The organism is Algoriphagus aquimarinus (assembly GCF_007997215.1).
In the GTDB taxonomy this organism is placed as follows: domain Bacteria; phylum Bacteroidota; class Bacteroidia; order Cytophagales; family Cyclobacteriaceae; genus Algoriphagus; species Algoriphagus aquimarinus_A.
In genome coordinates, this window is the sequence record NZ_VORW01000001.1 from 922,746 (window position 1) to 980,416 (window position 57,671).

Sequence of the window (57,671 nt, forward strand, 5' to 3'; positions counted from 1 at the left end):
TGGTGGAAGTTTCGGCTGGAGCTGGACTTGTTTCGAAAACTGGCGATACGCATGATTTGGCAGAAAAAATGATACTTTTGACTTCTGAAAATGGCTTGAGAATGTCACTTATTGAAAGTGGCTTAGCACGAGCTCAGGACTTCTCCGCTAAGAAATTCATAGCTGATTTTCAAAAATTAATCCTTTCAAAATAATCACCCAGAATTACATTGAACGTACTCTTTCTCAATAGTTCGTCAGACTTATATGGCTCATCCAGGATTCTGATTGAAGTGGTGAGAGTATACCAAAACGAAGGCATTACTCCAGTGGTAGTATTATCTGGCCCGGGACCTTTGCATGATTATTTTCTGGAGGAAGGCATAGAAGTGAGAATTCAGAATTTGGGGATTCTGAGACGAAAGTATGTCTCTCCATTGGGATTGGTTAATAGGTTGAGCAAAAGCCGCAAAGCCTATCGGTTTCTGGATAAACTACATGCTGAGTATAATTTTGATTTGATTTATTCGAATACGCTGGCCGTAATTATCGGGGCATATTGGGCTAAGAATAATCAGGTTCCCCATATTTGGCATATCCATGAGATCTTACTAGGCCCAGCTCCACTTATCAAATTACTTGGCAAGTTGCTTGATGGGTCAACAGCATCTCCTATAATGGTGTCCAACGCTGTCAAGAATCACTGGAGTCACCGATTGAAGATAGCCATACCTGAAGTTATCCACAATGGGATTCCATATGGAGAATTCCTTCAGGAGTACCCTAATGCTAAGTCAGAGCTTAATTTGCCTGCAGATAAGCTTATTATTACCATGATTGGTCGTATCAATCCGGGTAAAGGGCAGCTGTTTTTTCTGGAGATTGCTAAGGAAATTTTGAAATCTTATCCACAATGCCACTTTGTGCTAGTTGGAGATCCATATCCTGGATATGAAGAAATTCTGGAGGAGATAGAGTCAGAGATTAGTGTTGATAAACTGAAGTGTAACGTTACTAATCTTGGATTACGAGCGGATATACCTACTATTTTATCAGCCACAGACATTTTTGTTTTGCCGTCTATTTTACCTGATTCATTCCCAACAGTTGTATTGGAAGCAATGGCAGCTGGAAAGCCTATTTTGGCCACAAAATCTGGAGGAACTGAGGAGATGGTGATTGAAGGTGAGACGGGCTATCTAATTCCTATAGCTGATGTGGACAGAGGAGTTGAGGCCATAGAGAAACTTATTCTTAATGCGCAGTTGCGTCTGAAAATGGGCGAGGCTGGACGTGTGAGAGTACTGGAATCATACAGTTTGGAAGCTTTCAAAAGTAAACTCAAAAACCATCTATGGAGCCAACTGAAAAGAAAATGAAAGTTGCCATCATGGGTGCCAAGGGGTATCCATATGTCTACGGTGGCTATGATACGATGATTAAGGAACTCGGTGAGCGACTGGTGAAGAGAGGTGTTCAGGTTAGAGTTTATAATCACCGGGCGCTATTTGCTGAGCGTCCGAGGTTTGTCAATGGAATAGAATGCATCTATATGCCGGCGATTGAGTCTAAGAGCTTCACGCAGCTTTCACATACTTTTTTCTCCATGGTCCACGCATGTTTCTCAGATGTGGATGTGATCTTGGTAGTGAATAGTGGGAATGGCCCATTTGGACTGATATCAAGCCTTTTCCGAAAGCCTACAGCGATCAATGTGGATGGTTTGGAGTGGCTTCGTCCAAAATGGAAGGGTCTAGGAGGAAAGTATTTTTTCTGGGCGTCTAAGTTGGCGACAAAATTCTATGATCAACTGATCAATGATTCGGACGAAATGCGGAGGGTTTACTTAGAGTTGTTTAATGCAGACTCTAAAGTCATTGCCTATGGAGCAAACCCTCGTGAGTCAGTGGAGGAAGAACCTATCGCCAAGTGGAATTTGAATTCAAAGGGATATTTCCTGATTGTTGGTCGTTTGATTCCCGACAACAACGCAGACTTGATAGTCGAAGGTTTTTTGAAATCAAATTCTAAAAGAACCTTGGTCATCGTCGGTGATGTGCCTTATCAGGATGAATGGGCAAATCGCTTGAAGAACATATCCGATGAGCGTTTATTTTTCACGGGTTATGTAAGAGATCCTAATGAGTTGGCTGCACTATATTCTCATTGCTATGCATATTTTCACGGACATGAGTTTGGAGGTACTAATCCTGCCATGTTGAAAGCCTTGGGATATGGTTGTGCGATTTTAGCTTTGGACACACCGTTTAATCAGGAAATGCTTCAAAATGGAAAGCATGGATGGTATTTCAAGAAAGATCCAGATTCAGTAAAGTGTATAGTAGAGAATTGTGAAGCTGATGAGAATGCTATGCTAGCGCTTAGAGATTCTGCCAGATCAGGTCTAACCCAAAAGTATAACTGGGATCATGTGACGGATCAGTATTTAGAGGTCTTTAAGAGATTAGCTAAAAGGAGCTAGGTTTTGCTTTCTACTTAGGATTGTCTGTGCACTAACTCGAGCCTTTTGAAGGAATAGCTAGTAGAGAATGTGATCTAAAGGAGAACTTTTTTAGTATTTATCACCTTACTTTACATATAACTTTTAATCCTAAAATCTTTTAAATATGATCAGAAAAGCAACCGCCGTATGGCAAGGAACAGGTAAAGATGGCAAAGGACATTTGACCACGCCAAACAAAGTATTAGATAAGACTCAATACTCATTCAGTTCTCGTTTTGAAAGCGGTGTAGGTACTAATCCCGAGGAATTAGTCGCTGCTGCTCACGCGGGTTGTTTCGCGATGAAGTTGAGTTTCAACTTACAGGAAGCTGAATATACTGCCACTGAACTTGATGTGACTGCGAATATCACCTTTGAAGAAGGAACACTAAAGAAATCTCACTTAGTTTTGAAAGCAAAAGTTGACGGTATTTCACAAGAAAAATTCGACGAATTAGTGAAAGATGCGGAGAAAAATTGTCCTATCTCAAGAGCCTTGAATATGGAAATAAGCGTAGAGAGTACATTGAACGCTTGATTATAAGAGTCAAAAATTGAGAGTCTAGATTCAATACCAAGAGTTTAGATTAGAACCTAAGATCAAGAGTAAAATAAGGCAGTTTGAAATCATTCAAATTGCCTTATTTATTTTCTGACATTCGGAGATTTCAAATTTCAAATGCAATAATTTCAAATTTATTTCCATCTCATTTTCTTCCAGTTTTCCTGCTGCTCGGGATTCAGGAAAGTCCAAGCAACAAATCTACTTTTCTTGTTGCCATGGGTCATTTGTATGATTTGGCGATCCGCTACCCTTACTTTTTTCAAGGCTAAAATAATTTCCTTTAAATGCTCTTCCTTAGATACAATTGTGGAAAACCAAAAACAATTGAATTTGAAGGTGACGCTTTCCCGAATCATTTTCTGGATAAATGCGAGCTCTCCACCTTCGCACCAGAGCTCATTGCTCTGTCCACCAAAGTTCAAGGTGACCTTCTTACCTACTTTGCCTTTGAGGTTTTTCACCTTTCTGGTGCTGGCAGCTTCTGCGGCAGCTTGGGATTCGTGAAATGGAGGGTTGCAAATCACCAGATCAAATACATCGCTTGATTTGATGATTCCAGGTAGTATTTCTTTCGGATTTTCCTGAAGTCTCAGGGTTATTTTGCCACGAAATTTAGGGTTCTCATAGAGGTTTTTCTGAGCAGCATCCAGGGCTTTTTCATCGATCTCGGATCCAACAAACTCCCAGTCATAAATAGAATTACCCAAAAGCGGATAAATACAATTGGCTCCCGTGCCTATATCTAAAACCTTGATTTTATTTCCCTGTGGAAGCTTACCTGCATTGCTTTGCGCAAGTAAATCAGCCAAGTGATGAAGCAAATCAGCTCTTCCCGGGATCGGCGGGCAAAGATATCCTTTAGGAATATCCCATTCGGCTACCTGATAAAAATGCTTGAGCAAAGCTCTGTTGAGTTCCTTGACGGCTTTTGGATCTGCGAAATCGATGCTGAGATCACCGTACTTATTTTCCGAAACAAACTTTCCTAACTCAGGCTGAGTGCTGATCAGACTTGGGAAATCATAGCGCTCACGATGAGCATTACGCGGATGGAGTTCACTTTTTATGGCCTTGTTGCTCATCGTACAAACTTAATGAAATCAAAACGTAAATAGGTGGGCAGGTTTGGAGGATCTAAAAGTACACTCAAAATTTTCAATGGGGAGTTAGCTAACCAAGCACATTTAAATAAAACAATTTGCCCAATAATATATGGTTTGGATGTCAGGATTCCCTAAATTCAGAATCCATATAATATCCAACCTATGAAAAAGTTTTTAATCTTCGTTTTCGTCCTGTCGCTGTCTGTAGGTTTGCTGCAAGGACAAGACTTATCTCTTAAGGTCAAATCAGAGAAAGTTTCCATGAAAATCGGTCAAACTGTACAGCTTGAAGCTACCGTAGTAGATGCCGCAGGAAAAAAGATTGCAGACCGGGATTACATTTTCTATTCTACAAATAGCAGTGCGTTGTCAGTAGTGGATAGCACTGGAGTGGCTACTGCCATGCGACATGGCGAATACGATGTAATTGTGATCAGCCCTGGCGCTCCACAACTTAGGTCGAATATTACCGTGACGGTGCAGGCTGCGGCAATTGCTAAGGTGGATTTTGGAGTAATTCCTAAAAACATTTATGCAGGCATCAATTTACCTCTGAAGCTGACTGTGACAGACAAAGCTGGTTTTGAAAGACCGGAAAGGATTGTTGAATTGACTTCTTCTAATGAGGATGTAGTGGCAATAGCTCCTTTTGACAAATTGATCATCAAGGAAAAAGGGAAAGCCAAAATAACTGCTAAAATAGACGGAGTCACAGAGACCCTAGATATAAATGTGATCGATAATCCTATCGCTAAGATCTTGCTTAAGTCTGATATGGTGGAAGGTCGATCCGGGGATGTATTTACCTTGACTGCTCTTGCCGTGGATAAAAACGGTAATGAGATAAAAGATGCCCCTATCAACTATTCATTTACTGGAGAATCTTTTGATGTATCGGCAGCTCCTTCAGGTATAATTACCAAGGAGGGGAAATTCGCAGCAGATGCACCAGGCCTTTATGTTTTGAATGCTACTTGTGGCTCAGCAGCGGCATCAGTGACTGTTCAGGCAAACAGTAGAAATATTTCTAGAAAAATTGACTTGGTAGGCCAAGGTTCGGTCAACAACAAACACACTTCTGATCTATGGGTATGGGAAGGAGTGGATGGAAAAGACTACGCGGTGACCGGAACTTGGGGAGCAGACGGCACAGCTTATTTCTGGGATGTGACTGATCCTGCAGGCATAGAATTGATAGATTCTGTGAAAGTAGATGCCCGAACTGTCAATGACGTGAAAGTGTCTGAAGATGGCAGAGTAGCCGTGATTTCTCGAGAAGGAGCTTCCAATCGAAAAAATGGCTTGGTGATCATTGATGTCAGTAACCCTAGAGATGCGAAAGTGATCTCCGAATTCTCCGAAAATCTCACTGGAGGAGTCCATAACGTGTTTATTTATAAAAATCATGTCTATGCACTAAGTGCAGGCAGGAAATATTATTCCATCAATATTGAAGATCCTGCCAACCCGAGAATTGTTGGAGAGTTTGAATTGGATACTCCTGGTCATTCTATCCACGATGTTTGGATACATGATGGGATTGCCTATTCGTCCAACTGGTCGGACGGCGTACAGTTAGTAGATGTAGGAAACGGCATTGCTGGTGGTACACCTGCCAATCCAGTGCAGTTTGCTAGTTACGCTTATCCTAGTGGATCAAACCATGCTGCTTTTCCATACAAGGATGAAAAAACGGGCAAATTCTATGTGATTCTAGGCGACGAAGAGTTTCCTTATGGACTAGATCCAGATGGGCGTAAGCCAGGTAGAGCCGCTGGATTTTTACACGTGATTGATTTCACTGATCTCAAAAATCCAAAAGAAGTTGCTTGGTTCCAAGTTCCTTTTGCAGGTTCTCACAATTTCTGGATTGAGGATGATATTCTATATGCCGCCTTCTACAATGGGGGTGTTCGAGTGGTGGATATAAGCGGAGAATTGTTGGGAGATCTGAACCGTCAGGGACGTGAAATCGCCTGGATTGTTCCTGAGGATCCAGATGGCTATGTAGCTAATGCGCCATTCACTTGGGGAGCTCAGCCGCACAAAGGCCATATCTTTTATTCTGATTGGAATAGTGGACTTTGGTCAGCTAAATTGGCACCCGTGGTACCGAATAATACTAAATTGGAAGAGGCTAAGTAAAAGCGTATGACTCAATTTATTTTAAAGAGAAACCTTAATAAGTCGCTCCTTTTGCTCTTATGCATTACGTTCAGTTTTGCTGCAAGTGCGCAGGATTACTACGTGTATGTCACTGCAGAGTCAGAGGACGAAGTGGCCCTGATCAAATTCGATGGGAAAAAGGCAACCATTGAAAAGACAATTCAAGTAGGGATTTGGCCAGCTGAAATAGAAGGGCCGCATGGGATCAATATCAGTCCAGATGGTAAGTATTGGTACTTGTCACTAGCGCATGGCATTCCTTATGGTACTTTGTACAAGTATTCTACAGAAACAAATGAAGTAGTGGGGTCTGTTAAATTGGGCCTTTTCCCAGCGTCTCTTCAAGTGTCAAAAGCCACAGGACTTTTGTATTGCGTGAACTTTGACTTGCATGGTGACATGGTACCAAGTACAGTATCAGTGGTCGATCCAGAGGAAATGATAGAAATAGACCGTATCGAAACAGGGGTAATGCCTCATGGTTCTAGAATATCCGCAGATGGCATGTATCACTATTCTGTTGGTATGATGTCAGGAGAGCTTTTTGAGATTTCTACCACCAAAATGAAAGTGACTCGCAAGCTGAATTTGGATGGAAAAATGGAAGAGAAACCAGCTATGGGCGGAATGGATCATAGCAAAATGGACCATTCTAAAATGGGACATGCGATGATGACTGAAGCAGCACCGATGTACCATAGTGCTGTCAAACCTACTTGGGCTATTCCACATCCTACCAATGGGAAAGTGTATGTAGCTGGAAATGGTTCTGATGAGATTTTGGAAGTGGATTTGGAGAAGTGGGAAATCACTAACCGATTTAAGACCGGCAAAGCCCCTTACAATTGTGATGTTTCTCCTGATGGAAAATACCTCGTTGCTACTTACAAAGGAAGTGGTGAAACGGGCATTTGGGATCTTGAAAAAGGGGAGGAACTGCCACGAGTGAAGAATACACGCAAGGTGACTCACGGAGTTTCGATCTCTTCTGATAGTAAATATGCCTTTATTTCAGTAGAAGGCATAGGTGGCGAACCGGGCACTTTAGATGTGATTGATATTCAAAAGGCAAAAAAAGTAGCCTCAGTAGATATGGGCAAACAAGCTGGAGGAATTATCTTCTGGAAGATGGAGTAATTGCCTAATAGCAAAGGATAAGTGAGCTCTGATAAACTGACAAATGCAGAATCCCAAAACTTCCACTGTTCAAACTGTTTTTAGAATTATCCTGGGAGCTTTTATGATCTGGGCGGCTATAGGTCATTTGACTTTGCAGAGGGAGGGATTTCAAGCGCAGGTGCCAGATTGGATTCCTTTAGGCAAAGACCTAGTAGTCTTACTGTCTGGAATAGTAGAGTTTTTGCTGGGTTTCGGGATGGTTTTCTTGGCAAAGCATAAGGTGAAAATCGGTATAGCTCTTGCCATTTTCTATGTATTGATTTTCCCTGGAAACATTGCCCAATACATCAATGGTACGGATGCTTTTGGTCTAGATACAGATCAAAAGCGTTTAATCCGATTATTTTTTCAGCCGGTATTGATTGCTTGGGCACTATGGTCCACAGGCACATTAAAAGTGCTTTTCTCTAAGAAAGGATAAAAGCTGTCTATGACTCAAGATCGAGGGTGTTGTTTCATCCAATCACTTCATAATCGATCTCCATAAATTTCTCCACATAGGCCTCCCAGTAGGTATCCACAAAACGGACGTGCTCTGAGTGAATATTGTACCCATCATAATCTTCCTGATTTTCAAACTCCATCGTAAGCCCATAATCAAAGTCATTCTTGGTACTGGTTTGCTTTAATGTGGCAAAATTTATCACTCTTGGCAGAGTAGATAATCTCGCTGCGGCAGATAAAAAAGTGGTTTCCTCTGAGGAGCCTTTAGGGAATTTCAATTTGAAGAAAACGCTGTGTGTGATCATTCGATGGTATTTTATTTATGTTGATTGAAATTTATTTAAAATCAAGGATTGTGTTCATCTTTTGCTAATTGAAGAAGAAAATCTCGTTTTCCAATTCATAATACAAAGCTATCCTTATTAAGTAGGTGAGATTCTATGATCGCTACTATTTCATTACTTATCCTGTTCCACTGTAGCATATTTCTTAGACTGCAATTACAGACAGGATAGCACCTGATGCTCTTGTCCGGGACTTTTTTATAACTTGTCGGCTAGCTTAGCTGAATAGTTATTCTGTTTGAAGCTTTCTTTAAGATGTCAAGCAATTCCCAAAACATACTGATGAAAAACCTATTATCGGCACTTCTATTCGCCATTCTAATAAGTCAGCCAGCTTTTTCCCAAGAAACAACCCATGATCTGTGGCCAGATGGTACGCCAATTTCTGACTGGTTTCATGATTATTCCAAAGTCAAATTAGAAGACTTGGGCAAGCAATATACCCTGACAGATTTCGGGGTAAAAAATGATAGCTCACTCCTTCAAACTCAGCAAATACAGGCAGTAATCGACCAAGCTGCGAAAAATGGTGGAGGTGTAATTATCGTTCCAAAAGGTACTTTCCTTAGTGGGGCGCTATTTTTCAAACCAAAAACACACCTCTATTTAGCCGAAGGAGCAGTACTGAAGGGTTCTGACGATATCTCCCATTACCCATTGCTTCCTTCGCGGATGGAGGGTCAAAACTTGGATTACTTTGCCGCTTTGGTGAATGCTTATGGGGTGGATGGATTCACTATTTCTGGTCATGGTACGATCAATGGCAATGGATTGAAATTCTGGGAGGCTTTTTGGCAGCGCAGAAAGGAAGATCCAAACTGTACCAATCTGGAAGTGTCACGACCTCGTTTGGTATTTATTTGGAAAAGTAATGACGTCCAACTGCAAGATGTCAGTTTGATCAATGCGGGCTTCTGGAGTAGTCATTATTATCAAAGCAATAATATCAAGCTCCTTGACCTAAGAATCACCTCTCCGCATCAGCCGGTGAAGGCTCCAAGCACCGATGCGATTGATCTGGACGTAGTGTCCAATGTGCTGATCAAAGGCTGTTACCTAGCTGTAAATGACGATGCGATTGCGCTCAAGGGCGGCAAAGGACCTTGGGCAGATACAGACCCGAACAATGGCGAGAATACTAATATTCTTATCGAAGACAGTGAATTTGGCTTTTGTCATTCCGCACTGACTTGCGGGAGCGAATCCATTCACAACAAGAATGTGATTATGCGAAACATCAAAGTGCAAGATGCTGTCCGCCTACTTTGGCTGAAAATGCGTCCCGACACCCCTCAGCATTACGAGTATATCACTGTGGAAAATATCAAAGGGCAAGCTCATAGTTTTCTTTATGTGAAGCCATGGACTCAGTTTTTTGACTTGAAGGGAAAAGAGCAAGTGCCAATTTCCTATTCTGATCATATCACGATGAAAAACATAGATCTGGACTGTGAGATTTTCTTTGACGTAGCCATCACTGAGCATGATAGACTTTCTGATTTTACATTTGAAAACCTAAACATACGTGCTACCAAAGCTGATTTTGAACCTTCCTTCGTCAAGGGATTTGAGGTGAAAAATGTGAAGGTGAACGGAAAAATGATCGAGTAGAAATTCTTTTATACAGCTTAGAAAAGCAATTGGTGGATAAAGGTCATTTTCTTCACTACTGTGGGACTTACCACAAATGGATAAGCATCTGGGATGCCCATGGAGCGATTTAGACTATTGATGGCAAAAGATAAAGGCATCCAATCGTTGAAAATGCTACCAAAGTCCTTGATTTCATAGGGATCAAATGCGATGGATCCACATAAGCTTTTATCATTCAGTAGAGGATTTACTGACATGCCGAAAAAATAGGAGGTCTCGGACATGTCCATGATATGAAGGTAATGCGCCCAGGTTTCCGCCCAGTCTTCCCAAGGATGTGAAGTTGCATATTGGCTGATAAAGTTATCCTGCCAGTTTTGTGAAGCTCCGGTTTGATAATATCTTTTCAACGAGTCGCCGTAGTCGGCTCTTTCATCTCCAAAAAGATTTCTAAAATCATTCAGTACGGACTGATTAGTAGCAACCAGTCTATCCCAAAAGTAGTGACCAACTTCATGTCTGAAATGACCAATCAGTGTGCGGTATGGTTCGGAAAGTTGCTTTCTCATCTGCTCACGATGAACAGAATCAGCTTCTGAAAGTAAAATGGTAATCACGCCATTCGCATGTCCAGTCATGATTTTGTCTCGTCTTCCTTTTGAAATAAAATCAAAACATAAGCCTTCAGAATCATTCGTTTCCTTACTTGGGATAGGTAGTTTTAGCCTTTCCAACTGATAAACTAACCGGTGTTTTGCCACTTCAAGCTTCTGCCATTTGGGAAAGTTCTCGTTGTCAGATAAGTCCGGTATAGTCCTATTCAACTCACATGCGTTACAAAAATGATTTTCATTGGAGGCAGGTATAAGCCAGTTACACACCCCAAACCCCTTGTTTTCACAGTATTTGAACGTATTCCCATCCCGATCCGAAATCAAATGAGAGGTTGTTGGATCGAAGGTCAGGATCATGAAATTGTCACCAAAGTAGCCAGAGAGGTGGCCGCACTTTTCGCAGCTTTCGTTTTCGAAATACAATGGGTGCGAGCAATTGCCACATTCAAAAATTTTCATATCATGTCGACTAGTTGATGAAAGATAAGTAGAAGTTTGACTCATATTTCAGGCCAGTACATAGCTTTTCTGCTAATCCGTATTGGGGAACAAGAAAATTCCTGCCTAAGCCGTATGTTGTTGATACCTGATAAGCGTCTAACGAAAACAGGAAAAAGATAATTTGGAGGCTAAGGGGAAGTATTAGTCACAGCATGAGACACTGTTTCCCAAATGTGCCATCTTAACTCTTGATGATAGAAATTAGAAAGGAAAGCTAGTTGTAGAATTTATTGTGACTTTTTTGCTTGTGCGAGGATCATTTACCAAGCTATATTTGTGGGCTAATTTGCTTTGATAAGCTCTGATTCTGTTGAATGGTTGCTGCTCTTGGCTTAATCCTTGCAGGAACTGTTCACATGACTTTTTTGCGACGGGCAAATAATTAAGTAGCTTATATATAATTTCTAAACCACCTTTTATGAAAAAGATTAAACTCTTAGGGCTTGTTCTCTTTTTAGTTACAGCAAGCTTCTATCAGGCAAATGCTCAAGAATTGGGTATTCGTTTTGGTAACTTTAATGGCAATAATGTTGCTGTAGATGGAGTTTTCGCGCTTGGCGAATTCAGCAGAGTTCATGCAGATGTAAGTTTTGGAGGAAATGGAGTGGGGATCGACGCACTTTGGAACCCAATCTATAAACCTGTAGGCACAAGTGAATTCAACTATTACCTAGGCTTTGGTCCATCTTTGTTTATTGGAGATCCATTTGGTCTGGGTGTGGCTGGAGAGGCCGGTATTGAATATGCATTCGATGATGTACCCATCGTAATTGGTGCTGATTGGCGACCTAATTTTCGTCTCATCGAAAACACGAATTTCTTCGCTGATCAATTTGGTTTGAATATACGTTGGCGCTTTCATGAAGTAAATTAAATATCTTAAGCAGGCTTACAGCCTGCTTTTTTTATGAAACTTTTAGCCGAAGGAAAATTTTTATTAGAGCGGTTTCCTGGAAAAGGAGGGTGGACTTTCGTCAAATTCCCGAAGGAAACCATATCGACTTCCAAAGCTTTTGGGATGATGAAAGTATCTGGATTTATAGATGATTTTCCTTTCGAAGGAAAACATCTTATGCCTATGGGAAATGGCTATATTTTTCTCCCCATAGCTAAACCAATCCGTACAGAAATGGGAAAAGAGAAGGGCGATATAGTCGTTATGCGGCTCTTTAAAGTTGATGTTCCGGATCAACTCCCACAGGAAATTATAGATTGCCTCAAAGATGATCCTGGGAAGTTTGAGCTTTTTGAAAAGCTATCCGAATCAGATCAAAAGCACTGGATAGAATATATTTATAGCAGCGATAAAATCGACGTTATATCTGATCGGATTATCAAGTTGCTTGATTCCTTACACTAAGCTTAGAATTCCACAATCAAACCTACTGTTGGTAAAAGGGATCCTGCTGGGTTGCTGAGATACTTCAGCTGGTATCGGCTAGGATCACTGGAGTCTACTAGTATATTTCCCTCTCCGTCACGTAGAGGAACCAATAGCGGTGGCTGTTCAGCTTTGAAATTATAGGCATTTTGTATGTCCACATACCAATTCAAATTCCATTTCTGGAAGTAATATTTCTTGTCCAGCCTCAAATCCAACTGGTGAAAACCGCTTAATCTAACTGCATTTATTTGTGAATAATCCAACGTCGGCTGATTTCTTAAATCCCAGTTGCTGATCAGACTTGACTTTTCATAATCGTAAGGAGTGTAAGGCGTTCCGCCCAAAAATCTCCATCTAGCGCCGATTTCCCAGTTATTTCCAAATCGCTTACCTGCTGTCAAACTCACGATAAACCTATTGTCCCAAGAGGATGCGATGTATCCATCGGTATTGGGATTAGTGAATTCACTACGAACTAATGTAAGCGCGGCGATGCCATAGAAATCATTGAAAAGACGTTGCTGAGCCAGCATTTCCAAACCGTAGGCCCTTCCTTCTGAGTTGGATTCCACAGGTTCATTTCCTATTACTCCAAAGTCAGCGCCTAGGTTTGCCAGAGAAATTCCATTGCGGACGGAAGATGGGTAATTGCTGTATTTCTTATAAAAAGCCTCTGCGGTGAACCGACGGTTTTTCACCGGAACCAACCACTCTATGCCCGCGATAAGCTGAGAATTTCTGATAAATCGCACGTCGTTTAGCTGATTGATAAGCTGGCCCTCGCTGTCTTTATATCCTAAAACAGTATATGAGGGCTTCTGGTAATAAATCCCTGCATTAGCTGTCGCAAAGAGATTTGGTTTCAATTGATAGGAGAAGGAAATACGTGGACTGAGTTGATTCAATGGGTTCTTGGCAGTCGCACCAAAGTCTGCTCCATCCATTCTTATTCCACCTGTGATCAATAAACGCTCGTTATTGAAATACTTGCTTGCCGACACAAATCCTCCATAGAGATTGAAATTTGAAGTCGATTCCACATCGATTGTCTGACCAGAATTCGCTAGGGTAGATCTGTCAAAATTCTTGATGTAATACCTGGAATACTCGTAATTGACGCCATATTTCACCGTAAATCCGCCTTTAAAAATGCTGTTTTCAGCGCGGAATTTATTCTCAGATTCTTGGGACAAATAATCAAAAAGCAAGTTGTCCTGTGAGCTCTCATCGTTGCCTGCATACTTCACGGAGTGATTATTCAGCATATTTCTGCTCAGCACAAATGTCCAAAAACCATTCTCACGAAATCGCTTTAACTTCACGCCAGTGGCATAATTCCACTGATTTTGCACTGGAAGTACGTCCAGAAGATAAAGCCGGTTCTCGCGATCTTCTTCTGTCTCGTCATCAGGTACATCTTGATTAAGTACGAATTTATCGATCGCCCCAACTCCTATAAAAGTTAGCTCAGTTTTATCATTGAGCTTGGTGGTAGTTTTCAGCTGAAAGTCATTAAAGGTTGGGAGAAAAGGCAAACCAATTAACTTAAAAAGGCCCTGTAAGTACGAGCGCCGTGCAGAAAGCAGATAAGTGGTTTTCTCTCCGATAGGACCTTCATTAGACAAAGTTAATTCTGAAGCTCCCACGGTCACTTGAGTTGCCATTTTATCGCGCCGTCCTTCTTTAAGTTGAAATTCAAAAAAGGAGCTTAGCGCATCCATGCGATTGGCAGGAAATCCACCAGCAATCAGATCCACGTTTTTAATCAGGTTAACATTCAACAGCCCCACTGGACCACCAGATGAACCTTGTGTTGAAAAGTGATTGATCACAGGAACCTCGATTTCATCGATGAAAAACTTATTTTCATTTGGCGCTCCGCCTCGGATCAAAATATCATTCCGAAAACTCGGGGTACTCGCCACTCCGGGTAATGCTTGTATCACACGGGAGATATCCCGATTTCCGCCAGGATACCGCTCTATTTCATTCCCATTAAGTTTTCTTACAGATAGTGGTGTTTCTTCAGAGCGAGAAAACTCATCACTGACCACCACCTCAGACAGCTCAGAGGCATCTTCTATCAATTCAAAATCCAACTGTACAGGTCTAGCTAAAGTCACCTGAACTTCAAAAGCAGTTTTGTTTTTGAAACCCACAAAACTTGCGCGCACATTGTATAATCCAGTTGGAACTTCAGTGATTTCATACAGACCATTTTCATCCGAAATGGCTCCCAACTCTGTGTTTAGTATCAGCACGTTGGCAAAAGCAACGGGCTGATTATTCACCGGATTAGTGATTTTCCCGCGGATTATTCCTTGAGAAAAGACTTGAAAAGAACTGATTAAAAGTGTAAAAAGCAGTAAAACTGGTTTCATTAAAATTCCATTGGTTTAGTGGTGCGATTCCTTTACGCGCCACAGTCTCCACCAAGGTGTCCTCGGAGAGTCGTGGTGCTCGTAGTGGTAGCCAAAGAAATAGCAGGTGATAAATGCCCAAAAGTGATTTTTAGCTTGAGTTGTTGAGTGATGCTTATTGTCATTCTCTCCTTTATGAGGCAAGTAGGTACCAAAGTAAAAAAGCTGAAATGTGGATAAAACTGCGGGCAACATCCAGAATGCAATTAAGTTATCCACAGGGAGAAATAGCTTTAAAATATTGAATGTCACAGCCATCAGGAGAATTTGCCAAATGGTAACATATTGCTTGATAAAGCTGAAGTACCACGCGAAGAAATTGTCCGAATCATGATAGTCCGGATCCTGATCTGTTGCCACAAAACGATGATGCTCGTGATGCTTTGGAAACAGTCTGTTGTAGAAATTGTACGAGAATAGCAGGGCTGTAGTCCAGCCGATGGCATTATTCAGTTTTTTGTCTGAGGAGACTAAGCCATGCATCGCATCGTGAGCAGTAATGAAAAGTCCTGTATACAAATGCATTTGGATTAAAATACCCAGATAAATGAGTGGATTGTACCAAGAAATCTGATAGTTGAGAAGTAGAACTAAGCTCAGAAACCACAGGCCTACAATAGCTAAGGCGATCAATACACCTTTTGGATCAACAGACGCACGTGTGAACTCAGACTTCATATCGGCAATTTGGGAATGTTTTCTCAGAAAGTCAGAATCCTTTCCTTCACTTGTTCCATCAGCCACATGGGTGTGGAAGTGGCTCCGCAGATTCCCACTCGATCATTTTCTATAAACCAATCAGATTCAATTTCCTCAGAATTTGACACGAAAAAAGTATTGGGATTAGTGTCTTTGCAGACATTGAATAGCACCTTTCCATTCGAAGATTTGGTGCCACTGACGAAGACGATTTTATCAAACTTGGTGGCGAAATCTCTTAGTTCTCTGTCACGATTAGACACCTGTCTGCAGATCGTATCATTAGTATTCACTTCTATGCCGTTATCCTTTAAAAGCGCATTGATTTCGTAGAATTTGTCAGTGCTTTTGGTCGTCTGGCTATAGAGGGTGATGTTTTTAGGCAGAGCGGCCAAGTCCAATTCTGAAATATCCTGAAATACCACCGCTTTATTATTTGTTTGACCTAGCAGGCCGATCACTTCTGCATGGGCATGCTTTCCATAGATATAAATGGAATCTCCTTTGTCGAAGGAGTTTTTGATTCTGTGTTGGAGTTTAAGCACCACAGGACAGCTCGCGTCTATTAGTTCTAGATTGTTTTCAATTGCAAGTCGGTAGGTAGCAGGTGGTTCTCCATGTGCCCGAATCAGCACTTTTTCATTTTGAAGTGTCTTTAGCTTCTCATGGTCAATGATTATCAATCCCTTGTTTTTCAGACGCTTTACTTCTTCATCATTATGCACAATATCCCCGAGGCAGTATAAAATGCCTTCTTCATTCAAAATATCTTCTGCCATTTCGATAGCATAAACTACTCCAAAACAGAAGCCAGAATGTGAGTCGATATGTACTTGGAGGTTTTTCATAACCTAGTAACTTTTAGCAGATTGAATTGTTTTTCGAGATCTGAAAAATTCAAATAGTGACACATTCATCAGCAGTAATGTCATGGAATAAATTGTGTCTTCTATGGGAACAGTCCATATTCGGATCCCCAGATTTTCAGCGTTATTATAGATCACCACCGGCTCAGGAGTAAGACCGCCTGTCAGTATACCATTGCATAGGATAAATGGAATCAGGTGGACCAAATAGGCAAAGAGAAACCTTCCGATGTATTTGTCTTTGAAAATCAACCAGTGAATTCCCAACGCGAGTGCTCCGACAAAGAAATTGACAGCCGTGTACGTCTTGTCAAGATTCAAAAATGCCAGAACCACTAAAACCGGTATCATCAAGAATACAAAAGGCTTCCCCAGAGGCTTGAAAATGTCCTGTGGGAAAAAGTAGATCAATACTTCATAGATGAAAATGCAGGCAAATGGAACGGTAAAGAAAAATAGCCATTCCTCTATTGGTAGTTGGAAAATGAATATTCCGAGTAAATATCTTGGATTGAATTCCCATATACCTATCACGGTGAACCAGTGATCCCATACCAAAAAGAAAATGGCCGTTAGAATCAGAGCAGGAAAAAGGGCTCCCCATTTGCTGGAAAACCTGATTTTTGGCTCAAAGGATCGAATGAGTGGAAAGGAAATCGCAAATAGGTTGATAGCAAGATATAGGTATTTTTCCATGCTTAGCTTAAGCCTAGTTTGCTCCCAAAGTATGTTCCTACGAGTAGAGTGAATTTCTGGGAATTAGGGATTCTTATTCGTTCTTTGATAATGATTGCAGCTGACAATCCTTTGATCTTATCAAATAGCTTTTGGTAATATAAGTAGGCGACTTTCACTCCTAGTTTTGCTCCATCCGGAAGTTGAGCTATCCCAATCAAGGCTTCATCAAAATCTTTCTGTATTTCTTCTTCGATGATGCCTTTTGCTATTTTGTCAAACATCTCATAGGAAACACCTGGGAAATATACTCTTCCACGCTCTTCGTAGTCACTTTTGATGTCGCGCAGAAAATTCACTTTTTGGAAGGCAGATCCTAGCATTTGTGCCGGTCGTTTTAGCCGTTGATACATGGCCGAATCACCCTCTACAAACACTTTGAGGCACATCAAGCCGACTACTTCTGCCGATCCATAGATGTACTCTAGGTATCGGTCGTCATTGTATGTACTGAAGTCCAAGTCCATCGCCATGCTTTTGAAGAATGACTCTATCAGGTCCAGATCAATTTGGTATTTATTTACGATCAATTGGAAGCCATGTAACACTGGATTTAAAGAAAGCCCAGTATCAATCGCAGTGTAAGTAGCCAATCTAAATTCAGCCAGTAATTTGGCTTTGTCATGCTCATGGAAAGTATCTACGATCTCATCGGCATAGCGCACAAAACCATAAACTGCGTAAATCGGAGCATGGAATTTCTTGTCCAGCGTCTGAATCCCAAGGGTGAAACTGGTACTGTAGCGCTGCGTGATCAGCTTGCCACATTCCAGGCTTGTTTGGTCAAATAACTGCTTAGCGTCCATGATATTGAATATACTTTAATTACTTCTAATTTTCCCTAATTACTTCTTTTGCAACCACATAGCCCGAGATCAGCGATGGTGGTACCCCCGGTCCAGGGACAGTGAGCTGACCTGTGTAAAACAGATTACTTACCTTTTTGTTTTTTAGCGAAGGCTTCAATAGCGCCGTTTGTTTCAAGGTATTTGCCAATCCATAAGCATTGCCTTTGTAGGCATGGTAATCAGCTTTGAAGTCTGAATGCGCATAGGATCGCTTGAATGTAACATGAGAACGTATTTCCTGACCCGTGATTTTCTCCAGTCGATCCATGATCAATCCGTAATATTTTTCTCTTGTCTCTTCTGAATCTTCCAAATCTGGCGCCAATGGAATCAGTAAAAACAGATTTTCCATTCCTTCTGGAGCAACTGTAGCATCAGTTACCGAAGGAACACATGCATAGAATAACGGAGCTTCCGGCCATCTTGGATTGCTGTAGATTGCATCTGCATGCGGACCAAGTGGCTCGTCGAAGAATAAATTATGGTGGAGTAAATTTTCCAATTTCTTATCGACTCCTAAATAGAAGAGCAAACTGGAAGGTGCCAATACTCTCTTGTCCCAGTATTCCTCGCTGTAATTACTGTATTTAGGATTGATTAAATTTCTGTCCACATGGTGATAGTCTGCACCAGCTATGACCACATCAGCATTTATTTTCTCTCCTGAGATAAGTCTTACTCTTTTGGCTTCCCCTTGCTCGATTTCAATTTCTTCTACCTCAGCATTGTAGCGGATTTTCACACCGGTTTCCTCTGCTAGCTGCACCATTCCTTTGATTATCTCATGCATTCCACCTTTTGGATACCATGTACCCAAAGCGATGTCTGCATAGTTCATCAGGCTATAAAGTGCTGGGATATTCTCTGCTGTTTCCCCTAGGAAAAGCACAGGAAATTCCATTAAGCGAATGATTTTTTCAGATTTAAAAAACTTCCTTACGTGAGTAGCCATGGACTGGAATATATCCATGCGCATCACATCCTTCATCAGTGCCAAAGAGGCAAACTCCATAAGGGATCGACTTGGTCTTTTGACCAGATCGTGAATTCCTACTTGGTATTTATACTTGGCTTGCCCCAAAAATTTATCCAATTGAACTGCAGCCCCAGGTTCAATTTGCTCCATCATGGCTTTGAACTCATCTAGATCTGCTGGGATCTCCAATATGTCATCTTGACCATAAATCACCGAATAGGATGGGTCAAGGCGGATTAGATCGTAATAATCTGAAGGTTTTTTGCCAAAATGTGAAAAATAGTCTTCAAATACATCTGGCATCCAGTACCAGCTTGGCCCCATATCGAAGGTAAATCCCTGACTTTCAAATTTTCGAGCTCTACCTCCAGGAGAATCATTTTTCTCCAAAAGTGTAACCGAAAAGTTGTTGGCAGCAAGATGTGTAGCGGCAGAAAGGCCAGCAAATCCAGAACCTATGACCACCGCATGTTTTTGCTTCATCTCCTTAATTTACGTGCTTATATACCATCAAATCCTCTTTGAGGTGCTTACGAGCAATATGAATTCTATTTTTTACAGTTCCAATCGGTATGCTCAGTCTGTCAGCGATTTCGTGATATTTGAATCCTCTGTAATACAATAAGAATGGAGTGCTGAAGATGTCGTCCAACTTGTCTATAGCTCGGTAAATATCATCCACCGCAAAGTCACCATAAGCAGAGTTTTCTATTAAGCTAGCGCTGGAATTAATGAAGTGAAGGTTCTCTGTGGTATCTACAAAAGTCGCACGTCTCACCATTTTCTGATAGTTGGTGATGAAGGTGTTCTTCATGATCGTGTACAGCCAAGCTTTCAGATTGGTGCCTTCAGCAAATTTGTCCTGGTTGGTAAATGCTTTTACCATAGTATCCTGAAGCAAATCATTTGCATCGTCAAGATCTCTGGTCAATTTCAACGCAAACGGCTTTAATACACCCGAAAGCTGATTTAAAGAGTAACTGAATTCGATTGAAGTCATGGCCTTGTAGTTTTTGTTTAAGCAAACATACTATTCGTTAAACAAAATAACAAGAAAGTGTTTAATTATTTATCGTATTGTTTAAACAAATATGCCCTCCTGTTAATCAAAAAAGATTGAAATGTGGCTTTTTAGTGTTTTTAGGGCATAAAAAAAGTATTCATCAAGAATACTTTTGTTTAATATATTTTAGATTTATCTAAACAGTCTCATGTTCCATTTGAAGTAAAACCTGTTTTATCTCCTTTGCATACGTAAGCAAACGGAGGTTAGAAGGAATAGAAAGTGATTGGTCTAAAGCTTGAAGACCTGATATGAAAATTTCTGAATTGCGGAATTCCTTTCCAAGCATATTCAAATAATCTTGCATTTTATCTCCTGAGGGTGAGGAGGTAATTATCGTAAGCAAATAATCAGGTTGCTGAATCTTATATACAGAAATTAAGTCTATTTGAGGAGTACTTTGTCCCAGGTAGATAACCTTATGCCCGTGTTTTTTGATCAGATAGGAACTGAAGAGTATAGATAGTTCGTGTAGTTCACCTTCTGGAAGAAAAAGCATAAACGTTTTGCCTTGGCTCTTTCCCATTTGCCCATCAATGGCTACAATCAATTTTTGGCGAATCAAATTAGATATAAAATGTTCCTGTGCGGGATTGATAGCTCCTGTTTGCCAGAGTACGCCTATTTTGGACAGAAAGGGATAAATCACATCAAGCACGGTTTCTTCGAAACCAAGCTTAAGTATATTGGTAGAGAGCACCTTCTCAAATCTATCTTCATCCATTTCAATCATACAGATTGTAAGGGCCTGGATCTGATCGTTGTGATCCATCGATTGATCTGTGAGTCGTATGATTTCCTGAGAAATATCATTGCTGCTCATCGCGGCGATTTTGCTGATCTTAATACCGTGGGTATTCAGCATAGCTACATTGAGGATCAACTTCAGATCTACATCATCGTAATAGCGGATGTTTGTATCCGTCCTTTTTGGTTTGAGTAGATTATACCGCTGCTCCCAGATCCTTAGCGTGTGTGCTTTGATCCCAGAGAGTTGCTCTAAATCCTTTATCGAGTAATTGCTCACCTTTCTGTGTCCTTAAAATATTTTTTTGGAACCAAAAACAGTCCAAATGATACTGATCCGTCCTTTTCTCTACTATGATGATGCGCTTGATGTGCTTTGAAGATTCCTTTTAGAAAACCAGTTCTAGGTCTATCCAGCCACTTCACTCTACGATGAATAAGAACATCGTGAAGGAAGAAATACAGCATACCATAGGTGCTTATCCCTATTCCAATCCAAAACCTATAGTCCAATTCCCCCACTCCCAAGAATATCAGAAGTACAGCAATACTTCCAAATAGCAGAGAAAACAGGTCATTCAGCTCGAAAAAGGATTCTGAATGCTCATGGTGTGTCTTATGAATATTCCACAAAGGCCCATGCATCACATACTTGTGAATCGCCCAACCGGACAATTCCATCAGTACAAAACCTACTATGCTAAAGGCAATCGCTTCAATCATCTGTATAACAACCTCAGAGGGTCTTTTTTTGTTTTAGTAATTTTATAGCCACCACGAACACGTAGTCCCGATAACTATCCGGACGCAGAGGCCACAACTTTGTATTTTAATTAATCCCTATGTAACTGCAAGGTTGTTTTTAAAATCATTTCATTTAGAATCAAAGGGCTGAAAGCCCAAGATACTAAAGCCCAGGCTGAAGGGCTGGGTTACAAATCGAAATTCAATTAGTAAAGCTCTGCAAGAGCGAAACACTCAAAATTGTTCAAAGCTCAAGCGTGAAATTAAGAATCGTAAAGAAGAGGATCATAGCAACCAGCATCCAAGCTGCAAGTGGATTCTCCCTATCGAAATTAGCCTTTCTGTAAATCAAGTGAATCAAAAAGGCCACTCCAAACCATGCGAAATAATTTCCCGCAGGGATAATTTCAAACTTCCAATACCAAAAGTCCAAGGCTACTGCCACAGGCTCCATGATGTAATCTATGACGGTCATCGCCGTAGCTCCCAGCAACGCGGCATAATAGTCATTGTCCGTTGCCTTGTGGAAAACTGTCCCCGTCAGATAAACCAAAATAAACCAGTTCACCCCGATCACAATTGGAACGTCCCAGAGTTTGGGACCCAAAGTGGTACCATATACATAGTCACCAAATAAGTACCCCGTGTGAATTCCTAAGATCTCAGCTCCAAATCCTATCCAAAACGCTGCTGTGGCAAAGATGGGAAAAGCATCAGACCAGCCGCGATGGTAACCTAGGAGGATTACCAATGAAAGCAACAACTGAGCTGGAGTAAGCTTCAGAAAAAGCTCTCTATACTCAGGCAAACTCAATCCAATCACCCCCACCGCATACAATACAACCACTGCGATTTTTGCGATAATTAATCGCTTATTCTGCGCCTCTGGGGGAACTTGGGCTATCATATGCATAATTAGGTAAGCTTTGGTTTAGGTAAATTCTATTTTTAGCGTTGGGATTCCTAACTTTGAAATCGCAAATCTGTTTGCAAAAAAACGAAATTCCAGCCAAAATCCCCCGATATGATTCTTTACAACATCACTTTCACCGTTTCCAATGAGATCGAAGAGGATTTTGTCCAATGGATGAAAGGCACTCACATTCCTGATATTTTCGCAACTGGATTATTTGTTGAGCATAAATTCTTCAGGCTTCTCAATAGCCCAGATGACAACGTGACGAATTATGCTGTGCAGTTCTTTGCAGAAAACACGAAAAAGCTAATCGAGTATGAAAGCCGGTTCGCAACTGCGCTTCGCTATGAAACCCAGGCTCGCTATGGTGAGAAGGCAATTCCTTTCCGAACATTGATGGAGTCGGTGGATTAGGGCCTAGAAAGCAGATATTAGTTTTAATCCTTTACTAATAATTCAACCCCTTTGGGGTTGCCTTGATAAATCATTATTTCATTTAGCCACGGGTTGCACCCGCGGTTATTGAAAAGTTTGATCCCTTCGGGATCTTCAATTTGAAGATTTAAAATCGAATGTTTATAGATTCAATTGCATGACCACAAAGTGGTCAAACCTATCAATAACCATGGGTTCAACCCATGGATTGAGTGACCAATCCAAGACATCCCCAAGATCTCATTCCCTCCACTCCCCCAACCTGCATAAATATCAAATCAGTATATCATAATTTCCAAGCCTCATTTTATTGCAGTTCCCAACTATTTTTTTGATTTATTAACATTCTAGGATCGCTTTTTTAAGACAGTTTATTTAGTTTTATAGCTAACCCTACTGTTTATGAAGAGATTATTTTTTTACTCTACTCTAATTGTTTTTCTGTATTCCTGCCAAACTAAAGAGTCATCATCATCCGCCTATAGCACTAACTCGCTCGAAAACTTTTCTTTTTCTGTTGACACCCTTGTGTTAGATGTAGGAGCAGAGATTTTTAATTCTAACGGTTATTCCAGTTATGATCTAAGTGAAGATGGAAATAATCTTTTCCTATTCTATGAACCTGAAAAGGAAATGCATGAATATGATATGGCTGAAAAGAAGTTAGTTTCTCGTCATCCCTTCGAAACCGATGGACCAAATCTAATTCCTTCTTATTTCAACTACTTTCAGGCGCTGCCAAATGATGAATTTTTTATGACTGACGTTGTCAGATCAGGGATTTATAGACTTGATGGAAAAAAGCTAACGTCTTATAAGCTTCGAGTGGATAACATTTCAGGATTAAATCTGGATGCCTCTTTCCAGCTCACAAAAAACAGCTATATCAGCCCTGATAAGCAGACCCTCGTGAGTCTCCCCTCAAAATATGGCGCTCCACCCGCTGGACTTGCCGTCATAGACTTGAAATCCATGTCTGGTAAAATCCTAGATCTACCCGCGCTGGAGATGACAGAAAATTATCAGGTAATCTTCGAAGAGGAAATGTCTCAATCAGGTGATTTCATAACTACGCAGTTTCTCCACGATCAATTTATCATCTACAGCGGAGCCACTTCAGCTATCTATACCTACGATTGGAAGCGAAATTCTCTGAAACTTCATACGTTCCCACATACCCTAGTTGCGAAGTCCAAAACAGGTGAATTCCCAACCAAGATAAACTCCGAAGAGCGAAGAAAGGAAGTATCCAAACTGATGCAAAAGCAGATCACTTTTGGAAAATTTTACTGGGACGAGACACGCAAAAATTATTTCCGAATTGGAACAACCAACGAAGACTATACAAAAGCCTACCTATTCTCTTATGATGAGAATTTTGATCTCACGGGCGAAACACTCATTCCAGATTTCTACTATATCCCTTACATGGAATTCTTTCATGCAGGAAAACTGTACAGCTTTATCAATGTGGGAGAAGAACCCGCTTTAGTTGAATTCACTTTTGATTTTTAAGAAACCATGAAAAAACTCCTTACGATTTCCATTTTAGCACTTCTTTCTGCCTGTGGCAGTAAAAAATCAGAATCTACTGAACAGAAAAACATTCTAGAAAACCTCACTTATACTGTAGATACCCTTGTAGTGGATCCAGGCGAGGAAATCATTGACTTGTCTGGAGGATTGAGGCTTTCTAACCTCTCAGACGACAAAAGCAAACTCTATCTTTTTACCCAAAAAGAGCATCAAATCGCCATTGTCAATCTAGACCAATTGGAGTTGGAGGAGTTTCTGCCTTTTGAAGTGGAAGGACCCAATGGCATTGGACAGTATGTAGGAACCATGCAGAAGCTTGACGGCGAAAAGTTTATGTTTTCAAGTTTTCAGACTTCGGGGATTTATGATAGAAATGGAGTCAAAATCGAAGATCTCAAGCTTAAACCTACAGATTTTGAAGGAGTGGACATCGAAGGTGATGGGCCGATGAATTATAAACTGATGCAATCTGCGAATGGCAAGTGGCTTTTCTCGCTTCCAGGCGATTTCATGGAAGGATCCAGAGATTTGGCCGTTTTAGATCCTGCAAACAGCTCTGGAAAGATCCTCGATATTCCAGCGATGGATAAAGCGTCAGAGTTTAGGATCATTCTCCAAAGCACCGAGATGATGTCGATTTATGTAGAAGATGTCAACCTACAAGAATTTGACGGGCAGGTATTCATCAGTACCTCTGTCACTTCAGATATTTACCGCTATGATTACAAGCAGGACTCATTGCAGCTTTTCACTTTCCCGCATCAGCTAGTGCCGCCAGCCAAAACAGGAGCCATCAAAAACAAAGTGTCCTCTGAAGATGAGTGGAGGAGCGAAATGGAAAAAGCATCAAGCCAGATAGGCTTTGAAAAATTGCTTTGGGATGATAGCAGCAATAGATTCTTCAGGTTTGGCAGAAAATTACTCCCAAAAGAAAACGACGAAGCTCCTACGAAAGCTGAAGTGTATCTCTTCGCTTACGATGCTAATTTGAAGTTGATCGGTGAGAAATTTCTGGAAGATGTTGACCAGATTCCTTCTTACCCTTTCTTCAAAGACGGCAAGCTCTATTCCTATGTCAATGTCGAAGACGAGCTAGGCTTCGCAGTATTCACTTTTAATTTTTAGGAAACTATGAAAAAACTAATCCCCGTTCTATTTCTAATTGCTTCCTGTGGTGAAAAAGGAAGTACTGAAAGTGCTGAATCAGGCAATGTCCTCGAGAACCTGACTTACTCGGTGGATACCCTAGTGGTCGATGCTGGAGGCGAGCTTCTTTCAATAGAGAATTATTTGCAATTGGAAGGATCATCCAGCCTCTCTGAGGATCAAAAATTTTTCTACGTTTTTAATAATAAGGATCATACCCTAGCCGTGGTAGATCTCGATCAATTGAAACTTGTGGAAGTTTTGCCTTTCGAAAAGGAAGGCCCAGATGGAGTGGGTGAATACATAGCAGGATTGCAGGCGCTACCTGATGGGAGATTTTTGATTACTGGATTTGAAAAGGCGGGGGTATTTAATAGAGAAGGTAAAAAACTGGATGATATTCCACTTATAGCCGAGAAATATGAAGGGATTGAAACAGATCTTCCTATTTATCTAAAGCTGACTAGGTCTGCAGAAATGAATTTGCTCTTCTCTTTTACTGGGTACAGTGATTTTGGCGAAAAAAAACTAGTTCTCATCAATCCTTCTCAAAAGTCAGGGAAGACCATCAAACTTCCTGAAATAGAAAAAGCCCAAGAGTTTGATATCACTTTAATAAGTAATCAGGGCAGTATAAGTTTGATGACACCATTATACATCCAGGAGCTCAATGGCCAAGTATATGTGTCCAATGGTATTTCCTCAGGTGTTTATACTTACGACTACCAAGCTGACTCCATGAGATTAATCACCTTTCAGCATCAATTAGTCCCATCTGCAGTTTCGGGTACTGTCAAAAACGAAGTTTCTTCGCGAGAAGAGTTTAATTCTGAAGTTGAAAAAATAACTACTCAAATTGCCTTTGAAAAGCTCCTTTGGGATGAAAAGTCCAATCATTTTTTTCGAATTGGAAGGAAAACCATTCCCAAGATTAAAAAGGATACTCCCTACAAATCGGAAGTCTATCTATTCATCTATGATGAGAATCTCAATTTATTGGGAGAAAAATTATTAGAGGATCTAACCAACCCTCCTCGTTTTTATTTCATGAAAGACGGCAAACTCTATTCCTACGTCAATGTCGAAGACGAGCTGGGCTTCGCGGTTTTCACTTTTGATTTTAACTAACAACCAACCATGAGAAAACTATTCCCATTTCTAGGACTAGCGCTTTTGGCTTCTTGCGGAGAGAAAAGTACTTCTGAATCCGCCAACTCCAGTATTCTAAACTTCACCGTAGAAATAGATACCGTGCAGGTAGACCCCGGCGAGGAGCACTTCATCTACCTATCGAACTACCTCAATACTGCTACGGTCAGTTCCGACAAAAAAACACTTTACAACTTCAACGCCACCGTGCCCGAACTTGAAGTAATTGATCTCGATAAGTTGACGCTCACCGAGGTGATCAAACTCGAAAATGAAGGCCCAACAGGAATTGGAGCCGCCAATGCCTATATCCCGATGATGGATATGACTGATAATGGCGACCTATACCTGAATACTTGGTCGTATATGATCAAGCTAAACGCGGCCCGTGATCAGGTGAGCAAGTATTGGTTTACCGCGGACTCTTTGAAAGGAGACACTATTACCGAACTGGAAAAAATATATCCTGATGGATTTATGGCTGATGACGGGAAATTCTTCTACAGCACCTATGGCTCAGTGGACAATAGCCCAAAGAAAGGCATAGCGATAGTAAATCTCAGCACCATGGAGCTAAAGAAAGTGCCGATGGATATTTTTGAGAAAATCGATAAGTTCTCCATCGTATTTAGCCCAGAGGCGAATAGTAAAATGTCTTTAGCTGAGACGGTTTTTTTTGTTCCATTTGACAACAACATTCTCATTTCCTCCACTGCCTTCAATGAAGTCTTTACCCTAGATCTCTCAAATGGGACTGTAGCACAGAAGTCCTTTCACTCCGAACTGACCGATGATGCCAAGAAAGGTAACTATGAGAAAAGAGCCAATTCCCGAGAAAATCTTTTTGAACTCAACAAGGAGAAGGTGAAGGAAGTGACTTTTGGTAAGCTGCACTTTGATGATCAAAACGAGAAATTGTGGCGATTCAGCACCTCACTTGACCGCATGATCGGAGATTCTACAGCATACCAATCCGTGCTGACCATTTTTGATAAAGACCTAACTCAGCTTCATGAGCAGAAAGTGAGCTACTCACCGATGAGTTCACTATCCTTTTTCAAAGAAGGCTCACTTTATTCTTACATCAACCTCGAAGACGAACTTGGCTTCGTCCGAATCAAACCCACTTATGAATAAAATCAGACTACTTACTCCAATTATTCTAGCAGTTTTAGCCAGTTGCGGAACTAAAGAAGGTGCAGAAAATATGCAAGGCACGGCCATTGATTTCTCCTATCAGCTAGACACGGTGATGGTGGATGCGGGGGAGAACTTCATTTACTTGAATAGTTCTCTAATTAACTCCGGGGTTTCACAAGACGGAAAATATCTGTATAATTTCAAAACTGGTGTAAATCCAACAGGCATAGAAGTTATTAATCTGGACAATCTGAAACTGGAACGGGTCATTCCAATGAGCGTAGATGGACCCAATGCAATTCGATCTCCCTACATGTCCAATATTTATATGCTTGCTGATGGGACTTTTTACCTATCGGACAATTATGAAGTTTATCATTTCGATCAGGAAGGAAACAAGCTTTCTACTATGGTCTATGCAAAGCAGGAGTTTGAAGGTGAGAGACTTCCGGAAGGCAAGAGGATCCAGTTAAATGAAACGCTTTCTAAGGATGAGAAAACCATTGCGACATTGTATGGTGGTGAGAAAATGGAAGATTCTGCAGACGGGCTGGCGCTGTTTGATCTGGAAAATAAGCGTGTGAAGTACAAACAGTTAGGCTTATTTAAGGAATTGGACAAGTATCAAACTATTTTCTATTATGAGAAAGTACACCCGATGAATATGCTTATGGCTGACATCAGCCTTCTGATGAAAAACGATAGTTTGTTGTTTTCAAATTCCGCTCAAAACAAGATTTATTTCTACAACCTCGCTACAGATTCCATTTCTTCTAAAACTTACTCCAGTAAATTCACCAGCCAAGAAGCTAAGGGAAATTACCCACCTCGCTCTGACTCTGAAGAGGAATTTCAAGAGATTCTCAATGAGAAAGACAAAGAAGTTAGCTATGGCAAACTGTTTTTTGATGAGCATAACGACGTCTATTGGCGCTTTGCCAAGGAAATGGATCATATGAAAGGAGACACAATCCAGTACAAAACCGTCCTAACTGCCTTTGATCCAGAGTTCAATCAACTACACGAAGAACTGCTCCCTTCAGATTTCGTGCTTCCCTACAAGTACTTCGCCCGAAAGGGGATGATTTATACCTTTTTGAATATCGAGGATGAACTGGCCTTTGTAAGGCTTAAACCAAAATTTGAACATGACTAAATACGTATACTTACTGTTGGCAATAGCTTTTATAAGCTGCTCTTCAGAAAAGAAATCCGAGGCAGAAAACAATGATGATTTTAAGTTCTCCTACGCCGTGGATACCGTGATGGTGGATGCCGGGGAGCATTTCTTTTTTCTCAACGAGGATTTGGAATTAGCTGATGTTTCCCCTGACCGGAAACTGCTCTATAATCTAAATCCAAAAACGTTCCTACTGGAGATAGTGGACTTGGACAATCTCAAATTAGAGAAGACAGTCCAATTAGAAAAAGAAGGTCCTGATGGAATTGGGCTCCCTTATTATGGAAAAATTCAGGTATTGGAAAATGGTAACATCTGTTTATTTGGTCAGTTTAAAATCCACATTGTCACTGAGCAGGGTAAGCTTGTTAAAACCATAGAACTTGATCAAATCAAAATTAAAAATAACGATCAAAAAGAGGAAGAGAAAATTGGATGGAACAGCGTACTTTCTGATGACGGCAAACTACTCGCGAGCACACTAGTCAACTTTGATTACAAAACACCAGCAAAAGGAATCGTAGTGATAGAGTTAGAGACTGACTCGATTAAGTACATTCCTATGAACTTATTTCAAGAGCTTAAGCAATTTGAAATAATTCATCAAGAGGGAAATGCACCTGGTATTATTTCCGGAGAATCTACTTATTTGAGTTTCATTGGCGATAAGCTGATTGTCTCCTCCTCGGCATATAACGATGTGTATCGCTATAATACCAGCTCTGATAGCCTTTCTCACTACAGTTTTAAAGCAAGCCTTACTGACAACGAAAAAATTCGAAATTTCCCTAACGAAGTGCACTCAAGTAAAGAGTGGACTGATGCTGAGAAGGCAAAAAACGAACAAGTTTCTTTCCAAGAGTTTTTGAAATTGCCTGAGCAAAATATTTTCTGGAGAGTGAGTACCGACAAAGACCGTATGATTGCAGATTCTGTTGTTTTCAAGCAGGTCGCCACTTTTTTTGATGCTGATTTTAAGATGCTCAACGAGCAAGAATTGGAGAATTTTCATAGTTCCAGAAAGCCATTTTTCAAAGATGGGATGCTTTACAGCTTTATTAATATTGAGGATGAGATGGCTTTTATAAGACTGAAACCTATATTAGAAGAATGAGTAAGTATCTGACTTTTCTTTTTTTGATAGCGATGATGAGTTGCTCGGCCAAAGAGGAAAAGGAGGAAGTAGTGGTTCCTAAAAGCGATATCGAGTTTAGCTATACCATAGATACCATCAGGATAGATGGGGGAGGGACCAAGCATTACTTGGGCATGAATCTCACGATGGCTGATTATTCTGCTCAAGAAGGACTTTTATACAATCTGGAGCCTGAAACGGGGCGTGTGGAGGTGATAGATGTAGAAAAACAAAAGCTGCTGCGCTTGATCCAGTACGATATGCGGGGTCCGAATAGTATTAAGGAGTATTATCCTTCCGGTATCAAGAAAACTATCCTGGGAGAGACATTTTTCAGAGATTTCTATGTGATCCATCGGATGGATTCAGCGCGAAAGAAAATAGACACCTACAAGCTTGATAATAGTTCCCTGAAAGGTGATCGGCTGCCCTATGAGACCAATATAGATGGATCCGGTGAAATCGCTGCTGATGGGTCTTATTACGTGGGGCTTTACGGTAACTTCAAACCCAAAGGTGAGATTTTGGGAGTAGCTAAAGTGAGGTTCTCGGATAAATCCATGAAGCTTATTCCTATTGATTTTTGGGATCAGCTGAAAGAGTATACCATTACTGTAAATTATGATATAGGCAGAAGAAGCAGTTCAACTGAGATGAAATTTCTCACATTGAATGGCCCTGATTTTATTTTGTCCACATCCGCCAGTAATGAGCTATGGTACTACATTTCTGAAATTGACAGCGTCGTCCACAGATCGTATCACAGTACGATCACTTCAGACAAGAAAAGTGGGGAGTATAGAAAAGAAGTTACCACCCATGCGACATTCGAGTACTGGTCTCAGCGGAAGAATCAGGAGGTTACGTTTGGGCCATTGGTCAAAGATCCGGATTCCCAACTCTTCTATCGCTACAGCCGCGAGCTGGACAAGAGCAACCCGGAAAGTGCTAGTTATGTCTATGTATTGACGGTTTTCAACGAAAAGCTAGACCAAATCCATGAGGAGAAACTCAGGAGCAGGATTTCAATTTTGGGTAAATACTTCGCTGGAAAGACCTTCGTGCACAAGGGTATGATCTATTCCTATATCAATCTGAATGATGAAATGGCCTTTGTACGGTTGAAACCAGATTTCTCTAAATGAGAGAGTATTAGCATTTATTCAGCCCTTTGTAGTTTAAAAAATATAGACAAAAAAAAGAGGGCCGAAGCCCTCTGTTATTTTTTAGTCCATTCCTTTGAATACCACATCGAATATCAATATCGAGTTGGCTGGAATTTTAGGTTGCGTTTCAGAATTCTGATAGCCAAGAGGCGAGGGTATAATGAGTTTTGCTTTAGAACCCGATCTGAGTCTAAGGAAGCCCCTATCCCATCCGGGAATAACACTGCCTGAGCCTAGAACGAAACTGAGTAGATTATAATTTCTATTTTCATCATAGATATCATTATCTATTGCTACTTGTTCAATATTGGTATCAAATACAGAACCATCGCTCATCAATGAACCTGCATATTTGGTATAGATAATATTTCCGTTATTCGGGCGAGAGCCTATTCCTTCTTCTTGTACGATGACCACGACGCCGCTTGCAGTATGGATGCGGTATAAGCTGTCTATCTCTGCGGTTTCAAGGTATTTCACGATCAAAAGGCTGTCCTTTGTCAGATTCCCCGCATAGTCATATACAGGTCCAGTGTCGTATGGATTCTTTGCATCGCAACTGGCGAATACTATTGCTATCAGTAGAAAGGCGAAAATACTAAGTCTATAAATACTCATAATTACTGCTGTGGTCCTTGAGTTACCTCTATAAGATTTAATTCAAACATAATAGGAGCGTTTGATGGGATCGGTACAACCCCATTCGTTCCTTGTTGACCATATGCATATCTAGATGGGATAAATACAGTGGCTTTATCACCTTGTTCCATTTGACCCACACCAAATTCAAAACCTGGAATCAATAGATTGAAACCTACTGGAAACTCAAGGGGAGTATAAACTCTAGTCGATGCAAATATTCCCCCATCCACTGCCACCTGCTTGATAGAGGTATCAAATACTTTATTTGAAAGCAATTTGCCGATATAATCTACCTTCAAGGTGTCTCCGTTAGTTACACCCATCCCTGAATCAGAGACTTCTTGCCAAATTATTCTCAAACCGGAGGCTTCATCATGAAATTCCTTAACATTAACGATAGTAGTAGTATCAATATAAGCATTGATTGCTGCTTTATCATTAGCTAGTATTACCTCGTCCGTAGCTTCTTCGTCAATACAAGATGCCATTGCGAAACTGCCTGCAATCAGGCTTAATATGGCAAATATTCTAATTTTCATCGTCGTTGGTTTTGTATTAGTTACTGGATATACTTACAGTACGTCCATTACTGAACTTCTGCTACATCCACATCGAAAACAAGTACTGAATTAGCAGGAATCATGTCTCCAGCTCCATTTTCTCCATAAGCTAGTGGAGAAGGGATGATAAACTTGCCTTTTGATCCTTTTTTTAACAATAATAAACCTTCGTCCCATCCTGGGATTACTTGACCCATACCTACAGTCACAGGAAGTGGCTCATATGGTCTGCCTTCGTTAAACATATTGTTTTCTCTTGCTATGGATTCCACAGAAGTGTCAAATAACGTTCCGTCAAGCAAGTAACCTGCATAATTCACATGCATGGTAGTACCTACAGAAACAGGCTCGCCAGTTCCTTCTTCTTCGATCACATAGTAAAGTCCGCTTTCTGTTTTCTGAGCAGCTAGACCTTTTTCTTTGATGTAATCTTGAATGATTTTCTCTTCTTCTATTATTCTCTCTTTAGCTCTTTCACCTTTTTTCACTTCCTCAGCAGCCATCACTTTTTCAAAGTATGCCTGAATAGCTTCTTCGTTCATGATTTCAAATGCTCCCAAACGAACTTTTACTATATCTTCTTTATTCACTGTTGGAGGCGCATTTTCTCCATAAATATTTTTAATAGTAGTTTCAAAAGCGATGCTATCTCCTTTGCGAAGGCTAAGGAAGATCTCATCCATACCGGTCTCAACTGGCATAGAATCGTTGGCCATTATATAGCCAGGGAAAGGATAATCTGCCGTAGAATAGATCACAGAATCTGATGCAGTAGTGATCTCAAGGTTGTAAAGTAAAAACTCACCGTTTGGAGCTTTTTCATTTCCCTCTTTTACATAGGTATATTCGATACCGTCTTTTTCAGTGACTTTAGTTTTTTTACATGAAGTCAAGATGCTCGCTCCAACCAAGAGAGCAAGGATTGCCAAAAGGCTTTTTGAATTTTTCATAAAGGATAAGTGATTTTTCAAGGTAATGTGGTGGTCTTCGAAGGTCATCAATCTGCGGTAACAGGAACAGAACGGTATAAATCATCCTGGTTCTCTTCCACTAAAGATTCGAATCGCTCTACGGTATCTCTTAGGCTTAATGTAGACTTGCCTCCTGAGGCATTTTTATGTCCACCTCCATCGAAATATTCTGCTGCAAACTTATTCACAGCTACTTCGCTGGATGATCTAAAGGAGATTTTTATACCGTCTTCGCGTTCCGAAAATAAGGCTGCCAACTTTATCCCATCCAAAGATAAAGCATAATTGACCAAACCTTCGGTATCGCCTGTGCGGCTTTGATATTTTTTAAGATCTTTTTTGCTGATCGCAAAATAGGCCATGTGAAGATCTTCACAGACCACCAGACGACGACTGATCGCAAAACCGATAAATTTCAATCTATTCACCGAATTGGAATCATAGATCCAATTGGCAATCTGAGAGGTATCTGCGCCCAAGTCCAGTAATTCCGCGACCACGAGGTGCACGTTCTTAGTGGTATTGGGATGCCTGAATCCACCAGTATCTGTCATGATTCCTGCATAGAGACACTCTGCGATGTCTTTGTCTAGAAGTTTCTCATCTCCTAGCTGCACGACCAGTTCATATACCAATTCACAGGTAGCGGCGGCCTCTGTACTCCAAAACTTGAAGTCAGCAAAATCCTCCGGATCCTGATGATGATCGATATTGATTACGAGTGCATCCGACTTGCGGATCATTTCGCCTAATTCATTGACCCTTTTTAAGACAGAGAAATCCAAACAGAATATAAGATCCGCTTCATTTAACTTTTGGGTGGCAATCTCTGTGTGCTTAGGATTACTGAAATCCAGCACAGAATCATTGCCTTTCATCCAATTAAGAAATGAAGGGTAATCCGTTGGCGTCACCACAGTTACCTCATGTCCCTTCTTGAGTAGGTAGTTAGCCATTCCCAATGAAGAACCCAATGCATCGGCATCGGGTTTGACGTGAGTGGTAATGAATATTTTTTTGGGTGAAGATATCTCTCTCTTAAACGAGGCTAAAGCTTCCATTTTATACATTTAGCTGCTTTTTGGCTCTTGTAGCTCGCAAAGGTCAGGAATTTTTTGACAATTCCCAATTATAGTAGTTGGCTGACAATGAAGCAGGTAGCTTATAATTACAGAAGTAAATGCGGAGAATGCTACGAAAAAGTCTATTTTTGCGCCCGATTTAAACCAATGAAAAACGAATAACATGGCAACTAACAGAACATTCACCATGATCAAGCCTGATGCTTTCTCTGCAGGCAATTCAGGAGCGATCCTTAAAATGATCGAAGAAGCAGGCTTCAAAATCGTAGCCATGAAAGCTACTCAATTGACTCCAGCTATCGCAGGTAAATTCTACGAAGTTCACTCAGAAAGACCTTTCTACGCTGATCTATGTGCTTATATGTCTTCTGGACCTATCATCGCAGCTATCCTTGAGAAAGACAATGCAGTAGAAGATTTCAGAAAATTGATCGGTGCCACTAATCCTGCTGATGCAGCTGAAGGTACTATCCGTAAGATCTTCGCTAAGTCTATCGAAGCAAATGCTGTACACGGTTCTGACTCAGACGAAAATGCAGCTATCGAAGGAGCATTCTACTTCTCTCAGACAGAAAGAGTAGGTTAATTCCAGCACAAAAATAATTTTGAAAGCACTCTGTCAAGGAGTGCTTTTTTTGTTTAAAGTCAATTTGGATTCAACCACAGAGAGCACAATTAGTTTTGTCAGGCTGAGCGAAGTCGAAGCCCCGCTTTGCCCAATGGCGCAATTCCTGCTTCTCCAGAAGCAGGAATTTTTCATTAAAGATCCAATGGCCTCAATGGCGCAAGTCTCTTGACCTGCTTATAACAGGCAGGCTTGTGCCAATGATAATGCAGTCTCCTGACTGCCTCGCTATCCCAAGAAGCCTCTTCCTCCCAGATTTGTGAAGCCAAATTCAAGATAGATTTATCTGTTAGCAGACAACACAATTAAGTCAACAGTCAGTATTCACTCAGTCTTCCTCTTACTTAATGATTTTACGTACGTATGCTTGCAATTTAGTATATAAAAAAATACGTACTAGGTACCTGAAATTTTTAAAAAAAAACGTCCTTTTAACGATAATTGGATGGTTTATTACTTTTTAATCCACTCTTAAATACTTATTTCTAGTAAGTATTTATTTACTGCTTTCTTTGTAATTACGTATTTATACTTATATTTGAGTTCTAAAATACGTAGCCATGAAGAAAGTTATTGTCATAGGAAATGGAATGGTAGGGTACAAGTTTTGCGAAAAGCTAGCTGCCCACCCTCTTCGTGATCAATTTGAGGTGGTAGTCTTCGGGGAAGAATTCAGACCAGCTTATGATCGTGTTCACCTAAGCGAATACTTCACGCTAGACTCTGCGGATAAGCTGCTTTTGGCTTCCCGTGACTGGTATGCCGAGAATAACATCACCCTTCGTACGGGAGAAATGATCACTTCCATCGAGACTGAGACTAAGCGGGTTTTCACGCACAAGCATGATTATTTCGAATATGATTACCTGATTTTGGCTACAGGTTCAGCTCCTTTTGTCCCTAGTATCAAAGGAGTGGACAAGCCGGGTGTATTTGTCTATAGAACAATTGAAGATCTTGATGCAATCAAAGATTACGCAGACAAACTTAAGCAGGAAGGCAAATTCAAGGCCTCTGTCTTAGGTGGAGGATTGCTAGGTTTGGAAGCTGCAAATGCTGCCAAAGAGCTCGGGTTGCAAACTGATGTAATCGAATTCGCACCACGACTTATGCCTCGTCAACTGGACAAAGCTGCCAGTGATATGCTTCAAAGCAAGATCGAAAGCCTTGGTATGAAAATTCACTTGGGCAAAAACTCCAAGGAAATCATGGGAGAAGCAGGTATCGAAAAAATCGACTTCACTGACGAAACTTCTCTCCAAACCGACATGCTGATCATTTCCGCAGGTATTCGTCCTAGAGATGAATTGGCTGTGAAATGTGGCTTACGAACTGGCGAGCGCGGTGGTGTCTATGTAAACAACAAAATGGAAACTTCCGATCCGGCGATTTATGCGATCGGAGAAGTAGCACTATATAATAATGGCATCTACGGACTAGTCGCTCCTGGATATGAGATGGCAGCAGTCGCGGTAGATCAAATTGCCGGTGGCGAAAAGCTCATGAGTCCTTCCATAGACATGTCGACCCAACTGAAATTGGTGGGAACGGAAGTGGCTTCATTTGGTGATCCATTCATCGAGAATGATGAGGTCACTGCAATCGCATATGAAAACAAGCAACGTGGAGTTTACAAAAGAATCAACATCACCAAAGACGGTTCGAAGTTACTAGGTGGAATCATGGTCGGTGATTCTTCAGATTACAACACACTTTTTCAATTGTATATCAATGCGATGAAGCTACCTGAGAATCCGGAAGATTTGATCTTGGGTTCCAGAGGTGGAGAGAGCAAAAGTGCTTTGGGTTCTGTGCTGGATTTGCCAGATACAGCTCAGATTTGCTCTTGCGAAGCAGTCTCTAAAGGAACGATCTGCGACTCCATCACAAGTGGTGCTTGTTGCACTTTCTCAGATGTTGTAAAAAGCACAAAAGCTTCGAGTTCATGTGGAGGGTGTAAGCCCATGGTGACAGATTTGGTTACGGCCACTTTGAAGTCCATGGGACAGGAAGTGAAAGAAACGATCTGCGAACACTTCGATTATAGCCGTCAGGAAATGTACGATTTGGTGAAGTTGCACAGCATTATGGATTTTGACGAAGCGCTGGATCGTCATGGTAAAGGTCATGGATGTGAGATGTGCAAGCCCGTTTTGGCTTCGATTTTCGCCAGTATATACATGGAAACTGCCAATCGTCAGGCTCCTATTCAGGATTCGAATGATAGATTCCTAGCCAATATTCAGAGAAACGGTACATACTCGGTCGTACCGAGAGTGCCAGGAGGAGAGATTACTCCGGACAAATTAATGGTTTTGGGACAAGTCGCTAAGAAATACGATCTCTATACCAAAATCACAGGGGGTCAGAGAATAGATCTTTTTGGAGCTCAGCTTCATGAATTACCAATGATTTGGAAAGAATTGATTGATGCTGGTTTCGAAAGTGGACATGCCTACGGCAAATCACTCAGAACTGTAAAAAGCTGCGTGGGATCTACCTGGTGTCGATACGGCTTGCACGACAGTGTGAGTTTTGCCATCAGAATCGAGGAGCGATACAAAGGCCTACGTTCTCCTCACAAACTAAAAGGAGGAGTATCTGGCTGTATTCGTGAATGTGCCGAAGCCAGAGGGAAGGACTTTGGTGTCATCGCAGTAGAAGGTGGTTGGAACCTATTTGTATGTGGTAATGGCGGAGCTACGCCGAAGCACGCTATTATGCTGGCCGAGAAACTCGACGATGAAACCTGCATCAAATACCTAGATAGATTCTTGGTTTATTATATCAGAACAGCCGCTCCGCTTCAGCGCACTGCACCTTGGCTGGACAAGCTGGAAGGTGGAATAGACTATTTGAAAAAGGTAGTGGTAGAAGATAGCCTCGGGATAGCCGAAGAACTGGAAGCTGAGATGGAGGAGCTGGTAAACCAGTACGCATGTGAGTGGAAAGAAGCTATCGAGGATCCACAGATGATGAAGAGATTTAAGCCATTTGTCAATTCAGAAGAGACAGATGACAGCTTAGTATTTGTGCCGATGCGAGATCAAAAAATGCCTAGACCTTGGTAATCCAATAAGAATAAGATCATGGAAGAACTATTAAAAAATTATCAATCCGTAGCTGAGGAGCATGCTATTAATTGGATCAAAGTAGGTCAGACAGACGACTTTCCGGAAAATGCGGGAGCCTGTGTGAAGTACAACGCTAAGCAAATTGCAGTTTACTATTTCACCAGAACGAACTCCTGGTATGCCTGTCAGAACCTTTGCCCACACAAGATGGAAATGGTTCTTTCCCGCGGCATGACTGGCGATGCTCAGGGAATTCCAAAAGTGGCTTGTCCGCTTCATAAGAAGACCTTTTCGCTAGAAGATGGCAGCAATCTGAACGGAGAAGAATACAGTATTGCGACCTATCCGGTCAGGATTCAGGAGGGAAATGTATATATTGGATTCGCAGATTAATCCAATTGACACATGAACAAATTCCAGAAAGCAATCTCATTGATCGATCAGATCAATGCGGAAGATCCGATCAAAGAAGAAGTATTGGGAAAAGAGATTGCAAAAGAGCTGTTGTATTCCATCCGTATGACCGAAAAACTTGATCAGTTTGATCCTGAATCTTCTGAGGCTATGCAGCTCGCCGTGAGGGCACAACACATCGGAAGATGGAAAATTCCGAGATCAGATTACCCGATGGATAGAGTGGGTTATCTCAAGTGGCGAGAAGAATTGAAGAAGATGCATGCTGATATGGCTGCGGAAATTCTAGTAGAAGCGGGGTACGATGACGAGACGATTGAGAAGACAAAATTCCTGATCAGAAAGAAACAATTGAAGACTGATCCTGATACACAAACCATGGAAGATGTCATTTGTCTGGTTTTCTTGGAATATTATTTCGAAGAATTCGCTGCCAAACATGAGTCTGCCAAAGTCATTGATATTCTTCAAAAAACCTGGGCAAAAATGTCTGAAAAAGGACATAGAGCCGCTTTACAATTACCATTTTCACCTTCAAGCCTCGAATTAGTCAAAGAAGCTATTACCTAAACAAATGACTGGTACACCGCGATCGCTGGATCAAGATACTTTTAATCGTCTCCGCCGCCTCTACATTATTGCTTTGGGAGCAATTGCCATCTCCTTGATCGCAAGCCAGATTCTCATCAGAAAATACCTGAATGATCAGGAAAATGACAGTCGTCTGGTCAATGTGGCTGGTCGGCAGAGAATGCTGAGTCAAAAGCTGAACAAGGAAGTTCTTTTGCTGTCGCAAAGCCAATCTTCTGAAGATTCGAAAGTGCAGATAGACACAATTCAATCCACGCTGAATCGCTGGGAAAAAGCACATCAGCTTTTACAGTTGGGAGATGAATCACAGGATTTTACTGTAGACAATAGCTCTGAAATCAAGGGCATGTTTGAGGAAATCAATCCAGATTTCAAACAAGTGATTGATGCAACGCAGAATTTCATTTTTCTGAAATCCAGTACTTCTGAGGATTCTTCTGCTATAGCGGAGCAATTGAAAATCATTGAAACCAACGCAAATAGCTTTCTGATCAAAATGGACGAGATAGTGAATCAATACGATCACGAAGCCAAAGAGAAAGTCTCAAGCTTAAAGCAACTGGAATTGCTCATAACGGTTTTCACATTGCTAGTCTTAGTTGGTGAGTTTTTGATCATCTTTTGGCCTTCGGCCAAAGCCATGAAAGCAAGTATTCATGAGCTGATGGATGCGGAGGAAAAAGCAATCCGAATGGCCAAGAATGCAGATATACTTAGTCAGTCAAAGGAAAAATCAGTACGGGAACTACAAGCGCTTAGCAAAGCGATGGATCAGATTCTGCTTTTCGCGAGGATCACACCAGAAGGATACATCACCCACATAGGTGAGCGCTTCAGCAGGCTTTACAAAGCCCAAAAATTCAATATCAATGCGAAGATCTCCGATATGCTTTCTCCACTGGAAAATGAGCAACTTACGATAGATCGCATCATTGCAGAAAACAAGAAATCCGGTTGGGAAGGGGAATTCAAAACAACTTCGCAGACTGGAGAAGACATCTGGTTGGATGTGTCCATGATTCCTTTCAATTCTGCTGAGGACAAATCGGAGTTGATATTGATTTGCATGGATATCACCAAACGTAAGGAGTTCATGCATCAGGTGGAGCAGTTGACAAAGGAGAGTTTTGAGGAGAAAATGCATCAGCAGAAAGTGATCTCAAGACAAATCATCGAGAACCAAGAGAATGAGCAAAACCGCATTGCCAAGGATATACATGACGGTATTGGACAAATGCTCACTGGACTTAAATACTTATTGGAAAGTGTAGACTCTTCTGATCCAGAAAAAGCAGAGGTGAAGATCATCAAGCTCAAAGAACTTACTTCGAATATCATCAAGGGAGTGCGAACTGCCACCTTTAACCTTACTCCTCCGGAATTAAAGGATTACGGAATTGTACCAGCATTGACAGAACTGACGCAGGAGCTTTCCAAGCTTACTGGGAAAGACATAGTGCTTTTCAATAAGTCAGAATTCTCTCAGCGACTGGATTCTTTGGTGGAAATCAATCTGTACAGGATCACACAGGAGGCAATCAACAACGCGATCAAATATGCAGAATCCTCGCATATCATCGTCACCGTCTCGCATAGTCAGAATATTCTGAGCATCATCGTGGATGACAATGGAAAAGGTTTTGACAAAGCAAAGCTTAAAGCTAAACCGGATGAGGAAGGTGGAATGGGGCTGACCTTTATGAGAGAACGGGTGAAATACATCAACGGAAGATTGTTCATTAATTCCTCGCCAAACGAAGGCACCAAAGTCACTCTCAACATTCCTTTGACGTAGATTTCCTAGATTTTTATACGTAAATTCGGTTTCTTTACTACGTATTTACTTAAGCGCATATGAACCCAATCAAGATAGTTTTAGCAGATGACCACGAATTAGTACGTGATGGGATCAAGTCCCTACTTGAAAGTGAAAAAGAGTTTCAGGTAATTGATGAGGCATCTGATGGAGTGGAAGCGTTAGAAGTAGTCGCCCTGCAAAATCCAGATTTACTTATTGTGGACATTCGAATGCCTAAAATGAATGGTCTGGAAGTAGTGAAGGAAATGACCAAATCATTTCCACATATCAAAAAGCTTGTCCTTTCTATGCATGATTCGGAAGAGTATGTGGTGGAGGCAGTGGAAGCTGGAGCCGATGGGTATTTGCTCAAAGGATCCTCGAAAAGCGAGTTTTTGAAGGCTTTACACACCATAGCTGGTGGCGGGAAGTTTTTTGCTGGAGATGTATCTGCTTATATCATCAATAATTTTGTCAACGGGAAAGCCAAGTCTTCATCCAAATCAGAAGTGCTTCCAGAGGAATTGGCGAATTTGACCAACAGAGAAAAGCAGATACTCGAACTTATCCTAGAAGGGAAAGGAAATAATGAAATCGCTGATGCGCTGGAGATCAGCAAGAGAACAGCGGAAGTACATCGGTTTAATTTGATGAAAAAAATGAACGTCAAGAATCTGGCAGAGCTGACCACAAAATCCAGAGATTTAAATCTGATCTAAGGAAACTACTAAGTTTTATAAGTAGTCAATAATCCATTTAGAGCCAATCTAAATGGATTTTTTATTTTTTACTTAAATTTAATACGTATTCTGTTTTGTAATTACGTATTTATACTTACTTTTATCCTAATTAAAAATAAGTATTATGGAGCCACTACTTACACACAAAGCGACACGGTTGAATCTCTTAGATTTTAAATCTGTCCCGATCCGTACCTTCTGGATCACTTCAATTGCATTCTTTATCTGCTTTTTCGCATGGTTTGGTATAGTGCCATTCATGCCAGATGTAGTCAAGGACTTAGGTCTTACTCCCGCGCAAAAGTGGAATGCAACAGTTCTTGCAGTAGCGGGAACAGTTTTCGCCAGATTACTTATCGGCAAGCTATGCGATAAGTACGGTCCGAGGCTTTGCTATACTTGGTTACTAATTTTAGGATCAATTCCTGTAATACTTAGCGGCCTGGTTCAAACTCCCATGCAGTTTTACATTTGCCGTCTGTTGACTGGATTTATCGGAGCTTCATTCGTGATCACGCAGGTTCACACTTCGCTGATGTTTGCTTCCAACGTAGTCGGAACTGCCAATGCAACTTCTGCTGGCTGGGGAAATCTAGGTGGCGGAGCTAATAGATTGGGTATGCCGATCATTGCGGCGATAGTGATTGGAGTTGGGGTAGCTGAGGCAGATGCCTGGAGATATTCCATGGTCATCGCGGGTATCGCGTGCTTTACCATGGGTTTGGTGTATTACTTCTTTACAAAAGATACACCACAAGGAAACTTCAAGGAATTAGAAGCAAGAGGAATGCAAGTTCCTAGCACTAAGAAGGATAAAGTTGGCTTTATGGAGGCCGTGAAAGACTACCGTGTTTGGTTGCTTTTCGTGGTCTACGCAGCATGTTTTGGTATAGAACTGACAGTCTATGGCACCATGGATGATTACCTTCAAAACACTTTCCAACTCGAACGAATCACCGCTGGTAATATCGTGCTCTCTTTCGCATTGATGAACATTTTCGCCCGTACGCTTGGTGGATATTTTGGAGACAAATTTGGTAAAGCTAGAGGGCTTAAAGGCCGGGTTTGGTTCTTGGCAGCTATCTTAATTGCGGAAGGCTTAATGCTAAGCTTGTTCTCTCTTGCCACTGGATTGTTACTAGGATTTGTACTTTTGGTTGCATTCAGCCTTACGGTTCAAATGGCAGAAGGAGCCACCTTCTCTGTTGTTCCTTTTGTCAATAGGAAAGCAATCGGATCTATCTCAGGTATAGTTGGTGCAGGTGGAAATTTCGGAGCATTCTTGGCAGCACTTTTCTTAAGCTCCAAGTCAGCAGTAGCCGAAAAAGCTGCTTTAATTGCAAGTGAAACACTGGGAGCAGATGCAGCAGCGGCAGCACAATCAGCCGCCGCGGCAAGCGCAGTATCGGCTGGTTACTTAGTCATAGGCGGTCTGATCGTCATGTCTGGAATGGTTGCCTTAGCGATACGATTCAGTACCGAAGATGAGAAAGTAGCCGAAGTGGAATTAGGTAAGTTACAGCCTGAATTAGTGCGAATAGATAATTAACTTGTTGTCTATACCCAAAATAGCTCTTCTGCAATTGATCATTTGTCGTGCGGATGAGCTATTTTGTTCTTAAACAATATGAATATTCGCTTTTTGCTAGTAGGGATTCAAAAGTCCTGAATAGATGGGAAACTCAAGAATTGAGGCCACTTCGGTCACCCGTCTTCGGTCTCCCGTCCAGCCAAGCAAAGCAATTTTGGCCACTGGCATAATCGCTGATAACTATGTTAAACTATTTCCAATTGTAACCCTTGAGTAGTGATCCCAGACAAAAAAGTTAAAACCACTTGTTCCTACTGCGGCGTTGGCTGTGGAATAGTTGCTGAGGTGGACTCTCAAAACAAAGTACATGTCGAGGGCGATCAGGATCATCCTGTGAACCAAGGCATGCTTTGCTCAAAGGGGAGGAATCTGCACTACGTAGTAAATGATACTTCCGATAGAATTCTCTATCCTGAAATGCGCTGGAGCAGATCTCATCCTCGTGAGCGGGTAAGTTGGGACGATGGGTTGGACAGAGCTGCGGGAGTTTTCAAGTCTTTGATTCAGAAATACGGCCCGAACAGTGTAGGTTTTTATATCTCTGGACAATGCCTTACGGAAGAGTACTACATCGCAAATAAGCTGACGAAAGGCTTTCTAGGCACAAATAACATAGATACCAACAGTCGTTTGTGCATGAGTTCAGCGGTGGTGGCTTACAAAAAAACTTTCGGAGAAGATTCAGTCCCTATTTCTTATGAAGACATAGAGTTGGCGGATGCGTTTTTGATAGCTGGCGCAAATCCAGCCTGGTGTCATCCGATCCTCTTTCGCAGACTGGAAAAGCATAAGGAGAAAAATCCGAATGTGAAGATTATCGTGGTAGATCCGCGCAAAACTGATTCTGCCACTTTTGCTGATATTCATTTGCAAATCATACCAGGCACAGACATCATTTTGTACAATGCTATAGGTAGGAGAATCATCGATATCGGACTGGCTGACAAAGAATTTATAGAGAAACACACCGAGAACTACCTAAAATATCGCAAACAGGTAATGGCAACTTCCTTGAAGGAAGCCTCCAAACTCTGCGGGATTTCAGTTGAAGATATTAAGAAAGTAGCCGAGATCATCGGCGAATCCAAAGGGTTTATCAGTATGTGGGCGATGGGCTTGAACCAAAGTGCCATCGGTACGGATAAGAATTTTTCCCTGCTGAACCTTTCTTTAGTGACAGGCAGAATTGGCAAGCCAGGAAATGGACCTTTTTCACTTACTGGCCAGCCAAATGCTATGGGCGGACGCGAAGTTGGTGGAATGGCAAATTTATTGGCTGTACACAAAGACTTGAATAATCCTGTTCATCGGCAGGAAGTGGCAAATTTCTGGGGTGTAAATGAGATTTCTCCCGAACCGGGATTATCAGCCACTGAGATGTTCGACGCACTCGAAAGCGGAGAAATGAAGGCAGTTTGGATCATTTGCACCAATCCGATGGTGAGCTTGCCAAATTCCAAGAAGATCGAAAAGGCAATGAAAAACGCCAAGTTCGTGGTCGTTCAGGATATTTCTCACAAAGCAGACACAGTTGAGTACGCAGATTTGGTTCTTCCCGCTGCTGGATGGTTGGAGAAGGAAGGGACGATGACGAATTCTGAGCGGCGGATTTCCTATCTCAACAAAGGCATCAATCCTCCCGGAGAAGCTAGACCAGACGTGGAGATTCTTTGTGATTTTGCTCGCAGAATGGGTTTCCGAGGTTTTAATTTCAACAATACGGAGGAGATCTACGAGGAATATTGTGCTATGACCAAAGGCACGAACATCGATATTTCCTACCTCAATTACGATAGGCTGAAGAATGAAGGAACCTTCCAATGGCCAGTACCAGCCTACAGACATACAGGAACTCCAAGGCTTTTCGAAGACAAGAAATTCTATACGCCGACTCAAAAGGCGGTGTTCAATATTCCCGCTCAGATCACTAATACTTCCGAAAAAACTAGCAAGGAATATCCGCTGATTCTTACCACAGGACGCGTGAGGGATCAGTGGCATACCATGACCAAGACGGGAAAAGTATCCAGACTTCGCACGCATTACCCAAGTCCGGTTCTGGAAATCAATCCCATCGATGCTTACCTAGACAAGGTGAAAGATGGAGATGTGGTGGAAGTGAAAAGCAAGAATGGCGTAGTCCGAGTAAAGGCAAAGCTTTCCAAAAACATTCGTGAAGGCGTAGTTTTTCTGCCCATGCATTGGGGTAAGCAATTACAAAGTGATCTCAATCGAGCAAATAACCTAACAAACACGGTGGTCGATCCTCAATCCAAAGAACCGGATTTTAAGTTTACCACAGTTTCTGTTTCTAGATACAAAAAAATCACGGAGAAAATCGTGGTCGTGGGAGCAGGAGCGGCAGCTTTCCGCTTCATCCAAAACTACCGCGAACACAATGAATCCGATCAGATTCATGTGTTCTCCAAAGAGCCGCATCCTTTTTACAATAGAGTACTTTTGCCGGAATATGTGACTGAAGAGCTGACTTGGGAGCAGCTGCAGAAGATCAAAGAGCACGAGCTTAAGAAGCTGAAAATAAGTCTTCACACGGGACTTTCTATAGAACATATTGATCCTGAGAAGCAAGTTGTCGTCGATAATGACGGCCAGGAATATCCTTTTGACAAGCTGATTTTGGCGACTGGAAGTCGAGCTTTCATCCCAAAAGATGCGCAATTGGATCTACCGGGTCGATTTACCATGCGAAACAAAATCGATGCAGATCGATTTAAAGATTACCTGGATTCTACCAAGCTACCTCCTGAAAACCAGCATGTCGTCATCATAGGTGGAGGCTTGCTTGGGCTGGAACTTGCAGCGGCTTTGCAGCACAATCGTGTGAAAGTAACTATCGTACAGCGCGCTTCCAGATTGATGGAGCGCCAGTTGGATGAAGTTTCGAGTAAGCTACTTTCTCTGGATGTACAGGAGCGGGGAATTCATGTGTATTTCGATAATGAGGTCAGTACGGTCTTCGATGATGAAGAACATAAATCGCTTTCTATCACACTGAAAAGTGGGAAAATCATTTACGCAAATGCGGTGGTATACGCGATAGGCACACAGCCGAACATTAAAATCGCACGGGATAATGGCATTCTTTGCGGTCGTGGTATCAAGGTAAATCAACACTTACAGACCAATTATCCTAACATTTTTGCCATCGGGGAGATCGCAGAATTTCAAAATCAACTCTTCGGAATTACCTCCGCTGCTGAGGAGCAAGCCATGGTTTTAGCTAACTATATAGCCGGAGATGTAAGTAGTATTTACAGCGGATCTGTGCTGATGAATATTCTGAAATTCAAGGATCTGGAACTTTGTAGCATAGGTGATATTTTGATTCCTGAAAATGACGATTCCTATGAGGAAATCATTTTCACCGATATCAGTCGTCGCTATTATAAGAAATGTATTGTCAAAGATGACTTGCTCATCGGGGCAGTGCTGATGGGAGATAAAAATGAATTTGCGGAATTCAAATCCCTGATCGAAAACAAAATAGAGCTTTCCGAAAAGAGAAAATCTTTGCTGATGGGTTCTTCGGAAACACGGCCTGTGATCGGCAAATTAGTATGTAGCTGTAGCCGTGTGGGCGAGGGAAATATCAAGGAAGCAATCGCAGGTGGATGCTTCGATTTCACCGCACTTTGTCAGCAGACAGGCGCTGGTTTGGGATGTGGTAGTTGTAAAACGGAGGTAAGAGAGATTCTTCACCAATCAAAAGTAATGGTATGAAATCAAGCCTGCCTCAGTAATAAAAATTTAGAATTAACAAAAGAGTGATGACGTTGTCCGCCTGAGCGCCCGCCTGACTTCGGGCAGGAAGTCGAAGGCTCTTTAAAATAAGTGAAGTTATTGTCCTCGACTCCGCTCGGACTGACACAATTTCCAGCAAAAAACTAAATACTTCAACGGCAGGAGATATGCTTGAATTTAAGTGTGACACAGTGGGATGATTTTCTATCAAGCGAGAATGTCCCTAAGCAAGTTATGGACAGGCTACCTGACCATTGAAAAAGATAATTATAAACACATGAAACAGACCTATTCTAGAGTAGTGGTGAAAGGCGGAGTACTCTCTCCAGCAGAACTCAAGCAGATTTTGGAACTGGCAGAAAATGCCGGGTTGGATACTATTTCCCTGGGATCTCGTCAAGACATCCTTTTTATCAAAGATGACGGAAACCTGGAAATTGATTCTCAGGATAAATTTCAACTCGTATCTCCAGAAGAATTGGGTGCTGAAAATATCGTCTCTTCTTATGTTTCATCAGACATTTTCCCAAATACACCCTGGCTGACAGGTGATCGGTATTTGTATATTCTCGAGCAATTTAGAGTTCAGCCAAACCTCAAAATCAACATCACAGATCCGAAGCAGCGCTTGGTTCCTCTTTTCACTGGTCACTTGAATTTCATCGCTTCGGCCCACGAAGATTACTGGTATCTATATGTTCGTTTGCCAGAATGGGAAGATACGATGATGTATCCAGCGCTTATTTACAGTTGGGATATCGCAAAAGTGGCTTCTGCCATTGAAGACATACTTCAGGAGGAGCCCGAGACAGTTGAGTTTCTTTTTGAGTTGGTGAATGACGCAGTTGACTCAAATAATCGTACGGTGGACACTCCGCTGGAAGTGCCCTTTTATCCTTTTCCATACTACGAGGGAATCAATCGTGTGGGCGATGATCGCTATTGGTTAGGCTTATACTGGAGAAATAACAAGTATTACACTGAGTTCCTGAAAGTGCTTTGCGATCTCTGCGCAGACAGTAAAATCGGGAAAATCTCCATCACACCTTGGAAATCCATCATCATCAAAGGAATTCCGGAAAGCACAAAAATCGAGTGGGAAAGACTTCTTGGTCGATACGGAATCAATGTGCGTCACTCCATGCTGGAACTGAATTGGCATCTTCCTGTCAACAATAAATCTGCCCTCAAACTCAAGGAGTATCTTGTGGATAACTTTGACAAAAGAGATATCAGTACCTACGGTTTGACCTTTGGAATCACTGATTATACAAGAAAGGCATACTATTTCACCTCCATTATTATCGAGAAGAATCAGCCTCCAGCAGGTTTGGAGGGTATCAAAATCCGAAACACATACAATTTACTTTACGCCAAAAACTTTGACCCAAATACTCAGCAGTACATCGTGTATGTGCAGGAAGTGGATAAAGCAGAATTACCTGGACTTTTGATCGAGCTAAGCAAAATGTATTTCGAGCAATTGGGGAAAAAGCAGGAGCAATCCAAAAAGCAAGTTGCTACGAAAGAAACTATCCATACCGAGATTTTTCAATGCTCGGATTGCTTGACAATGTATGATCCAACTTATGGAGATCAGGAGCAGAATATTCCCGCAAACACCCCTTTTGAAGAATTACCAGCTGATTATCATTGCTCACTTTGCGAAGCACCGAAAAGCAAATTAGTGAAGAAAACCATCTCAAAAATCCTCAAATAAGACCTTAAATCTTAGCTAAAAAGATGACTTATATCAGGGCGAAGCTCTGTAAATCAGCGTCTTAAATCTATACATTTGATAAGCATCACTCTTCAATTCTCAAACCTATGAAAAAATTTCTATTACTTATTTTTATCTCAATAGTATCAGTACTAATTGTTGATGCTCAGGAGTTCACACTAGATGCTGATATCCGACCGCGCTTCGAATACAGACACGGTTTTGGAAGCCTTTTTCCAGATGATGCCAAAGCGGCAGCATTCGTCACACAGCGCTCAAGGCTGAATTTGGGATATCAAGACGAAAAACTTCAAGTCTATTTCAGTGTGCAGGACGTCAGTACTTGGGGAGATACACAGCAGCTCAGTGCTGTAGATGGCAACGATTCCTTTAGCCTATTTCAAGCTTGGTTTCGTTATTCTTTTACTCCAAACTGGGCGATCAAACTTGGTCGACAGACCATTTCTTACGATGATCAACGAATCCTTGGGGAAGTGGATTGGACCATGCAAGGCAGATTTCATGATGCCGCAATGATTCAATATTCCAAGGACAAATTTAAGCTCGACCTCGCTTTTGCATACAATCAGGAGAATCAAAAAACTCTTGGGAGTGATTATGCAATTACTGGCTTTTTCTCCTACAAAGTCATGCAAATGGCGCACCTCACCAAGACATGGGATAAGGCTTCTTTCAGCTTTCTCTTTATGAATAATGGTTTTCAGAAATACACCAGCGACCCTATTCCACAAACAGACGGCTTGTATTACAGACAAACTACGGGTACTTACTTTACTTTTCCACTGTCGGCTATTAGCGTGACGGGTTCGGCTTACTTGCAATCAGGTCAGGCAAATGCATCCACGGACATTTCTGCTTATCAGTATATGATAGAGGCCAAATACAAGCCGGGAAAAGTGGCTTTTATTCTGGGTTTTGAATCGCTGAGTGGAACAGATCAGGGGGGAGAAAGTAAGAACAAGTCCTTCTTTCCGCTATACGGAACAAACCACAAATTCAATGGCTACATGGATTACTTCTATGTGGGAAATCATGCAAATAACGTAGGCTTGAATGATGTCTATGGAAAGGTGCAAGTCCCGACTGGCGAGAAATCAAACATCGCACTTAATGCACACTATTTCTCTGCAAATGCAGATTTGGCAAATGATCTGGGAAAGGGTTTGGGAACAGAATTCGATCTGGTTTTCTCTAAAAGTATTGCCAAATACATCAAAATGAATGTGGGCTATTCCCAGATGTTTGCCACTGAAAGTATGAGTGCGGTGAAAGGTGGAACAAGCTCAGAAAACACAAATAATTGGGGTTGGGTGCAGCTGATAGTCAATCCAAGATTGCTGACTTATAAGTTTAAAGAGGATTGAAAACTCAATTCAGTAACTTTTCAATCACTTCCACTAGGATAGCGAGACGGGGAATCAACCGATTTTCCCGTCTCCGTCAATGTCTCTGCCGGATTGCTCTTCCAGTATCTTAAGAGTTTTGATCAGTAATTCTCTGGTATGTGCTAATTCCCATTCCAGGTTTCTGACTCTGGCTTCGAGCGTTTCAGCTTTGGATTTATGATCTTGAATTTGGCTTTGCTGGATAAGATTCCAAAATAGTCCCATAGGTTATTTCAAATTACGTTTTACTTCTTCGTCAAATAATAGTTAAACCAACTCAGAATCGAAGCAGATTTACTCAACAGCATGCTTGGGCGATCCACTAATCCGTGAGATGCATTTGGAATGCGCACCATAGCCGTTTCCACTCCCTGAAGCTTTAAGGCTGCATAAAACTGCTCCGATTCTGCAAGTGGAGTGCGATAATCCGCTTCTCCTCCCAGCAGCATGGTTGGAGTGACCACATTTCCTACGAAAGTAATAGGGGAGCGCTTAGCATAATTTTCCGGCTCTTCCCATGGATTTCCCGGAAACCAATATTTAGTAAAAAAAGCAGGATTATCCGCATAGAGCACATGTGTGGACCAATTGATTACCGGCTTAGCTACCACTGCAGCTTTGAAGCGATCTGTTTTGCCTACTATCCAGGCCGTCAGCAATCCTCCTCCACTTCCACCAGTTACAAATAGATTAGTAGTGTCCACATAGCCCTTCTCGATTAACGCATCTACTCCAGACATCAGATCTGCGTAATCATGATTTGGGTAATCGTGATGGATAGAATTTCCAAATTCCTGTCCATATCCTGTACTTCCACGTGGATTGCTGTAAAGTACTACATAACCAGCTGCCGCATATTGTTGAATTTCATACGAAAATGAAGTGCCGTACATGGCAAATGGACCTCCATGGATTTCTAGAATCATTGGATACTTTTTACTGGAGTCAAAGTTTGGAGGAGTAACGATCCAGCCCTGAATGTCTAATTGATCGTAGGAAGATTTCCACCACATTTCCTCCACCTTTCCTAGATTACGGTAAGAAAAAACATCGTCATTCACTGCCGTGATTCTTTTGACCTCACCATCTACCCAGACTGCCAAGTCAGCGGGATGATCCGTACCACCCAAAGTAAAGGCAAATCTCGTATTGTCAGACACAGTAAAATCTCCTGCATTGTAAGGCCTTCCTATATCCAGTCCGCCTAATCCTTCAACTACTGTTCGGATTTTTCCAGTGAGCGCTACATGCCCAATTTTAGTATCTCCTTTTTCGTCATATTGAAAATAAATTCCCTTACCATTTGTCTCCCACTGTGCATTAGAAGCATCACGATCTAGGTCGGCAGTTAGGTTTTTTACCCCTGATCCGTCAAGATTCATCACATACAACTTATTTACTTGGTAGCCTTGATAGGTATCATCATTCCCTATGAAAGCAATCTGTGAACCATCAGGAGAAAGCACAGGATTGGAGTCAGGTCCAAAACGAGATGTCAATGCCTTTACTTTTCCATCGGAAAAGCTAAGCTGATATACTTCAGAATTACCAGGTTCTAATTCCTTTTTTTCATGAAGATTAGCTGAGAAAATTAGACTCTTTCCATCCTTTGTCCAACTTGGGTTTCCATAGTCATTATCATCGAAAGTCCATTGATGCGCAGATCCACCGTCGAGTCCTAAGGTAAATATCTGACGATTTCCAGGCTTGGTATATCCTCCTCCATCACTTCGGTAATTCATTTCATCGATGAAAATAGGCGCGTCATTCCATGTCGCTCCAGCTGGCTTAGCGGGTATCTTCAACAAAGATTTTGGAGTACTTGGGACAAACTGTGTAAATGCAAGTTGCTTATCATCTGCAGACCATGAAACTGCGCCTGGAGGAGTAGCTGAATTCGTCAATGCCACCGACTCACGTGTATCCAAGTAGACAACAAAAAGCTTTGTTTTATCATCCTGCTGATTGGAATGGTAGGCTATTTTTGTTCCATCATTTGACCAAGTTGGATTTGAATTCCGCTGATTTCCCTGAGTCAGAGGACGGTTTTGTGTGCCGTCTATATTCGTCATCCAGATATTGGAATAGTCGCGATCTGTCATCACATCTTTGAAGTTCCGGACGTAGACAACCTTAGTCCCATCTGGAGAAATCTCTGGATTAGAGATGTATTCCAGATCAAAAAGATCCAATAGTTCCAGATTGGTTTTTTGCTGGGAAAATGTATTCCCACACATCAAAAAAGTAATTACAAATAGTAGTACAAGTTTAGTCTTCATAGTAAAGTGAATTAACAGTCATGAATTTTAATGTGATTTGCTATTTTTTGCCCTTTGAAACAGCTTTTACCAAAAAGTAAATCAGTGTCAGAACTACAATAAATACTAGTATCCCGATCTTTTCATATCCTGTCAGGTTAGATAGGAAAAAGAGAATAATTCCAGCCGAAAGGATTGGAACAGTGTAGCCAAAAGGTATTTTGAAATTTCCGGAATCGGTATTATCCATCTTTCTCAGCTTGATTACTGATAGGGCTACGCCAAAATATACCAGCAGCATACTTGCTGAAGCGATGACTGCCAACTGCCGAAATCCTCCCACTGCTGCTAGGGTAAAACCAATTCCAGCATAAAGCAAAATCGCCAAATAAGGAGTTTTGAACCTAGGGTGAATAGATGCCAACTTGTCTAGTGGAATAACTCGGTCACTTGCCAAACCAAATAATACTCTCGGCAAATTCAATATTTCCCCACTCAGCATCCCAAACATAGAAACTCCTGCGGTGACTAGTAGCAAGGTGTAGCCTATCGGTCCAAAAACGATATTTGCGACGGATGCCAAAGGAGCTTCCTTGAAATCTGGTAATTGGTCTCCCAAAACTCCCTGCGCTGCAGTCTGTATAAGAATATAAAGGATCAAGACGAAGGTGATTCCTATGAAAATGGCTTTTGGAACTGTCTTCTGAGGGTCTTTGATCTCTCCTCCTACAGTTAATCCGGCATCTCCACCCTGAAAAGCGAAGAATAAGATCAGAGAAGCAGCGCCGAAATTCTTGAAAGAAGGAGCATTCTCTATATATAAATTAGCCAGCGAAACGTCTTTCCAACTGAAGAATATCAGGAGTATCAGAGGTGTTAATTTGGCTACAGTATTGATTTTCACTAAGCCAATTCCTTGCTTGACTCCGATGACATTGAGGTAAGCTAATCCACCAAAAATCAAAAACAAGAGTAAAACGCGGATGATTTGATTTGTAAAAACCGGAAAGGCTAATCCTATTAATTCTACCAGAGCATTTGCAACGGCGGCATCTGAAAAAGCAGATCCCATCACCATGAATACCGCTGCTAAAAAGCCCGTGTAAGGACCAAAAGCTGTCTCCACATACGCATAAGCTCCTCCTGATCTCGTTACTTTGCTTCCTGCCTCTGCGAAACACAGCATCACCAAAGCAATCAAAAACCCACAGAATAGATAAACAAAGATTCCTGAGGCACCCATGATTTCGGCGACAATGGCCGGCAAAACAAAGATTCCTGCACCGACGATGATATTTACTATGTTAGCAGAGAGTCCCCATACACCGATCTCTCTTCTTAAGCCTGTATCTTTTTCCACGATTATATTTTATTCATTGTAATTCCGCTACTATAAAGACTAAACTAATAGATGATTTGAGAATTTCCTTGGTATTGTGGCCACTTCGGTCTCCTGTCCTCCCCGCCTGCAATTCGGGCAGGGGTCTTCCTGCCGGGTAAGCAAAGAAATTTTGGTGACTGGCATTATTTCGGATGATTCTATTAATATCCTCTCGCTCCGCCATCTTCACTGGAAGAATCAGAAGCGCCTGTGTATAGTTTGGTGGATGCATCGTAGGTAATACCCATCAGCACGCCAATATTAGTAGTCGGTCTGAGTGTATGTCCCATTTTCTGAAGTGCATTTCTGGTGTCTGGAGAAAGTAGATTGTGTTCATATAAGATCACATCCGGCAGCCACTGATGATGGATTTTCATGGCTTCAATAGCTCTATCGACGCGCATATCATAAGCCAAGACATTCAGCACCGTTTGGAAAACCGTGTTGATGATTGTTCTCCCTCCTGGGCTACCGATCACTAGGTAAGGCTTTCCGTCTTTCGCCACTATTGTCGGCGTCATGCTGGAAAGCATTCGTTTTTCTGGAGAAACCAGATTCGGATCGGAACCGATTTGCCCAGTTGTAGTTGTCTTACCAGGAACAGGGTTGAAGTCTCCCATTTCATTGTTGAAAATAAAGCCCAATTTATCCGATCCCATTTTTACTCCATAAGAATTTTCCAAGGTATAGGTCATCGAGATAGCATTACCATCTTTGTCCACTACAGAAAAATGGGTGGTGTTGTCACCGCCGTAAGGATGTCCAAACTGTGCAGGATCAGAAATGGAAGCTTTGTTCATGTCCAGATTTTCAAATCGCTTTTTTGCAAAATCCTTCGAAAGCAATTTATCCAATGGCATTTCAGGATTGAAATCAGGATCTCCCAAGTGCTCAGCTCGATCTGCAAATGCTCTTCTCATGGCCTCAGCGACTAAGTGAACATAAGCTGTAGAATTGAATTCTACTTCGGTGATATTAGCTTCCTCCATCAGATTCATCATCTCGATCAGCGCAACTCCGCCTGAACTTGGTGGAGGCATGGAATAAATATCGTAGCCATTGAAAGTTCCCGTTACTGGTTCACGCTCCACCGCCTCATATTTCTCTAAATCTTCTTTGGTGATGATTCCACCATTGGCTTTCATATAATCCTCTATTTCCTGAGCGACCTCACCTTTATAGAACCCATCACGACCATGCTTCTGGATCAGTTTCAGAGTTTTGGCTAAGGCAGGCTGCTTCCAAGTTTCGCCAGGTTTTACAATTTCACCGTTTTCTCCTCGGAAATAATTTTTCATGATATCCTCTGAAGGGTCACGATCTGATACTCTCACGGCTGCATTATAAAGACCGAAAGTCATAGTAAATCCTTTTTTTGCAAGTTCGACTGATGGTTTAACCAAATCGGACCAAGGTAGTTTCCCGTATTTTTGATGTGCCTGATAAAGCCCCGCCACAGTCCCTGGTACCCCTACAGCCAACAGTCCTTTATGGTTTGAATTGTCTTTTATCTCACCCTTTTCATCAAGGAACATGGTTGGACTTGCTGCCAAAGGGGCTTTCTCACGAAAATCGAATGTGGTCACATCTCCCGTTGATTTCATGAAAACCATAAAACCTCCTCCACCAATATTCCCTGCTTCGGGGTGAGTGACTTCCAGTGCGAAAGCCGTAGCGATTGCTGCGTCGACAGCATTTCCTCCCTTTTTCAAAATATCAACTCCTACTTGCGAAGCGATGACATTATCTGAGACGACCATTCCATTTTCTGCAATGGTTTGGGCATTTACTGAACTGATTAAAAATAGGAGTAGCAATGAAAAGCCAAATGCTACATTTTTAGTAAGGATGTTTTTCATATGATTAAAGTTGGTAGTGAAAGTGGTTTTAGTAAAATTAAGAGAAAATACCACATCAATACCAAGAGTTCTGATAAGCGGAAATAGGCTGGTCAATTGAAGACCAGCAGTTAAAAAAAAAGTAGAAATTATTTCTGAGTCTTTATTGTGGACAGTCTGTGATTAACCACTATCCGCACAATATCTCTATTGAAATAGGCTCCATTTTGACGCTGATTTATCCATTTTTGATAGGTGGCTTCCACGTTCAAAAATGGAGAAATAGACAGACCTAAACCTGCAATTATTCGATTTTGGTCAAAGGTGTATGAAATCTTTTTACCCGCCTGAACCATCAGTTCATCTCCTGCAATCACCTTCAGCACTTGATTTTCATTGATCTTCCAAATAGGGTAGGATGCCAAAATGCGATAGCGGAATCTGAAACCTCCGAAATAATAACCATTTGCCAAACCTGTCTTTTCTAAGTTCAGCTTATGAAAATATCGAGCTTCAGCCCGATAACGATGATCTATCGTGAGCTTTTCAAACTTCTGTTTGTAGGCCATTTCGATATGAGCTCTAAGTTCAGGCTCTACCAAATCCAGTTCTGAACGGGGATTGTTGGGGCTTTGAAAAAAGGTTGCAAAACCTGCAGATACTTCCCATCCGCTTTGTCCTAACTTTCGGTGTACGTGTGTTCTCAGTGACAACTGTTGCTGAGCAAATGGATGAATAAAATGTCGCTCCTGGACTTCTGCTCCTACAGACCAATTCTCATCAATCGGGAGGGTAAGAAAATACCCGTACCAGATAAGTTGCTGATGAGTCACATCTTTCTGAGCTATAGAAGCCTGAGGTAAAAAGCTCATTAAAAGAAAAATAGAAGTGTAAGTAATTGCTTTCAAGCCTATGAGTTAAGCTGCAATTTTACGCTAAATCCTAGTAATTTAATAGGGTAATAAAAAAATATTTATTTGACTTAAAATTGCATCGTTCTGGCCTTAGGAAGTTCCTAGGTACAGTAAACCTATATCAGTATTTAATATCTATATGTAAACTCTTTTAGTTAGAGTTATAGTGTTCCAAATGAGCTATTCCCCCTTTACAAAGGGGGCTAGGGGGATTTACTTAAATAAACTTCTTTGAATCCCTTTTTTATCATCCAAATCATCGATGAAAAAGTTTAATTCGTTGATTACGTAGCTGATATTTTTCTTCACATCTAGATTTTTTCAAACTTATCCACAGTCAAATCTGATTTGACATCACCTGTGTGTTTGGTGCTTTGAGGCTCGAAAAGCAGAACCCAAGCTTCCTCCTCGGCTACGGGTCTGTGCTCAACTCCTCGCGGTACGACCAGCATTTCCCCTTCGTTCAGCGTGACGCTTTCTCCTTCAAAATCAATCTTGAGCGATCCCTTCACAATCAGAAAAAGCTCGTCTTCATCTGTATGATTATGCCAGACAAACTCACCTTTCACTTTTGCCAGCTTCACATCCTGGCCATTCAGTTCTCCAATGATTTTTGGAGTCCAGAGCTCTTTAATCAAATCAAACTTTTCGTTAATATTTACCTTTTTCATAGTCCCGATTTTACTTGAAACATTTTACTTCTTACTACTTACAAACCTTACTATTTACTAGATTCTTACTTTCAGCCACATGGGTCACCCGACATCTCACAACTAGCATATATTTTCAAAACTTCATCTTCTGAATTCGTATTGCATTCAAAATCGCCAATAATGCAACTCCTACATCTGCGAAAACTGCCGCCCACATGGTCGCCATTCCCAGTGCTCCAAGTATCAGCACAATCACTTTCACCCCAAAAGCAAAACTTATATTCTGCCAGACAATCATCTTGGTCTTTTTCCCAATAGAAATTGCCATTGGGATTTTACTCGGTCTATCATCCTGAATCACTACATCTGCTGTCT

General features: G+C 41.4%; 52 protein-coding genes (2 of these 52 cut by a window edge). 28 read left to right on the plus strand and 24 right to left on the minus strand.

Annotated features, from left to right (window positions below):
* The 4 genes from ESV85_RS04155 to ESV85_RS04170 form a co-directional block, all read left to right on the plus strand.
* Nucleotides 1–194: the 3' end of a glycosyltransferase family 4 protein gene (locus ESV85_RS04155; protein ID WP_146914982.1), read on the plus strand. It extends 937 nt beyond the left edge of the window; 194 of the gene's 1,131 nt are visible here — the last part of the coding sequence; its start codon lies off the left edge, out of view; its stop codon occupies nt 192–194.
* Nucleotides 195–209: 15 nt separating this feature from the next.
* Nucleotides 210–1,358, plus strand: a complete 1,149-nt coding sequence (locus tag ESV85_RS04160) for a glycosyltransferase family 4 protein (protein ID WP_223275898.1) — start codon at nt 210–212, stop codon at nt 1,356–1,358.
* On the plus strand, nt 1,334–2,461 hold the full coding sequence (locus ESV85_RS04165; RefSeq protein ID WP_223275899.1) for a glycosyltransferase: 1,128 nt from the start codon (nt 1,334–1,336) through the stop codon (nt 2,459–2,461). The genes ESV85_RS04160 and ESV85_RS04165 overlap by 25 nt, the downstream gene beginning before the upstream one ends.
* A 145-nt stretch (nt 2,462–2,606) precedes the next feature.
* Complete coding sequence (locus tag ESV85_RS04170) at nt 2,607–3,020, plus strand: OsmC family protein (protein WP_146914986.1); 414 nt, start codon at nt 2,607–2,609, stop codon at nt 3,018–3,020.
* A gap of 158 nt (nt 3,021–3,178) precedes the next feature.
* On the opposite strand, the gene rlmF is transcribed toward ESV85_RS04170, so the two are convergent.
* A complete protein-coding gene (gene rlmF / locus ESV85_RS04175) occupies nt 3,179–4,129 on the minus strand; it encodes a 23S rRNA (adenine(1618)-N(6))-methyltransferase RlmF (RefSeq protein ID WP_146914988.1) in 951 nt (316 codons plus the stop codon).
* A gap of 183 nt (nt 4,130–4,312) precedes the next feature.
* On the opposite strand from rlmF, the gene ESV85_RS04180 reads away from it, so the two are divergent.
* Genes ESV85_RS04180 through ESV85_RS04190 form a run of 3 tightly spaced genes read left to right on the plus strand, consistent with a single transcriptional unit; the run spans nt 4,313 to nt 7,916 of the window.
* Nucleotides 4,313–6,295, plus strand: a complete 1,983-nt coding sequence (locus tag ESV85_RS04180; RefSeq protein WP_146914990.1) for a hypothetical protein — start codon at nt 4,313–4,315, stop codon at nt 6,293–6,295.
* 6 nt (nt 6,296–6,301) lie between these two features.
* A complete protein-coding gene (locus ESV85_RS04185; RefSeq protein WP_146914992.1) occupies nt 6,302–7,453 on the plus strand; it encodes a YncE family protein in 1,152 nt (383 codons plus the stop codon).
* Nucleotides 7,454–7,496: 43 nt separating this feature from the next.
* Nucleotides 7,497–7,916 carry a hypothetical protein gene (locus ESV85_RS04190; RefSeq protein WP_146914994.1) on the plus strand — a complete coding sequence of 140 codons (420 nt, stop codon included), beginning with the start codon at nt 7,497–7,499 and terminating at the stop codon, nt 7,914–7,916.
* 34 nt (nt 7,917–7,950) lie between these two features.
* Here ESV85_RS04190 and ESV85_RS04195 read toward each other — a convergent pair whose 3' ends face one another.
* Nucleotides 7,951–8,244 (minus strand): Dabb family protein, encoded by a 294-nt coding sequence (locus ESV85_RS04195; RefSeq protein WP_146914996.1) that lies wholly within the window; start codon nt 8,242–8,244, stop codon nt 7,951–7,953.
* 321 nt (nt 8,245–8,565) lie between these two features.
* On the opposite strand from ESV85_RS04195, the gene ESV85_RS04200 reads away from it, so the two are divergent.
* A complete protein-coding gene (locus ESV85_RS04200; protein WP_146914997.1) occupies nt 8,566–9,894 on the plus strand; it encodes a glycoside hydrolase family 28 protein in 1,329 nt (442 codons plus the stop codon).
* Nucleotides 9,895–9,911: 17 nt separating this feature from the next.
* Here the strand turns inward: ESV85_RS04200 and ESV85_RS04205 are convergent, their stop codons facing one another.
* Nucleotides 9,912–10,949: a putative zinc-binding metallopeptidase gene (locus ESV85_RS04205; protein ID WP_146914999.1), complete on the minus strand. Its 1,038-nt coding sequence runs from the start codon at nt 10,947–10,949 to the stop codon at nt 9,912–9,914.
* 460 nt (nt 10,950–11,409) lie between these two features.
* On the opposite strand from ESV85_RS04205, the gene ESV85_RS04210 reads away from it, so the two are divergent.
* Entirely contained in the window at nt 11,410–11,865 is a 456-nt protein-coding gene (locus ESV85_RS04210; protein ID WP_146915001.1) for an outer membrane insertion C- signal, read from the plus strand.
* 33 nt (nt 11,866–11,898) lie between these two features.
* Nucleotides 11,899–12,351: a DUF1905 domain-containing protein gene (locus tag ESV85_RS04215; protein ID WP_146915003.1), complete on the plus strand. Its 453-nt coding sequence runs from the start codon at nt 11,899–11,901 to the stop codon at nt 12,349–12,351.
* A gap of 2 nt (nt 12,352–12,353) precedes the next feature.
* Here the strand turns inward: ESV85_RS04215 and ESV85_RS04220 are convergent, their stop codons facing one another.
* The 10 genes from ESV85_RS04220 to ESV85_RS04265 form a co-directional block, all read right to left on the minus strand.
* Nucleotides 12,354–14,756: a TonB-dependent receptor gene (locus tag ESV85_RS04220; RefSeq protein ID WP_146915006.1), complete on the minus strand. Its 2,403-nt coding sequence runs from the start codon at nt 14,754–14,756 to the stop codon at nt 12,354–12,356.
* 15 nt (nt 14,757–14,771) lie between these two features.
* The gene (locus ESV85_RS04225) at nt 14,772–15,473 is read right to left on the minus strand and encodes a fatty acid desaturase (RefSeq protein ID WP_146915008.1); all 702 of its coding nucleotides are present in this window, start codon (nt 15,471–15,473) and stop codon (nt 14,772–14,774) included.
* Between the two features lie 23 nt (nt 15,474–15,496).
* On the minus strand, nt 15,497–16,342 hold the full coding sequence (locus ESV85_RS04230; protein WP_146915010.1) for a 4-hydroxy-3-methylbut-2-enyl diphosphate reductase: 846 nt from the start codon (nt 16,340–16,342) through the stop codon (nt 15,497–15,499).
* 3 nt (nt 16,343–16,345) lie between these two features.
* Complete coding sequence (locus ESV85_RS04235; RefSeq protein WP_146915012.1) at nt 16,346–17,056, minus strand: lycopene cyclase domain-containing protein; 711 nt, start codon at nt 17,054–17,056, stop codon at nt 16,346–16,348.
* 2 nt (nt 17,057–17,058) lie between these two features.
* Nucleotides 17,059–17,901 carry a phytoene/squalene synthase family protein gene (locus ESV85_RS04240; protein ID WP_146915014.1) on the minus strand — a complete coding sequence of 281 codons (843 nt, stop codon included), beginning with the start codon at nt 17,899–17,901 and terminating at the stop codon, nt 17,059–17,061.
* A 25-nt stretch (nt 17,902–17,926) separates the two neighbouring features.
* Nucleotides 17,927–19,402, minus strand: coding sequence for a phytoene desaturase family protein (locus tag ESV85_RS04245; protein WP_146915016.1), 1,476 nt, complete (start codon nt 19,400–19,402; stop codon nt 17,927–17,929).
* A 4-nt stretch (nt 19,403–19,406) separates the two neighbouring features.
* Entirely contained in the window at nt 19,407–19,919 is a 513-nt protein-coding gene (locus ESV85_RS04250) for an RNA polymerase sigma factor (protein WP_146915018.1), read from the minus strand.
* Nucleotides 19,920–20,118: 199 nt separating this feature from the next.
* Nucleotides 20,119–21,009, minus strand: a complete 891-nt coding sequence (locus ESV85_RS04255; RefSeq protein ID WP_146915020.1) for a MerR family transcriptional regulator — start codon at nt 21,007–21,009, stop codon at nt 20,119–20,121.
* Entirely contained in the window at nt 21,006–21,452 is a 447-nt protein-coding gene (locus ESV85_RS04260; RefSeq protein WP_146915022.1) for a sterol desaturase family protein, read from the minus strand. Before ESV85_RS04260 ends, ESV85_RS04255 begins: the two co-directional genes overlap by 4 nt.
* A 265-nt stretch (nt 21,453–21,717) precedes the next feature.
* A complete protein-coding gene (locus ESV85_RS04265) occupies nt 21,718–22,386 on the minus strand; it encodes a carotenoid biosynthesis protein (protein ID WP_146915023.1) in 669 nt (222 codons plus the stop codon).
* A gap of 111 nt (nt 22,387–22,497) precedes the next feature.
* Between ESV85_RS04265 and ESV85_RS04270 the strand changes: the two genes are divergently transcribed.
* The 8 genes from ESV85_RS04270 to ESV85_RS04305 all read left to right on the plus strand — a co-directional run bounded on the left by ESV85_RS04270 (nt 22,498) and on the right by ESV85_RS04305 (nt 31,255).
* The gene (locus ESV85_RS04270; RefSeq protein ID WP_146915025.1) at nt 22,498–22,803 is read left to right on the plus strand and encodes a DUF4286 family protein; all 306 of its coding nucleotides are present in this window, start codon (nt 22,498–22,500) and stop codon (nt 22,801–22,803) included.
* Nucleotides 22,804–23,226: 423 nt separating this feature from the next.
* Entirely contained in the window at nt 23,227–24,339 is a 1,113-nt protein-coding gene (locus ESV85_RS04275) for a DUF4221 family protein (RefSeq protein WP_146915027.1), read from the plus strand.
* A gap of 6 nt (nt 24,340–24,345) precedes the next feature.
* Nucleotides 24,346–25,485 carry a DUF4221 family protein gene (locus ESV85_RS04280; RefSeq protein ID WP_146915029.1) on the plus strand — a complete coding sequence of 380 codons (1,140 nt, stop codon included), beginning with the start codon at nt 24,346–24,348 and terminating at the stop codon, nt 25,483–25,485.
* 6 nt (nt 25,486–25,491) lie between these two features.
* A complete protein-coding gene (locus tag ESV85_RS04285; protein ID WP_146915031.1) occupies nt 25,492–26,634 on the plus strand; it encodes a DUF4221 family protein in 1,143 nt (380 codons plus the stop codon).
* Between the two features lie 9 nt (nt 26,635–26,643).
* Nucleotides 26,644–27,792, plus strand: coding sequence for a DUF4221 family protein (locus ESV85_RS04290; protein ID WP_146915032.1), 1,149 nt, complete (start codon nt 26,644–26,646; stop codon nt 27,790–27,792).
* Nucleotides 27,785–28,951: a DUF4221 family protein gene (locus ESV85_RS04295; RefSeq protein ID WP_146915034.1), complete on the plus strand. Its 1,167-nt coding sequence runs from the start codon at nt 27,785–27,787 to the stop codon at nt 28,949–28,951. Before ESV85_RS04290 ends, ESV85_RS04295 begins: the two co-directional genes overlap by 8 nt.
* Nucleotides 28,944–30,089: a DUF4221 family protein gene (locus ESV85_RS04300; RefSeq protein ID WP_146915036.1), complete on the plus strand. Its 1,146-nt coding sequence runs from the start codon at nt 28,944–28,946 to the stop codon at nt 30,087–30,089. The genes ESV85_RS04295 and ESV85_RS04300 overlap by 8 nt, the downstream gene beginning before the upstream one ends.
* On the plus strand, nt 30,086–31,255 hold the full coding sequence (locus ESV85_RS04305) for a DUF4221 family protein (protein ID WP_146915038.1): 1,170 nt from the start codon (nt 30,086–30,088) through the stop codon (nt 31,253–31,255). Before ESV85_RS04300 ends, ESV85_RS04305 begins: the two co-directional genes overlap by 4 nt.
* 81 nt (nt 31,256–31,336) lie before the next feature.
* On the opposite strand, the gene ESV85_RS04310 is transcribed toward ESV85_RS04305, so the two are convergent.
* Genes ESV85_RS04310 through ESV85_RS04325 form a run of 4 tightly spaced genes read right to left on the minus strand, consistent with a single transcriptional unit; the run spans nt 31,337 to nt 34,510 of the window.
* Nucleotides 31,337–31,894 carry an FKBP-type peptidyl-prolyl cis-trans isomerase gene (locus ESV85_RS04310; RefSeq protein ID WP_146915040.1) on the minus strand — a complete coding sequence of 186 codons (558 nt, stop codon included), beginning with the start codon at nt 31,892–31,894 and terminating at the stop codon, nt 31,337–31,339.
* Nucleotides 31,895–31,896: 2 nt separating this feature from the next.
* Nucleotides 31,897–32,457 carry an FKBP-type peptidyl-prolyl cis-trans isomerase gene (locus ESV85_RS04315; protein ID WP_223275900.1) on the minus strand — a complete coding sequence of 187 codons (561 nt, stop codon included), beginning with the start codon at nt 32,455–32,457 and terminating at the stop codon, nt 31,897–31,899.
* Between the two features lie 47 nt (nt 32,458–32,504).
* Entirely contained in the window at nt 32,505–33,428 is a 924-nt protein-coding gene (locus tag ESV85_RS04320) for an FKBP-type peptidyl-prolyl cis-trans isomerase (RefSeq protein ID WP_146915042.1), read from the minus strand.
* A 47-nt stretch (nt 33,429–33,475) separates the two neighbouring features.
* Complete coding sequence (locus ESV85_RS04325; protein ID WP_146915044.1) at nt 33,476–34,510, minus strand: DHH family phosphoesterase; 1,035 nt, start codon at nt 34,508–34,510, stop codon at nt 33,476–33,478.
* A 184-nt stretch (nt 34,511–34,694) separates the two neighbouring features.
* Here ESV85_RS04325 and ESV85_RS04330 point away from each other — a divergent pair, with 184 nt between their 5' ends.
* From ESV85_RS04330 to ESV85_RS04375, 10 genes are all read left to right on the plus strand, one after another.
* Entirely contained in the window at nt 34,695–35,117 is a 423-nt protein-coding gene (locus ESV85_RS04330; RefSeq protein WP_146915046.1) for a nucleoside-diphosphate kinase, read from the plus strand.
* A gap of 599 nt (nt 35,118–35,716) precedes the next feature.
* On the plus strand, nt 35,717–38,227 hold the full coding sequence (gene nirB / locus ESV85_RS04335) for a nitrite reductase large subunit NirB (RefSeq protein ID WP_146915047.1): 2,511 nt from the start codon (nt 35,717–35,719) through the stop codon (nt 38,225–38,227).
* 18 nt (nt 38,228–38,245) lie between these two features.
* Entirely contained in the window at nt 38,246–38,623 is a 378-nt protein-coding gene (gene nirD, locus ESV85_RS04340; RefSeq protein WP_146915049.1) for a nitrite reductase small subunit NirD, read from the plus strand.
* A gap of 12 nt (nt 38,624–38,635) precedes the next feature.
* Nucleotides 38,636–39,214 (plus strand): DUF4202 domain-containing protein, encoded by a 579-nt coding sequence (locus ESV85_RS04345; RefSeq protein ID WP_146915051.1) that lies wholly within the window; start codon nt 38,636–38,638, stop codon nt 39,212–39,214.
* Between the two features lie 4 nt (nt 39,215–39,218).
* The gene (locus ESV85_RS04350) at nt 39,219–41,030 is read left to right on the plus strand and encodes an ATP-binding protein (protein ID WP_146915053.1); all 1,812 of its coding nucleotides are present in this window, start codon (nt 39,219–39,221) and stop codon (nt 41,028–41,030) included.
* A 59-nt stretch (nt 41,031–41,089) separates the two neighbouring features.
* A complete protein-coding gene (locus ESV85_RS04355) occupies nt 41,090–41,752 on the plus strand; it encodes a response regulator (protein WP_146915055.1) in 663 nt (220 codons plus the stop codon).
* A 145-nt stretch (nt 41,753–41,897) separates the two neighbouring features.
* Nucleotides 41,898–43,322, plus strand: coding sequence for an MFS transporter (locus ESV85_RS04360; RefSeq protein ID WP_146915056.1), 1,425 nt, complete (start codon nt 41,898–41,900; stop codon nt 43,320–43,322).
* A gap of 261 nt (nt 43,323–43,583) precedes the next feature.
* Nucleotides 43,584–47,105 carry a nitrate reductase gene (locus tag ESV85_RS04365; RefSeq protein ID WP_146915190.1) on the plus strand — a complete coding sequence of 1,174 codons (3,522 nt, stop codon included), beginning with the start codon at nt 43,584–43,586 and terminating at the stop codon, nt 47,103–47,105.
* A gap of 298 nt (nt 47,106–47,403) precedes the next feature.
* On the plus strand, nt 47,404–48,846 hold the full coding sequence (locus ESV85_RS04370; protein WP_146915058.1) for a rubredoxin: 1,443 nt from the start codon (nt 47,404–47,406) through the stop codon (nt 48,844–48,846).
* Between the two features lie 107 nt (nt 48,847–48,953).
* Nucleotides 48,954–50,231 (plus strand): alginate export family protein, encoded by a 1,278-nt coding sequence (locus ESV85_RS04375; RefSeq protein ID WP_146915060.1) that lies wholly within the window; start codon nt 48,954–48,956, stop codon nt 50,229–50,231.
* A gap of 54 nt (nt 50,232–50,285) precedes the next feature.
* On the opposite strand, the gene ESV85_RS04380 is transcribed toward ESV85_RS04375, so the two are convergent.
* From ESV85_RS04380 to ESV85_RS04410, 7 genes are all read right to left on the minus strand, one after another.
* The gene (locus ESV85_RS04380; RefSeq protein ID WP_146915061.1) at nt 50,286–50,477 is read right to left on the minus strand and encodes a hypothetical protein; all 192 of its coding nucleotides are present in this window, start codon (nt 50,475–50,477) and stop codon (nt 50,286–50,288) included.
* Between the two features lie 20 nt (nt 50,478–50,497).
* On the minus strand, nt 50,498–52,531 hold the full coding sequence (locus ESV85_RS04385) for an alpha/beta hydrolase family protein (RefSeq protein WP_146915063.1): 2,034 nt from the start codon (nt 52,529–52,531) through the stop codon (nt 50,498–50,500).
* Between the two features lie 40 nt (nt 52,532–52,571).
* Nucleotides 52,572–53,870, minus strand: a complete 1,299-nt coding sequence (locus tag ESV85_RS04390) for an APC family permease (RefSeq protein WP_146915065.1) — start codon at nt 53,868–53,870, stop codon at nt 52,572–52,574.
* Nucleotides 53,871–54,052: 182 nt separating this feature from the next.
* Nucleotides 54,053–55,750: a gamma-glutamyltransferase gene (gene ggt, locus ESV85_RS04395; RefSeq protein WP_146915067.1), complete on the minus strand. Its 1,698-nt coding sequence runs from the start codon at nt 55,748–55,750 to the stop codon at nt 54,053–54,055.
* 128 nt (nt 55,751–55,878) lie between these two features.
* Nucleotides 55,879–56,637 (minus strand): DUF2490 domain-containing protein, encoded by a 759-nt coding sequence (locus ESV85_RS04400; RefSeq protein WP_146915069.1) that lies wholly within the window; start codon nt 56,635–56,637, stop codon nt 55,879–55,881.
* Between the two features lie 317 nt (nt 56,638–56,954).
* Nucleotides 56,955–57,314, minus strand: a complete 360-nt coding sequence (locus tag ESV85_RS04405) for a cupin domain-containing protein (RefSeq protein WP_146915071.1) — start codon at nt 57,312–57,314, stop codon at nt 56,955–56,957.
* A gap of 115 nt (nt 57,315–57,429) precedes the next feature.
* Nucleotides 57,430–57,671, minus strand: partial view of a heavy metal translocating P-type ATPase gene (locus tag ESV85_RS04410; RefSeq protein WP_146915073.1) — the 3' portion only. It continues 1,750 nt past the right edge of the window; the window shows 242 of its 1,992 coding nt (coding positions 1,751–1,992); its start codon lies beyond the right edge, outside the window; its stop codon occupies nt 57,430–57,432.

Excerpts from the sequence above, each read along its gene's own strand:
- ESV85_RS04165 (WP_223275899.1), top strand. The coding sequence starts at position 1,334 with ATGGAGCCAACTGAAAAGAAAATGAAAGTTGCCATCATGGGTGCCAAG.
- ESV85_RS04170 (WP_146914986.1), top strand. The coding sequence starts at position 2,607 with ATGATCAGAAAAGCAACCGCCGTATGGCAAGGAACAGGTAAAGATGGC.
- rlmF (WP_146914988.1), bottom strand. The coding sequence starts at position 4,129 with ATGAGCAACAAGGCCATAAAAAGTGAACTCCATCCGCGTAATGCTCAT.
- ESV85_RS04180 (WP_146914990.1), top strand. The coding sequence starts at position 4,313 with ATGAAAAAGTTTTTAATCTTCGTTTTCGTCCTGTCGCTGTCTGTAGGT.
- ESV85_RS04185 (WP_146914992.1), top strand. The coding sequence starts at position 6,302 with ATGACTCAATTTATTTTAAAGAGAAACCTTAATAAGTCGCTCCTTTTG.
- ESV85_RS04190 (WP_146914994.1), top strand. The coding sequence starts at position 7,497 with ATGCAGAATCCCAAAACTTCCACTGTTCAAACTGTTTTTAGAATTATC.
- ESV85_RS04195 (WP_146914996.1), bottom strand. The coding sequence starts at position 8,244 with ATGATCACACACAGCGTTTTCTTCAAATTGAAATTCCCTAAAGGCTCC.
- ESV85_RS04200 (WP_146914997.1), top strand. The coding sequence starts at position 8,566 with ATGAAAAACCTATTATCGGCACTTCTATTCGCCATTCTAATAAGTCAG.
- ESV85_RS04205 (WP_146914999.1), bottom strand. The coding sequence starts at position 10,949 with ATGAAAATTTTTGAATGTGGCAATTGCTCGCACCCATTGTATTTCGAA.
- ESV85_RS04210 (WP_146915001.1), top strand. The coding sequence starts at position 11,410 with ATGAAAAAGATTAAACTCTTAGGGCTTGTTCTCTTTTTAGTTACAGCA.
- ESV85_RS04215 (WP_146915003.1), top strand. The coding sequence starts at position 11,899 with ATGAAACTTTTAGCCGAAGGAAAATTTTTATTAGAGCGGTTTCCTGGA.
- ESV85_RS04220 (WP_146915006.1), bottom strand. The coding sequence starts at position 14,756 with ATGAAACCAGTTTTACTGCTTTTTACACTTTTAATCAGTTCTTTTCAA.
- ESV85_RS04225 (WP_146915008.1), bottom strand. The coding sequence starts at position 15,473 with ATGAAGTCTGAGTTCACACGTGCGTCTGTTGATCCAAAAGGTGTATTG.
- ESV85_RS04230 (WP_146915010.1), bottom strand. The coding sequence starts at position 16,342 with ATGAAAAACCTCCAAGTACATATCGACTCACATTCTGGCTTCTGTTTT.
- ESV85_RS04235 (WP_146915012.1), bottom strand. The coding sequence starts at position 17,056 with ATGGAAAAATACCTATATCTTGCTATCAACCTATTTGCGATTTCCTTT.
- ESV85_RS04240 (WP_146915014.1), bottom strand. The coding sequence starts at position 17,901 with ATGGACGCTAAGCAGTTATTTGACCAAACAAGCCTGGAATGTGGCAAG.
- ESV85_RS04245 (WP_146915016.1), bottom strand. The coding sequence starts at position 19,402 with ATGAAGCAAAAACATGCGGTGGTCATAGGTTCTGGATTTGCTGGCCTT.
- ESV85_RS04250 (WP_146915018.1), bottom strand. The coding sequence starts at position 19,919 with ATGACTTCAATCGAATTCAGTTACTCTTTAAATCAGCTTTCGGGTGTA.
- ESV85_RS04260 (WP_146915022.1), bottom strand. The coding sequence starts at position 21,452 with ATGATTGAAGCGATTGCCTTTAGCATAGTAGGTTTTGTACTGATGGAA.
- ESV85_RS04265 (WP_146915023.1), bottom strand. The coding sequence starts at position 22,386 with ATGCATATGATAGCCCAAGTTCCCCCAGAGGCGCAGAATAAGCGATTA.
- ESV85_RS04270 (WP_146915025.1), top strand. The coding sequence starts at position 22,498 with ATGATTCTTTACAACATCACTTTCACCGTTTCCAATGAGATCGAAGAG.
- ESV85_RS04275 (WP_146915027.1), top strand. The coding sequence starts at position 23,227 with ATGAAGAGATTATTTTTTTACTCTACTCTAATTGTTTTTCTGTATTCC.
- ESV85_RS04280 (WP_146915029.1), top strand. The coding sequence starts at position 24,346 with ATGAAAAAACTCCTTACGATTTCCATTTTAGCACTTCTTTCTGCCTGT.
- ESV85_RS04285 (WP_146915031.1), top strand. The coding sequence starts at position 25,492 with ATGAAAAAACTAATCCCCGTTCTATTTCTAATTGCTTCCTGTGGTGAA.
- ESV85_RS04290 (WP_146915032.1), top strand. The coding sequence starts at position 26,644 with ATGAGAAAACTATTCCCATTTCTAGGACTAGCGCTTTTGGCTTCTTGC.
- ESV85_RS04295 (WP_146915034.1), top strand. The coding sequence starts at position 27,785 with ATGAATAAAATCAGACTACTTACTCCAATTATTCTAGCAGTTTTAGCC.
- ESV85_RS04300 (WP_146915036.1), top strand. The coding sequence starts at position 28,944 with ATGACTAAATACGTATACTTACTGTTGGCAATAGCTTTTATAAGCTGC.
- ESV85_RS04305 (WP_146915038.1), top strand. The coding sequence starts at position 30,086 with ATGAGTAAGTATCTGACTTTTCTTTTTTTGATAGCGATGATGAGTTGC.
- ESV85_RS04310 (WP_146915040.1), bottom strand. The coding sequence starts at position 31,894 with ATGAGTATTTATAGACTTAGTATTTTCGCCTTTCTACTGATAGCAATA.
- ESV85_RS04315 (WP_223275900.1), bottom strand. The coding sequence starts at position 32,457 with ATGAAAATTAGAATATTTGCCATATTAAGCCTGATTGCAGGCAGTTTC.
- ESV85_RS04320 (WP_146915042.1), bottom strand. The coding sequence starts at position 33,428 with ATGAAAAATTCAAAAAGCCTTTTGGCAATCCTTGCTCTCTTGGTTGGA.
- ESV85_RS04325 (WP_146915044.1), bottom strand. The coding sequence starts at position 34,510 with ATGGAAGCTTTAGCCTCGTTTAAGAGAGAGATATCTTCACCCAAAAAA.
- ESV85_RS04330 (WP_146915046.1), top strand. The coding sequence starts at position 34,695 with ATGGCAACTAACAGAACATTCACCATGATCAAGCCTGATGCTTTCTCT.
- nirB (WP_146915047.1), top strand. The coding sequence starts at position 35,717 with ATGAAGAAAGTTATTGTCATAGGAAATGGAATGGTAGGGTACAAGTTT.
- nirD (WP_146915049.1), top strand. The coding sequence starts at position 38,246 with ATGGAAGAACTATTAAAAAATTATCAATCCGTAGCTGAGGAGCATGCT.
- ESV85_RS04345 (WP_146915051.1), top strand. The coding sequence starts at position 38,636 with ATGAACAAATTCCAGAAAGCAATCTCATTGATCGATCAGATCAATGCG.
- ESV85_RS04350 (WP_146915053.1), top strand. The coding sequence starts at position 39,219 with ATGACTGGTACACCGCGATCGCTGGATCAAGATACTTTTAATCGTCTC.
- ESV85_RS04355 (WP_146915055.1), top strand. The coding sequence starts at position 41,090 with ATGAACCCAATCAAGATAGTTTTAGCAGATGACCACGAATTAGTACGT.
- ESV85_RS04360 (WP_146915056.1), top strand. The coding sequence starts at position 41,898 with ATGGAGCCACTACTTACACACAAAGCGACACGGTTGAATCTCTTAGAT.
- ESV85_RS04370 (WP_146915058.1), top strand. The coding sequence starts at position 47,404 with ATGAAACAGACCTATTCTAGAGTAGTGGTGAAAGGCGGAGTACTCTCT.
- ESV85_RS04375 (WP_146915060.1), top strand. The coding sequence starts at position 48,954 with ATGAAAAAATTTCTATTACTTATTTTTATCTCAATAGTATCAGTACTA.
- ESV85_RS04380 (WP_146915061.1), bottom strand. The coding sequence starts at position 50,477 with ATGGGACTATTTTGGAATCTTATCCAGCAAAGCCAAATTCAAGATCAT.
- ESV85_RS04385 (WP_146915063.1), bottom strand. The coding sequence starts at position 52,531 with ATGAAGACTAAACTTGTACTACTATTTGTAATTACTTTTTTGATGTGT.
- ggt (WP_146915067.1), bottom strand. The coding sequence starts at position 55,750 with ATGAAAAACATCCTTACTAAAAATGTAGCATTTGGCTTTTCATTGCTA.
- ESV85_RS04405 (WP_146915071.1), bottom strand. The coding sequence starts at position 57,314 with ATGAAAAAGGTAAATATTAACGAAAAGTTTGATTTGATTAAAGAGCTC.